The 54426-nt window shown below is 57.3% G+C and carries 53 protein-coding genes and 10 pseudogenes (1 of these 63 only partly in view); 37 read left to right on the top strand and 26 right to left on the bottom strand.

The annotated features are described in order from the left end of the window. Positions 1-1057, top strand: partial view of a PAS domain S-box protein gene (locus tag ACSQ3J_RS23530; RefSeq protein WP_436040531.1) — the 3' portion only. 794 nt of this gene lie to the left of the window's left edge; 1057 of the gene's 1851 nt are visible here — the last part of the coding sequence; its start codon lies beyond the left edge, outside the window; the stop codon is at positions 1055-1057. After that, positions 1050-1670 carry a response regulator transcription factor gene (locus tag ACSQ3J_RS23525; protein WP_060501576.1) on the top strand — a complete coding sequence of 207 codons (621 nt, stop codon included), beginning with the start codon at positions 1050-1052 and terminating at the stop codon, positions 1668-1670. The genes ACSQ3J_RS23530 and ACSQ3J_RS23525 overlap by 8 nt, the downstream gene beginning before the upstream one ends. 209 nt (positions 1671-1879) lie before the next feature. Here the strand turns inward: ACSQ3J_RS23525 and ACSQ3J_RS23520 are convergent. Next, positions 1880-2245: pseudogene (locus ACSQ3J_RS23520) on the bottom strand (enolase C-terminal domain-like protein); the annotation flags it as partial. Positions 2246-2247: 2 nt separating this feature from the next. Here ACSQ3J_RS23520 and ACSQ3J_RS23515 point away from each other — a divergent pair. Then, positions 2248-2454, top strand: a pseudogene (locus ACSQ3J_RS23515) (adenylate/guanylate cyclase domain-containing protein); the annotation flags it as partial. Positions 2455-2825: 371 nt separating this feature from the next. Beyond that, positions 2826-3314 (top strand): RrF2 family transcriptional regulator, encoded by a 489-nt coding sequence (locus ACSQ3J_RS23510; RefSeq protein WP_060501571.1) that lies wholly within the window; start codon positions 2826-2828, stop codon positions 3312-3314. Here ACSQ3J_RS23510 and ACSQ3J_RS23505 read toward each other — a convergent pair. From ACSQ3J_RS23505 to ACSQ3J_RS23490, 4 genes are all read right to left on the bottom strand, one after another. Further along, a complete protein-coding gene (locus ACSQ3J_RS23505) occupies positions 3297-4319 on the bottom strand; it encodes a mechanosensitive ion channel family protein (RefSeq protein ID WP_060501569.1) in 1023 nt (340 codons plus the stop codon). The genes ACSQ3J_RS23510 and ACSQ3J_RS23505 overlap by 18 nt on opposite strands. Positions 4320-4384: 65 nt before the next feature. Then, on the bottom strand, positions 4385-4807 hold the full coding sequence (locus ACSQ3J_RS23500; RefSeq protein WP_060501568.1) for a cupin domain-containing protein: 423 nt from the start codon (positions 4805-4807) through the stop codon (positions 4385-4387). Positions 4808-4868: 61 nt separating this feature from the next. Continuing rightward, positions 4869-5621, bottom strand: coding sequence for an SDR family oxidoreductase (locus ACSQ3J_RS23495; RefSeq protein WP_436040462.1), 753 nt, complete (start codon positions 5619-5621; stop codon positions 4869-4871). Between the two features lie 65 nt (positions 5622-5686). Further along, complete coding sequence (locus ACSQ3J_RS23490; protein WP_060501565.1) at positions 5687-6166, bottom strand: carboxymuconolactone decarboxylase family protein; 480 nt, start codon at positions 6164-6166, stop codon at positions 5687-5689. Between the two features lie 130 nt (positions 6167-6296). Between ACSQ3J_RS23490 and ACSQ3J_RS23485 the strand changes: the two genes are divergently transcribed. Next, positions 6297-7202 carry a LysR family transcriptional regulator gene (locus ACSQ3J_RS23485; protein WP_060501564.1) on the top strand — a complete coding sequence of 302 codons (906 nt, stop codon included), beginning with the start codon at positions 6297-6299 and terminating at the stop codon, positions 7200-7202. Positions 7203-7494: 292 nt separating this feature from the next. On the opposite strand, the pseudogene ACSQ3J_RS23480 reads toward ACSQ3J_RS23485, so the two are convergent. After that, positions 7495-7932, bottom strand: a pseudogene (locus ACSQ3J_RS23480) (DDE-type integrase/transposase/recombinase); the annotation flags it as partial. A gap of 129 nt (positions 7933-8061) precedes the next feature. Between ACSQ3J_RS23480 and ACSQ3J_RS23475 the strand changes: the two are divergent. The 5 genes and pseudogenes from ACSQ3J_RS23475 to dhaL all read left to right on the top strand — a co-directional run. After that, positions 8062-8312: pseudogene (locus ACSQ3J_RS23475) on the top strand (aspartate aminotransferase family protein); the annotation flags it as partial. Positions 8313-8572: 260 nt separating this feature from the next. Next, positions 8573-9520 carry a substrate-binding domain-containing protein gene (locus ACSQ3J_RS23470; protein ID WP_060501562.1) on the top strand — a complete coding sequence of 316 codons (948 nt, stop codon included), beginning with the start codon at positions 8573-8575 and terminating at the stop codon, positions 9518-9520. A 76-nt stretch (positions 9521-9596) separates the two neighbouring features. After that, positions 9597-11096 carry a sugar ABC transporter ATP-binding protein gene (locus ACSQ3J_RS23465; protein ID WP_060501558.1) on the top strand — a complete coding sequence of 500 codons (1500 nt, stop codon included), beginning with the start codon at positions 9597-9599 and terminating at the stop codon, positions 11094-11096. Then, positions 11086-12048, top strand: a complete 963-nt coding sequence (locus tag ACSQ3J_RS23460; RefSeq protein ID WP_060501557.1) for an ABC transporter permease — start codon at positions 11086-11088, stop codon at positions 12046-12048. Before ACSQ3J_RS23465 ends, ACSQ3J_RS23460 begins: the two co-directional genes overlap by 11 nt. Before the next feature lie 37 nt (positions 12049-12085). After that, positions 12086-13852: a dihydroxyacetone kinase subunit DhaL gene (gene dhaL, locus ACSQ3J_RS23455; RefSeq protein WP_060501555.1), complete on the top strand. Its 1767-nt coding sequence runs from the start codon at positions 12086-12088 to the stop codon at positions 13850-13852. A 6-nt stretch (positions 13853-13858) separates the two neighbouring features. Here the strand turns inward: dhaL and ACSQ3J_RS23450 are convergent, their stop codons facing one another. Further along, positions 13859-14815 carry a sugar-binding transcriptional regulator gene (locus ACSQ3J_RS23450; protein WP_060510626.1) on the bottom strand — a complete coding sequence of 319 codons (957 nt, stop codon included), beginning with the start codon at positions 14813-14815 and terminating at the stop codon, positions 13859-13861. A gap of 280 nt (positions 14816-15095) precedes the next feature. On the opposite strand from ACSQ3J_RS23450, the pseudogene ACSQ3J_RS23445 reads away from it, so the two are divergent. The 4 genes and pseudogenes from ACSQ3J_RS23445 to ACSQ3J_RS23430 all read left to right on the top strand — a co-directional run. After that, positions 15096-15316 (top strand): annotated as a pseudogene (locus ACSQ3J_RS23445) (IS6 family transposase); the annotation flags it as partial. Between the two features lie 144 nt (positions 15317-15460). Beyond that, the gene (locus ACSQ3J_RS23440) at positions 15461-15718 is read left to right on the top strand and encodes a type II toxin-antitoxin system VapB family antitoxin (RefSeq protein ID WP_060501551.1); all 258 of its coding nucleotides are present in this window, start codon (positions 15461-15463) and stop codon (positions 15716-15718) included. Beyond that, entirely contained in the window at positions 15715-16119 is a 405-nt protein-coding gene (locus tag ACSQ3J_RS23435) for a type II toxin-antitoxin system VapC family toxin (protein WP_060501550.1), read from the top strand. The genes ACSQ3J_RS23440 and ACSQ3J_RS23435 overlap by 4 nt, the downstream gene beginning before the upstream one ends. Continuing rightward, positions 16116-17261, top strand: coding sequence for a site-specific integrase (locus ACSQ3J_RS23430; RefSeq protein WP_436040461.1), 1146 nt, complete (start codon positions 16116-16118; stop codon positions 17259-17261). The genes ACSQ3J_RS23435 and ACSQ3J_RS23430 overlap by 4 nt, the downstream gene beginning before the upstream one ends. A gap of 352 nt (positions 17262-17613) precedes the next feature. Here the strand turns inward: ACSQ3J_RS23430 and ACSQ3J_RS23425 are convergent, their stop codons facing one another. Continuing rightward, positions 17614-18123: a response regulator gene (locus ACSQ3J_RS23425; RefSeq protein ID WP_436040460.1), complete on the bottom strand. Its 510-nt coding sequence runs from the start codon at positions 18121-18123 to the stop codon at positions 17614-17616. A 15-nt stretch (positions 18124-18138) separates the two neighbouring features. Between ACSQ3J_RS23425 and ACSQ3J_RS23420 the strand changes: the two are divergent. Further along, positions 18139-18267: pseudogene (locus tag ACSQ3J_RS23420) on the top strand (IS110 family transposase); the annotation flags it as partial. Between the two features lie 247 nt (positions 18268-18514). Here the strand turns inward: ACSQ3J_RS23420 and ACSQ3J_RS23415 are convergent. Both ACSQ3J_RS23415 and ACSQ3J_RS23410 read right to left on the bottom strand, forming a co-directional pair. Further along, positions 18515-19828, bottom strand: a pseudogene (locus ACSQ3J_RS23415) (aconitase family protein); the annotation flags it as partial. A 49-nt stretch (positions 19829-19877) separates the two neighbouring features. Next, positions 19878-19999: pseudogene (locus tag ACSQ3J_RS23410) on the bottom strand (integrase); the annotation flags it as partial. A gap of 95 nt (positions 20000-20094) precedes the next feature. Between ACSQ3J_RS23410 and ACSQ3J_RS23405 the strand changes: the two are divergent. The 3 genes from ACSQ3J_RS23405 (at position 20095) to ACSQ3J_RS23395 (ending at position 22769) form a co-directional block, all read left to right on the top strand. After that, the gene (locus tag ACSQ3J_RS23405) at positions 20095-21801 is read left to right on the top strand and encodes an adenylate/guanylate cyclase domain-containing protein (RefSeq protein ID WP_436040459.1); all 1707 of its coding nucleotides are present in this window, start codon (positions 20095-20097) and stop codon (positions 21799-21801) included. Between the two features lie 550 nt (positions 21802-22351). Then, positions 22352-22600 (top strand): hypothetical protein, encoded by a 249-nt coding sequence (locus tag ACSQ3J_RS23400; RefSeq protein WP_436040458.1) that lies wholly within the window; start codon positions 22352-22354, stop codon positions 22598-22600. Continuing rightward, the gene (locus tag ACSQ3J_RS23395; RefSeq protein ID WP_060501541.1) at positions 22584-22769 is read left to right on the top strand and encodes a hypothetical protein; all 186 of its coding nucleotides are present in this window, start codon (positions 22584-22586) and stop codon (positions 22767-22769) included. The genes ACSQ3J_RS23400 and ACSQ3J_RS23395 overlap by 17 nt, the downstream gene beginning before the upstream one ends. Positions 22770-23192: 423 nt before the next feature. On the opposite strand, the gene ACSQ3J_RS23390 is transcribed toward ACSQ3J_RS23395, so the two are convergent. Then, a complete protein-coding gene (locus ACSQ3J_RS23390; protein ID WP_436040457.1) occupies positions 23193-23423 on the bottom strand; it encodes a hypothetical protein in 231 nt (76 codons plus the stop codon). After that, positions 23420-23749: a hypothetical protein gene (locus tag ACSQ3J_RS23385; RefSeq protein ID WP_436040456.1), complete on the bottom strand. Its 330-nt coding sequence runs from the start codon at positions 23747-23749 to the stop codon at positions 23420-23422. Before ACSQ3J_RS23385 ends, ACSQ3J_RS23390 begins: the two co-directional genes overlap by 4 nt. Positions 23750-23920: 171 nt before the next feature. Between ACSQ3J_RS23385 and ACSQ3J_RS23380 the strand changes: the two genes are divergently transcribed. From ACSQ3J_RS23380 to ACSQ3J_RS23365, 4 genes are all read left to right on the top strand, one after another. After that, positions 23921-24775, top strand: coding sequence for a Ku protein (locus ACSQ3J_RS23380; protein WP_436040455.1), 855 nt, complete (start codon positions 23921-23923; stop codon positions 24773-24775). 3 nt (positions 24776-24778) lie between these two features. Next, positions 24779-25588: a Ku protein gene (locus ACSQ3J_RS23375; protein ID WP_060501532.1), complete on the top strand. Its 810-nt coding sequence runs from the start codon at positions 24779-24781 to the stop codon at positions 25586-25588. Positions 25589-25652: 64 nt separating this feature from the next. Next, complete coding sequence (locus ACSQ3J_RS23370) at positions 25653-25901, top strand: hypothetical protein (protein WP_436040454.1); 249 nt, start codon at positions 25653-25655, stop codon at positions 25899-25901. A 12-nt stretch (positions 25902-25913) separates the two neighbouring features. After that, positions 25914-26156, top strand: coding sequence for a hypothetical protein (locus ACSQ3J_RS23365; RefSeq protein ID WP_060501528.1), 243 nt, complete (start codon positions 25914-25916; stop codon positions 26154-26156). 119 nt (positions 26157-26275) lie between these two features. Here ACSQ3J_RS23365 and ACSQ3J_RS23360 read toward each other — a convergent pair whose 3' ends face one another. Beyond that, on the bottom strand, positions 26276-26485 hold the full coding sequence (locus ACSQ3J_RS23360) for a hypothetical protein (protein ID WP_060501526.1): 210 nt from the start codon (positions 26483-26485) through the stop codon (positions 26276-26278). A gap of 705 nt (positions 26486-27190) precedes the next feature. On the opposite strand from ACSQ3J_RS23360, the pseudogene ACSQ3J_RS23355 reads away from it, so the two are divergent. Continuing rightward, positions 27191-27436: pseudogene (locus ACSQ3J_RS23355) on the top strand (hypothetical protein); the annotation flags it as partial. Between the two features lie 209 nt (positions 27437-27645). Here the strand turns inward: ACSQ3J_RS23355 and ACSQ3J_RS23350 are convergent. The 3 genes from ACSQ3J_RS23350 to ACSQ3J_RS23340 form a co-directional block, all read right to left on the bottom strand. Further along, a complete protein-coding gene (locus ACSQ3J_RS23350; RefSeq protein WP_082511924.1) occupies positions 27646-28062 on the bottom strand; it encodes a VOC family protein in 417 nt (138 codons plus the stop codon). Positions 28063-28329: 267 nt separating this feature from the next. Beyond that, the gene (locus tag ACSQ3J_RS23345) at positions 28330-29016 is read right to left on the bottom strand and encodes a glutathione S-transferase family protein (RefSeq protein ID WP_436040453.1); all 687 of its coding nucleotides are present in this window, start codon (positions 29014-29016) and stop codon (positions 28330-28332) included. Positions 29017-29019: 3 nt separating this feature from the next. Further along, positions 29020-29292, bottom strand: a complete 273-nt coding sequence (locus ACSQ3J_RS23340; RefSeq protein ID WP_436040452.1) for a VOC family protein — start codon at positions 29290-29292, stop codon at positions 29020-29022. A 215-nt stretch (positions 29293-29507) separates the two neighbouring features. On the opposite strand from ACSQ3J_RS23340, the gene ACSQ3J_RS23335 reads away from it, so the two are divergent. Further along, a complete protein-coding gene (locus tag ACSQ3J_RS23335) occupies positions 29508-30407 on the top strand; it encodes a LysR family transcriptional regulator (RefSeq protein WP_436040451.1) in 900 nt (299 codons plus the stop codon). Positions 30408-30736: 329 nt separating this feature from the next. Here the strand turns inward: ACSQ3J_RS23335 and ACSQ3J_RS23330 are convergent, their stop codons facing one another. The 3 genes from ACSQ3J_RS23330 to ACSQ3J_RS23320 form a co-directional block, all read right to left on the bottom strand. After that, the gene (locus ACSQ3J_RS23330; protein ID WP_436040450.1) at positions 30737-32326 is read right to left on the bottom strand and encodes an EAL domain-containing protein; all 1590 of its coding nucleotides are present in this window, start codon (positions 32324-32326) and stop codon (positions 30737-30739) included. 343 nt (positions 32327-32669) lie between these two features. Then, complete coding sequence (locus ACSQ3J_RS23325; RefSeq protein ID WP_244481837.1) at positions 32670-34625, bottom strand: hybrid sensor histidine kinase/response regulator; 1956 nt, start codon at positions 34623-34625, stop codon at positions 32670-32672. 49 nt (positions 34626-34674) lie between these two features. Continuing rightward, on the bottom strand, positions 34675-36171 hold the full coding sequence (locus ACSQ3J_RS23320; protein ID WP_060501513.1) for an ATPase domain-containing protein: 1497 nt from the start codon (positions 36169-36171) through the stop codon (positions 34675-34677). Positions 36172-36584: 413 nt separating this feature from the next. On the opposite strand from ACSQ3J_RS23320, the gene ACSQ3J_RS23315 reads away from it, so the two are divergent. Next, positions 36585-36851 (top strand): DUF2256 domain-containing protein, encoded by a 267-nt coding sequence (locus ACSQ3J_RS23315; RefSeq protein WP_348270787.1) that lies wholly within the window; start codon positions 36585-36587, stop codon positions 36849-36851. Here the strand turns inward: ACSQ3J_RS23315 and ACSQ3J_RS23310 are convergent. The 3 genes and pseudogenes from ACSQ3J_RS23310 to ACSQ3J_RS23300 form a co-directional block, all read right to left on the bottom strand. Then, positions 36811-36912: pseudogene (locus ACSQ3J_RS23310) on the bottom strand (type II toxin-antitoxin system RelE/ParE family toxin); the annotation flags it as partial. The gene ACSQ3J_RS23315 and the pseudogene ACSQ3J_RS23310 overlap by 41 nt on opposite strands. 111 nt (positions 36913-37023) lie before the next feature. Beyond that, positions 37024-38109 (bottom strand): PAS domain S-box protein, encoded by a 1086-nt coding sequence (locus ACSQ3J_RS23305; protein WP_060501511.1) that lies wholly within the window; start codon positions 38107-38109, stop codon positions 37024-37026. A 452-nt stretch (positions 38110-38561) separates the two neighbouring features. Continuing rightward, the gene (locus ACSQ3J_RS23300) at positions 38562-39461 is read right to left on the bottom strand and encodes a LysR family transcriptional regulator (protein WP_436040449.1); all 900 of its coding nucleotides are present in this window, start codon (positions 39459-39461) and stop codon (positions 38562-38564) included. Between the two features lie 120 nt (positions 39462-39581). On the opposite strand from ACSQ3J_RS23300, the gene ACSQ3J_RS23295 reads away from it, so the two are divergent. The 7 genes from ACSQ3J_RS23295 to ACSQ3J_RS23265 all read left to right on the top strand — a co-directional run bounded on the left by ACSQ3J_RS23295 (position 39582) and on the right by ACSQ3J_RS23265 (position 46864). After that, the gene (locus tag ACSQ3J_RS23295; RefSeq protein ID WP_436040448.1) at positions 39582-40514 is read left to right on the top strand and encodes a VOC family protein; all 933 of its coding nucleotides are present in this window, start codon (positions 39582-39584) and stop codon (positions 40512-40514) included. A 95-nt stretch (positions 40515-40609) separates the two neighbouring features. Then, a complete protein-coding gene (locus ACSQ3J_RS23290) occupies positions 40610-41299 on the top strand; it encodes a hydrolase (RefSeq protein WP_060501506.1) in 690 nt (229 codons plus the stop codon). A 69-nt stretch (positions 41300-41368) separates the two neighbouring features. Further along, on the top strand, positions 41369-41659 hold the full coding sequence (locus tag ACSQ3J_RS23285) for a XapX domain-containing protein (protein WP_436040447.1): 291 nt from the start codon (positions 41369-41371) through the stop codon (positions 41657-41659). Further along, entirely contained in the window at positions 41659-43641 is a 1983-nt protein-coding gene (locus ACSQ3J_RS23280) for an amidohydrolase (RefSeq protein WP_060501502.1), read from the top strand. Before ACSQ3J_RS23285 ends, ACSQ3J_RS23280 begins: the two co-directional genes overlap by 1 nt. Positions 43642-43823: 182 nt before the next feature. Beyond that, positions 43824-44267: a DoxX family protein gene (locus ACSQ3J_RS23275; RefSeq protein WP_060501500.1), complete on the top strand. Its 444-nt coding sequence runs from the start codon at positions 43824-43826 to the stop codon at positions 44265-44267. Continuing rightward, positions 44264-45865, top strand: a complete 1602-nt coding sequence (locus ACSQ3J_RS23270; RefSeq protein ID WP_060501498.1) for an MFS transporter — start codon at positions 44264-44266, stop codon at positions 45863-45865. The genes ACSQ3J_RS23275 and ACSQ3J_RS23270 overlap by 4 nt, the downstream gene beginning before the upstream one ends. A gap of 162 nt (positions 45866-46027) precedes the next feature. Next, entirely contained in the window at positions 46028-46864 is an 837-nt protein-coding gene (locus ACSQ3J_RS23265) for an alpha/beta fold hydrolase (RefSeq protein WP_436040530.1), read from the top strand. A gap of 101 nt (positions 46865-46965) precedes the next feature. Here ACSQ3J_RS23265 and ACSQ3J_RS23260 read toward each other — a convergent pair whose 3' ends face one another. Next, positions 46966-47874 (bottom strand): helix-turn-helix transcriptional regulator, encoded by a 909-nt coding sequence (locus ACSQ3J_RS23260; RefSeq protein ID WP_436040445.1) that lies wholly within the window; start codon positions 47872-47874, stop codon positions 46966-46968. Positions 47875-48152: 278 nt separating this feature from the next. Here ACSQ3J_RS23260 and ACSQ3J_RS23255 point away from each other — a divergent pair, with 278 nt between their 5' ends. After that, complete coding sequence (locus ACSQ3J_RS23255; protein WP_436040529.1) at positions 48153-48986, top strand: helix-turn-helix domain-containing protein; 834 nt, start codon at positions 48153-48155, stop codon at positions 48984-48986. 333 nt (positions 48987-49319) lie between these two features. On the opposite strand, the gene ACSQ3J_RS23250 is transcribed toward ACSQ3J_RS23255, so the two are convergent. Beyond that, positions 49320-50732 (bottom strand): sensor domain-containing diguanylate cyclase, encoded by a 1413-nt coding sequence (locus tag ACSQ3J_RS23250; RefSeq protein WP_060501490.1) that lies wholly within the window; start codon positions 50730-50732, stop codon positions 49320-49322. Between the two features lie 92 nt (positions 50733-50824). After that, entirely contained in the window at positions 50825-51040 is a 216-nt protein-coding gene (locus tag ACSQ3J_RS23245; protein ID WP_060501488.1) for a hypothetical protein, read from the bottom strand. Positions 51041-51109: 69 nt separating this feature from the next. On the opposite strand from ACSQ3J_RS23245, the gene ACSQ3J_RS23240 reads away from it, so the two are divergent. The 3 genes from ACSQ3J_RS23240 to ACSQ3J_RS23230 all read left to right on the top strand — a co-directional run bounded on the left by ACSQ3J_RS23240 (position 51110) and on the right by ACSQ3J_RS23230 (position 53544). Beyond that, positions 51110-51421 (top strand): putative quinol monooxygenase, encoded by a 312-nt coding sequence (locus tag ACSQ3J_RS23240; RefSeq protein WP_436040442.1) that lies wholly within the window; start codon positions 51110-51112, stop codon positions 51419-51421. A 174-nt stretch (positions 51422-51595) separates the two neighbouring features. Further along, positions 51596-51901: a hypothetical protein gene (locus tag ACSQ3J_RS23235; RefSeq protein WP_060501484.1), complete on the top strand. Its 306-nt coding sequence runs from the start codon at positions 51596-51598 to the stop codon at positions 51899-51901. A gap of 362 nt (positions 51902-52263) precedes the next feature. Continuing rightward, the gene (locus ACSQ3J_RS23230; protein ID WP_060501482.1) at positions 52264-53544 is read left to right on the top strand and encodes a GGDEF domain-containing protein; all 1281 of its coding nucleotides are present in this window, start codon (positions 52264-52266) and stop codon (positions 53542-53544) included. A 110-nt stretch (positions 53545-53654) separates the two neighbouring features. On the opposite strand, the gene ACSQ3J_RS23225 is transcribed toward ACSQ3J_RS23230, so the two are convergent. Beyond that, complete coding sequence (locus ACSQ3J_RS23225) at positions 53655-53858, bottom strand: cold-shock protein (RefSeq protein ID WP_060501480.1); 204 nt, start codon at positions 53856-53858, stop codon at positions 53655-53657. Between the two features lie 302 nt (positions 53859-54160). On the opposite strand from ACSQ3J_RS23225, the gene ACSQ3J_RS23220 reads away from it, so the two are divergent. After that, complete coding sequence (locus ACSQ3J_RS23220; protein ID WP_436040439.1) at positions 54161-54376, top strand: hypothetical protein; 216 nt, start codon at positions 54161-54163, stop codon at positions 54374-54376. Positions 54377-54426: the final 50 nt, after the last annotated feature.

The following is a 54426-nucleotide window of genomic DNA, read 5'->3' as shown; positions in this document are numbered from 1 at the left end:
CATGGCCTGGTCCTGCACGCCGGATGGGCAGCTGGAGTATTGGAACAAAATTTTCATCGATTTTGTCGGCCTGCCTATCGAAGAGCTCCAGGGCTTTGGCTTTTATCGCGTATTTCATCCTGACGACGTCGAACGTATGCGCATAAGTTGGGAGGAGATCGTTGCCACCAAACGCCCCGATCCAGTAGACGCCCGCATCAGGCGGTTCGACGGTGAGTACAGGTGGTTCAATCTGCAGCAAAGCCCATTGCTTGACGCTCAGGGGAATGTCGTGCGGTGGTACGGCGTTGTCGTTGACATCGAAGACCGAAAACGCGCCGAGGAATCCCTACGACAAAGCCAAAGCCACCTCGCGCAAGTCACCCGCGTTACAACGATCGGCGAACTTGCGGTCTCCATCGCGCACGAGATCAATCAACCTCTCATGGCAGTCGTGACCAATGCCGGGACATGTCTGCGTTGGCTGCAGGAAGGGCATATCAATCTCGATCAAGCTCGATTGGCTGCGGAGCGCGTCGTAAATGATGGGCACCGCGCCGGCGAAATCGTCGCCAGCATACGTGCAATGGCCCAAAGATCTCCTGTACGAATGGAGAAAACCGACTTCAAAAAAGCGTTTGGCGACGTGCTTTTTCTTTTGCGGGAAGAGCTGCAGTCCCGAGGCTTGCAGGTCGTAACGGATATCACGCCGGAAACTGTCGATGTCCTTGGTGATCGCACTCAGCTTCAGCAGGTTCTCCTCAATCTGATCATGAACGGCGCCGAGGCAATGCGTCGAGGCGCAGACGCAGTGATCAAGGTCGGCTGCGCGCTCGGCAACGAGGGCGAAATCGAGGTCAGCGTTTCCGATACGGGGCAAGGAATACCGCCCGAACAGCTCGACCGGGTATTCGAACCCTTCTTCACCACGAAGTCCGATGGGATCGGGATTGGTCTCTCTATCTGCCGTTCCATCATCGAAGCTCATGGAGGGCGCATCTGGGCAACAACCAATCATCCTAGCGGAAGCTCGTTCAGGTTCACGCTTTCTCGCTTCCAGGAGACAGCCGTTGATTGATGACAAGAAGAACAGGCGGCCAACTGTCATCGTGATCGATGATGACCAAAGCGTCCGCGAAGCTCTTAAAGGGCTGTTCGAGTCCGTGGGATTAATCGCTGAGACACATGGTTCCGTCAGAGAATTTCTGGAAGCAGATGATCCTGAGAAGGCTGGGTGCATCGTTCTTGACATACGCCTTCCCGGGCAAAGCGGGCTTGAATTTCAGGAGGCATTGGTAAAGAGTAATCTCCCTCGGTCCGTCGTTCTCATCAGCGCCCATGTCGATGTGCCGATGGCGGTACGGGCAATGAAAGCAGGCGCAATTGACGTTCTCACCAAGCCGGTTCGGGAGCAGGATTTGCTGGAAGCCGTCAACCGCGCGATCGCCAATGACGCCGCTCGTCGAGAAGAGCGAACCGCGAAAGCTGCCATTCGTTCGAGATACATCACGCTCACGGAGCGTGAGCGGCAGATTATGAAATTGGTGATCACCGGCAAACTGAATAAGCAAATTGCGACAGAGCTGCACCTTGCGGAGCCCACGGTGAAACTTCACAGGGGCCACATGATGGGGAAGATGAAAGCCACATCGGTCGCCCATCTGGTCAAAATCGCTGATGGCCTGTTTTAAGGGCTGCTCCAAGGGGAACCCGGAAGTCACGGGATTAACGCAGGGAGGCAAGCGTTTAGGGCCTTGTAGGACACGCGACACGCTCAGCGTCGCTTCAATCGGCAACTGATTATCTGGCGAAACATCATCTTGGGCGAACGTCCGTTGGATCGCCGCTACGCATGTAAAAGCAACCTCTCATGGGTTGTGAGAGGCTGCGCTGGTTATTTTTATGCAGACAGGGCGTGCATCTCGCGAATGAGATCGGATTTCCCCTCGAAGCCGATGCCCGGAATGTCAGGCATCATGATGTGGCCGTCCTCAACCTTCACCCCATCTGGAAAACCACCATAGGGTTGGAACAGGTCCGGATAGCTTTCGTTGCCGCCAAGGCCGAGGCCGGCTGCGAAGTTGAGCGACATCTGATGACCACCGTGCGGAATGCAGCGCGAGGGCGACCAGCCGTGGGCCTTCAGCATGTCGAGTGTGCGCAGGTATTCGACCAAACCGTACGAAAGCGCGCAGTCGAATTGCAGCCAGTCGCGATCGGACCGCATGCCGCCCTGGCGGATAAGATTGCGGGCGTCCTGCATGCTGCTACGGCAATGTTGGCTCTGGCCGACGTCTCGATTTCACCTTGATCGGCCCCGACGTGAACATGTTGAGCCGAATCCAAGGTACTTGCGGGGATTTGAAGCTTCCTTTGTTGATGTCCCAGGTGTTTAGCGAAGCAGTGGAGACGTCGACCGATTTTGAAGGAAGCTATCGTTTAAAGGGTTTCCAAGATCCCATTGATTTATACACCTGCCCCAAAGGGCCGGAAAAAAATTACTTGGCATTACGGAGCGCCTGTAAAAATAGTATAATAACATATTTGCTAATATTTGGAGCAGACGTAACCCGCTTCGCGGATATTTCATCGTTGCTTCCACCGAACCTTTAGAGAGAGTGAGTGAAGTGCTCGGTTACGAGCCTACTCAGGTCGATCCACCAGCAAGTGCTTTTTCCCTTTCCAGTATTTTGTCGAGGGAGGTAGAGACGGGAATATGGCCGCTCGCCTTGACGGCCTCCGAGGCTTCCCCCAATCGCCAGAATAGACGAAACGGATTTACACGATGCTCGAATACGGATATAAAATATCCTTATTTGTTAACGTCGCACGCTGAGCCGCTATCCATGATCCTGAAAAGCCAAGTCGAATGGGCGCTTCACTGTTGCGCTATTCTTTCCGGCCTGCCCGAAGGGCGCTACCTTTCGACCAAAGCGCTGGCAGAGCTTCATGGCCTGCCCAAGGAATATCTCTCAAAGGCTTTGCAAAGCCTATCGCAAGCGGGCCTCGTACACACGACACTTGGTCCCTCAGGTGGATACCGATTGGCCAAGCCGTCCGCCGACCTAACATTCCTGGATATCGTTGAGGCAGTGGAAGGCAGCAGCAGGACGTTTGTGTGCAACAACATCCGTGCCAACAATCCTTGCCGACCCAAGGGCTTTTGCGAAAGTAGTCCATGTGCCATCGCGCGGGTCATGTGGAAGGCCGATGAGGCCTGGCGGTCCAGCTTGCGTAGCGTGACGCTGGCAGACCTCGGGATGACCCTGTCAAAAGAAGTCGATCCCGCCATCTGGGCTGGCACCTTTGACTGGGTGCTAAAGCGTGCCGGTTGAGCGGATTGCTGCGAGATCGGCATGTTTTCGAAGGCCGGAACTGCCAATGTGGACATAGCTTTGCGCAGGCGGAGCAAACGCCAGTTCGTTTGACTCAAAACTCTGTTGAATGGTGTCGATCAATTCGTTCCTTGCAGGTGTGCGCCCGGAAGGACTTGTCACCCGGAACTGCAGTTCGGCTTCGATTGCCACCGCATCTATGGACTTGAGGGCGACGACAGGTGGTGGATGCTGGACTATGCAGCTACAGCCCTTCAGCGCCGTCTGCATGACATCCTCCACAAGACCAGGTCGATGTTCGGATGAGACCCGCATTGTGAGGATGATTAGATGCGTTTCATCGGGGCGCGTCAGATTGGTCAACCCGACTTTCGCGAGCACACTATTCGGCAAGACCACCAGATTGTTGGCAGGCGTCAGCACTTGCGTGGAACGCCAGTTGTTTTCAACGACGCGACCTTCGGTTCCGTCGGCAAGTTGGATCCAATCACCGATTGAGAATGGCCGCCCGAGCGTGAGAGCAATGCCGGAGAAGACGTCGGCAAGCGTGTTTTGCAGTGCAAGGCCGAAAATAACAGCAACGACGCCGGACGTGGCGACAAGTGTTCCGATTGGCACGTCGAACACGAATGCAAGGATCGATAGCGCAATCCCGATATAGACCACCGCGACCATGAGATCCTGCAGCAGCCTTGCTTGCGTCGGTCGACGGTCAAGCACGATGATCCGCACGACGCCGATCATTGACCACGCAAGATGGATCCACCAGAGAACCCTGGCTGAGGTGGCAAGGAATGCCGGGACATTATGCGCATATGTCTCGCCCACCCGATAAGGCAGTATATCGCCAAAACCCAGCACGGCCGTCATAGCCGTGAAGAAGACGATTTGGATAATCAGCCTTGCCTTGGGTCGATTGCGGCCCTGAACTTGCCATACGACAATCCCGGCAATGCCCAGAAGATTGATCGCTGAAAGCGACAGAAAGGCAGGATCGTCAAGCATGACCATTTCTCCAAATCCAAATTCGAAACAACCGGACGCTGCTGACAGCGCCCGGTCTGGAAGGTTCAGTTCTTGATCGGAAAGGTCAGCTCCTTTTGAACTGTGTCGACGACAAAGACCGCCAGAAGTTTTGCCTTTTCGCTCGTGCTGCCGTTCGCACTGACTGCGTGACGGTCGCCTGGCATCTCGGAAAAGTTTTCGCCCGCCTTGTAGACCTTGACCGGTTCATCGTTCACCTGGCTTCGGATCGAGCCCTCCAGAACCGTCGCATAGATAAAGGCGCTATCTGGATGGGTATGCGCATCTGAGAAACCGCCTGGATCGTACTCGACCAGAATTCCCTTGATGCTCTTGCCTGGAACATTCGGAAGTTCGTGCTCGTACACCACGGTAACCGTCGCGGCCTTGCCACCGGCACTGTCATGGGACGAGGCCGTACCAATCATTCCGGCCAGTATGGCCGTTGCTGTGAAAACTGATCTGATCATGTCGAAAACTCCTATTTATCGAGAGATAATGCGCTGCGGAAAGCGACGCATGTGTTGCGATCTACTTGCGTGCCGATGTTGGGAACCACTGCTCGAACGTGATCCGGCCAAGGCGGGGGTTGTTGTCGGAAACGAGTGAGCCGTCGTCGAGACGGGCGCCGAAATATCGAGCCTCTGCATCCGGAAAGACCTTGCGCGCATCGCCCATCGCGACGAGATAGCGGGCGACAAGATCAGTCAATTTCGAACGCTCCGGCCCGGCAATTTCGATTGTGCCGTTGATCGGCGCAGCAAGCGCCACGTCTGTCATCGCATCGGCCACATCGTCAGAGGCGATGGGTTGGACATAAGCCGGTGCCAGGTGGACACTGTCGCCAACAGTTCCGGACTGGACGATGCCGCTGAGGAACTCCAAAAACTGGGTGGAATGCACGATCGTATAGGGTAAACCCGATTCCTTGATCAGCTTCTCCTGGGCAAGTTTGGCGCGGAAATAACCGCTCTCCTGTAAGCGCTCCGTCCCGACGACCGAAAGCGCGATGTGATGCTTGATGCCCGCTGTTTTCTCGGCGGCTAGCAAATTACGGCCAGATCTCTCGAAGAAGTCCATAACAGCCTTGTCTTCGAAGGATGGCGAATTGGCGAGATCGATCACCACCTCAGCGCCGGCGAGCGCTTCTGCAAGCCCCTCCCCGGTGATCGTATTGACGCCCGTGTTCGGAGATGCGGCGATCACATCGTGGCCACGGTTGCGAAGACGCTCGACAGTCTTCGAACCGATGAGGCCGGTTCCGCCGATGATAACGATTTTCATATGTCTTCTCCGTTCGCGGACACCAGCGCGCCGCGTTGTCTGATCGATCTGTCGGGGTGAAAAGCTTAGTTTAGGCCGGCTTTATCGAGGCCAAAGGCCTTGTCCGCGGATCCGGGCACCGCCTTGAAAGCGATGCTGGCCCGGTTCCAGGCGTTGATCGTCATGATCGAAAACGTCAGTTCGCTCATTTCTTTTTCCGAAAGCTGGCCGCGGACCCGCTCGTAAAATTCATCGGGAATGCCGCCTTCGGGGAGCTTCGTAACCGCTTCCGTCCATGCCAGAGCAGCGCGCTCCCGTGGAATGAACAGGTTCGATTCACGCCAGATCGCAACGTGGTAGAGGCGAAGCTCGCTCTCCCCGTGGATCTTTGCTTCCTTGACATGCATGTCAAGGCAAAAGGCGCAGCCGTTGATCTGCGATGCCCGGATGTGAACGAGGTCGTGGATTTTCTGTTCGATGACCCCGCCATTTGCGGCGGCGCTAAGGTCCATGAGTTTTTTGAACAGTTCGGGTGATTGCTGCGCATAATTCAGTCGCTGTGTCATAACTGGCTCCATTATTAAGGATAATAAATGTCCTTATGGACTCACAATATCCTTAATATCTCGACAGGCAAGTATTTCCCGCATAAGCTCGCGACATAAGCCTTATGTCGAAAAATATGGGAGGGGCTGAATGGACATCGTTTCAGCGTTGAGAACATTCCTGCGCGTAGCGGACACTGGCTCTTTCTCGGCGGCAGCTATCGACCTCGGGCTCACGCAACCGGCTGTGTCTCGCCAAGTTTCTGCGCTCGAGACACATTTGAACACCCGTCTTCTGCATCGTACGACGAACGCTCTTGCTCTCACGGTCGAGGGCGAACAGATGATCCCACGGGCGCGGAAAGTCCTTGAGGCCGTCGATGCAATTGGCGGAACAAATTGTGTGGAAGGTGGTCGCGCCTCTGGAAAAGTCAGATTAAGCCTGCCGGCGCCATTGGGTCTCTACATGAGCGACCGCCTGCACAAACTTCTCAATTGCCATCCCGATCTGACGATCGAATTGATCTTGCGCGAGGAACCTTCGGATTTGATCGCCGAGGCGATCGACCTAGAGATACGCATCGGATCGGTTGGCGACAGTAGCCTCGTGTGCCGGCGGATAGGCTGGACGACGGCATCCCTTGTCGCTTCTCCCACCTATCTCGCAAGCCGTCAGCCACCACACTTTCCAGAGCACATCACCGGCCACGACTGTATATGCTATAGACGTGCCGGCGACGGTCGGTCCTGGTCCTTTTCCAACGGCGCGGACGAGCTTCAAGTTCGGATCGCCCCAAAGCTGATTGCCAACAATGCCATGGCCGTCCATCGGGCGGTGCTATCGGGCGCTGGGCTGGCAGTGCTGTCCCACATTCTGGTCGAAGGCGACGTGAAGGCAGGACGTCTTGTGAAGCTTTTGCCCGACTTTCCACCTACCCGCCTGCCGATCAGTGTCGTGTATCCGTCCCGCCGTAATCTCCCCTTGCGCATTAGGACAGTGCTGGACTTCCTCGTCGAGGCAGTCGGAGAGGACGCCATGATGGCGTCCTTCAACTGAGCTTGAAGGAACCGTGCAGAGAAATTGAGATGCCCACGTTCTTGATGAGATACAAACTTTCGGCCCTTGTTATCCTCGCCACTAGCGAGCACGCACCACATGTGGTGCCACGATCCTGCGCGCCCGCTCTGTTAAAGTTCTTCGAACAGCCGCGCGTCGAGCCATGGAAAACATCGCCATGACCAGCAAGGCTTCCCGCTACCTCACGCTGGTAGCCTGCGATCGGACGACCATCCATGGTTCTGTTGCAAAACTTGAGATATCCGCGAGGCTGGGCGATTTCTGCGGCTGCTTAGATTGAAGCGACGAGGGTTTCGAACTGTTTGGCGATCGACAAGCTGGCAGTGTGAGCATCTTGTAGCTGGTGCTTGCGCAGCATGTGGATCATCTCGATACCAGACAATGTTGCAACTGCGGATCTGAAAGACTTAAAGCCGAGCATCGGTCTGACGCGTCGCTTGATCCGCCGGTGATCCTGCTCGATGCGGTTGTTCAGATACTGAACTTTGTCGGATGCGGACGGGTTCAAGCCGGCGGCGCGACCGATCCTGGAGGTGGCTGATGGACAGAAAATGATCGCTTCCCGGTTGGTCTGACTGCCGTCGATAATGATGCGTTCCCGTCGGCCATGCCGAGCGAACGCTTTTTTGAAGAAGCGTTTGGGCGCAGAAAGGTCACGATGCTCGCTGAGCCAGAACTCGACCGTGTATCCGTTGCTGTCGATGGCCCGGATTGGACTCCATGAGCAATCGCGCGACAATGTCGGCGGTGAGCGCAACTATGATTGAACCTACCGCGCGCTAAGTTTCCAGGCGCGTTTTGTCGTCGCCAATCTCAGTTCGCGCCCCGTTCCTGGCGGCGTGGCGACGGCCTGATAGCCGCCATCGGATTCGTCGCAGAGAAAGGCGACCGCGCCTTTTTCGACCCCATCAAGGAAATCGGCCCGCAGGCCCTGCCCCCCTACTAAAGCGAGACGTCGGTCGCGCCATGACGCAGGGCGATATTCCGGCCTTTGGCCCCCCGCTCTGCCTTATCCGCGAGGATGCCGACATCGTCGTCAAGGCAACAGCCGGCCCTGCGAAAGCCGTTCTCGGGCAAGACTTGAAATGAATGGGGCCGGATAACCACCGCATGGGAACTTGCAGACCTATTTAATTGCCGGTGGCTCGCGGGACCGTGCAGATGAGTGTCTATGAGACGTACAGTCCCTTGCGAAAGCTGAAGCGAGGCTTCGATTTACTCTTGTATTTTTTGCATTACATGTGTATCTGCATCTCGCAGGCTTTGAATTTTCCGGACCCAGATCCATTCGAAGCACTCGCGCACCGTCCAGGCGGGAGGAGACCTCGCCTAGCTCAAGGGAGATCAGCATGAAGAAACTCGCCATATTGCTGGCATGCGCCACCGCGCTTGCCCTGCCTGTCACCGCGTCTGCTCAGGATGCGCAAGGCACCATCAAGAAAGACGCATACCGCTTTGTCGTCGTACCGAAGGTCGTGCATCCGTGGTTCGACAAGGTGAATGAAGGCGCGCAGGCCGCGGCCGCGGCCATCAAGGCTCAGACCGGCTCCAGCGTCGAAGTCATCTATTCCGCACCGCAGTCCGCGGACGTCGTTCAGCAGAACCAGATCATTGACAGCGCCCTTGCGACGCAACCCGATGGACTGGCGCTCGACCTGCTCGATCCCTCTGGCAACCGCGCTTCACTCGAAGAAGCACAGAACCAGAATATCCCTCTGGTCATTTTCGATTCTATTCCCCCGGAAGGCATGGCTATTCCCTATATTGGTTCGGACTTCTGCGAGCAGGCGAAGATTGCCGCTCGTCGCCTCGTCGAGGTTCTCGGCGGTGAAGGCGAAGTCGCCATCATGCAGGGCGTTCCGACCGCGCCGAACCACTCAATCCGTGCCGAATGCCACCGCCAGATCTTTGCCGAACATCCAGGCATCAAGGTTGTTGCAGAAGGCATCGACAATGACAGCATCGAGACGGCGCAGCAGCAGGCAGCCGCCATCATGCAATCAAACCCGAACCTCAAGGGTTGGGTCGCATCCGATGCCGCCGGCCCGATCGGTATCGGCCAGGCGATCGTCGAAGCCGGCAAGCAGGGCAAGGTTACTCTCGTTGGGCTCGACAACCTGCCGGAAATGCTCGACATGATCCGCGACGGCGTTGCTGACAGCTCGTCGGCCTCGCAGCCGGAACTGCAGGGCTATTGGTCAGTCATGTTGCTCTGGGCGCAGGCAACCGGTGCCAAGGTGCCGGGTTACCTCGACACCGGCAACGCTTTCCTCACCAAGGAAAACGTAGGCAAGTGATCCGGTAAGACCGGACCTGCCGTGAGGCACGGGATTTCCGTGCCTCTTCCATCTCACTACGACGCTGAGGTGCCCCATGGCTTATCTTGAAACCCGCGGCCTTGGCCGGGATTTTCCCGGCGTCACCGCACTCAACGGGGTCGATCTTTCGATCGAACTTGGCCGCACGCACATTTTCGCGGGCGAGAACGGTGCCGGCAAATCCACTCTCGTAAAGATCCTGACCGGCACCGACCGGGCTTCGCGCGGCGATATCCTGATCGATGGCCGCAACCCTGTCGACGATCCCGCTCTTTACAAGAATGTCGCCTACGTTCCTCAGGAGCTCAATCTCTTTCCGCAGATGAGCGTTGCAGAGAACTTGTTTATGCCGTTCAGCCGGACAGGTCACGGCGGGCTTCTCGTAAACCGCAGTGCTCTCGTCGAGGAGGCCCGCAGCTATCTTGAACGGTTCGGCATCGAGGCAGACCCGCGCGAGCTCGTGGCAAATATCTCGGTCTCCGACCAGCAACTCCTCCAGATCGCCCGCGCCTGCACCAACGCGGATATGAAGGTGCTTATTCTCGACGAACCGACGTCATCCCTGACGCGCGTCGAGGTAGACCGGGTCTTCAAGGTCATCCGGGGCCTGCTCGACCGCGACCACGCCATCGTCTTCATCAGCCACAAGATGGACGAAGTCTTCTCCATCGGCGACGACTACACCGTGCTGCGCAATGGCGAAAAGATCGAAAGTGGCAAGATCGCCGATATTTCCGAAGCGGATCTGATCCGCGCCATGTCCGGCCGCGACATCGCTTTTGACGACCATTTCCGCCCCCAAGGTGTTGCCACCGACACGATCATGACGGTGCGCGGCCTTTCCGGGTCCCGCTTCCGGGATGTCAATTTCGAGTTGCGCCGTGGAGAAATTCTTGGCTTTGCCGGCCTCGTCGGCGCCGGCCGTTCGGAAATCATGCAGACGATTTTCGGTTTCCTAAAAGCCAAGGCAGGCACTGTGATGGTCGAGGGAAAGCCCTGGACGCTCAACGATACGGCCTCGTCGGTCGATGGCGGCATGCTCTACCTCTCGGAAGAACGCAAGCATCACGGCATCTTCCCGCTGCTTTCGCTGCGCGAAAACATCGGGATTTCCATCCTGTCGCTGACCAGGGGTTCCCTCGGCATCAGCGGCGGGCGGGAGCGCGAGGCCGTCCAGAAGATCATCGACGACTACGGCATCCGCACGTCGGGCATGGGCAAGCGCATCTCGCAGTTGTCCGGCGGCAACCAGCAGAAGGCCATCATTGGCAGAGCCATGGCGACACGGCCGCGCGTGCTGATCTTCGACGAGCCGACGAAGGGCATCGACATCCGGACCAAGACCGAGATCTACAGGATCATGAAGGGTCTGGCCGAAGAAGGCGTCGGCGTCATTCTCGTTTCCTCGGAACTCGACGAACTCAAGAAGTGCGCCAGCCGCATCATCACGATGCACCACGGTCGCATCACCGGCGCATTCGACACCGCCGGAACGAACAATGAAACACTTGTAGGCGCCATTTTCGGCACGGAGGTGAAAGCCGATGCAAACTAATTCCCTGTCCCTCCTGACGCGCAGCCCGCTTGCCGGCGTTTTCGTCGCGCTCGCTGTCATCTTCACGCTCTCGGCGCTGATCTCCCCCTATTTTCTCACGCCCTATAACCTCTCGGTTATTGCGCGCGGTCTCGCCTTCGTCGGCCTTATCACAATCGCACAGTCCATGCTGATGGTGCTTGGCGAACTTGACCTGTCGCTCGGCGTAATCGGTGGCCTGTGTGGCGTCATTTCCGGCATCCTTATGGTGCGGCTCGGGCTTGAGCCCTATTCAGCGATGTTTCTCGCCATCTTGCTCGGCGCGTTTCTGGGCCTTCTCAACGGCCTTCTGGTGACAGTGCTGCGGCTTCACTCGCTGGTCCTGACCATCGGCACAGCCGGCATCTTCGGTGGCGCCAACCTTGTTCTTACACGCGGCGTCGCGATCACCGGCATCCCGAAGAACGTGCATTATCTGGGCCGTGGCGATTTCCTCGGCATGCCCGTACCCTTCGTGATCATGCTCGTCGCGCTCGCCGTCGCCACCTTCGTCATGCTGAAGACGCCCTTCGGTCGCTACATGTATGCGATCGGCAACAACCAAGCCGGCGCCCGCATGCTCGGCATCAAGGTCGACAAAGTTCGCCTACTCGTCTTCGGGGTCGCCGGCGCGATCGCTGCCCTGGCCGGCGTACTGATGGTCGCCCGTCTCGGCACGGCGCAACCGTCGATCGGCGAGACCTGGGTGCTGGCTCCCATCGCAGCTTCGGTCATCGGCGGCGTCGCCACGACCGGTGGCATCGGCAGCCCGATCGGGGCCATCTTCGGTGCTGGCATCATCGCCATCATCGAAAACATCATCGTGCTCTTCGGTGTCTCGCCCTACTGGCAGGGTATAGTTTCGGGCGCCATCGTTGTACTCGCCATTTCCTTCGACGCCATTTCCCGCCGCTATCTCCGTCGCGACGCATGACGCATCCGGCTGCTTCGCTCTGACGAAAGAAAAAAGAATGAACCAGGAAGTCAAAACCAAGAAACTGATCAACGCGCCGGAAAACATCATCGCCGAGATGATCGAGGGCATGGTCGGCGCCCATCCGGACATATTGCGCGTCGAGGGGGAAACCGGCCGCGCGGTCGTTGCAGTCGATGGTCCGCGTGATGGCAAGGTCGGTATCGTCGTTGGCGGCGGATCAGGCCACGAGCCTGCCTTCGCCGGCTACGTCGGCCGTGGTCTTGCCGATGCCGCGGCTGTCGGCAACATCTTCGCTTCCCCCTCCCCGTCGCACATTGTCGAAGCGGCTCGCGCCGTGGATGGCGGCGTCGGTATCGTGATGCTCTACGGCAACTACACCGGTGACGTTCTCAACTTTACCATGGCAGCGGAAGAGCTAGAGCAGGTCGGCATTCCCGTGCGTCATGTGGCTGTTGCCGACGATGTTGCCTCCGCTCCAATCGACCGCAAGTCCGAACGCCGGGGTATTGCCGGCGACTTCTTCGTCTTCAAGATCGCCGGTGCCGCCGCCGACCTTGGTGAACCGCTGGCGCGCGTCGAGGCGCTTGCTCATGCCGCAAACGATGCCACCCGTTCCATGGGTGTCGCGCTCAGCCCCTGTTCGCTGCCGCAGACAGGTAAACCCAATTTCACGATCGGCAACGACGAGATGGAAATCGGCATGGGGCTCCACGGCGAGCCTGGCATTCGCCGCCAGCAGCTCGCAACAGCCGATGAAGTCACCGATGAGCTTGTCGATGCCATTCTGAAGGAACTTCAGGTCAAGGCGGGTGAACGGGTTGCGGTTCTGGTCAATGGTCTCGGTGCGACCTCGCAAATCGAGCTCTATATCATCTTCCGCCGCGTCAAGCAGCGGCTGGATGCACATGGCGTCGATATCCATGCCTCGTGGGTCGGCGAATACGCGACATCTCTGGAAATGGCCGGCGCGTCGGTTACGCTCATCAAGCTTGACGACACGCTGCAGGCGCTGCTGGATCATCCCTGCCACACCCAGGCTCTCGTCGTCGGCGCTTTCGAGAAGACCCGCGGTACCCCTTCACGTAACCGCCAGACAGCCAAACCTGCTGAAGGCGCAGCGCCGTCCCAAGAGAAGCCGCGTATCCTCATCACCGAAGGCGACGTGACCCCTGCGATTTTCAAAGCGATGATGCACACGGTCGGCGAGCAAATCATCGCCGAGAAGAACTGGCTTTCCGAACTCGATGGCGTGATCGGCGACGGCGACCACGGCATTACTATGGAAATAGGCTGGAAAGCAGTGCAACTGGCTTTGAAGGATGCCCAAGAAGACGAGACGATCGAATCAATCTGCAAGCGTATGGCAAAAGCGTTTCTGGATGCCGTCGGCGCTTCCTCCGGCCCGCTATATGCCACGGCATTCCTGCGCGCGGGCACGGCGGTCGGCAACCGTCTCAATCTCGATGGCGTCGGCATGGCGGAATGGCTGAACGCCGCCTGCCAGGGCATTCGCGACCGTGGCCGAGCCGAACCTGGCGACAAGACGATGATCGATGCATGGGTGCCTGCCGTCGAAGCCGCGGCAAAGGCCGCCGCCAATGGTGGCTCCTCCCTTGCTGTGCTGGTCGCGGCAAGAGACGGCGGCGAGGCGGGTATGAAGGCAACGGCTGCGCTGGAATCACGCCGCGGCCGTTCCGCCAAGCTCGGCGAGCGCTCCGTTGGCCATATTGACCCCGGTGCTGCCTCGACCTTTCTCACGCTGCGCGCCATGTCGGCGGCGCTTGAGAAGGCACTCGTCTGACCGATATCAGCGCGGGCCTTGCAAGAGGGCCCGCGCAACACCTTCATTGGTAACCAGCCGGTTGACGTAGCCGGCGCGAAGAATGGCGCGGATGATCGGGATCTTGCGGATTCCGCCAGAGACCAGCACGGAAATCGGCTTGAGTTTGAGCTTGTCCGGCGGAAGCGCAATGATAGATTCATTCAGGAAATGATCGATCGCCTGACCACGCGCGTCCAGAAACCATCCCATGAACTCACCCACTGCGCCACGTTTCAGCACTGTATCGAGATTGTCCTTCACGACGCGGATCTGGGTGAGCGAGGTGTCCTGCGCTAGCGAACCACAGGAAACGATGCCCACATCGGCGATCTCCGTACGCGCAAGGACGTCAGTCAACTCGTCATTGAGTAATAGGGCGTTGCGACTTTCGGGATTGGCGCAATAGATCGGCGCTGTCAGATAGTGACATTCGATGCCGAGTGCGCGAGCAAAGGCCGTCGCCACTTCGAAAGTGTTGGTCGATGACCCGCTGGTAACGCCGCCGGTGAGCCCCACGACCCAGCTCTCGGTCCTCGGCCGGGCGCGAAGAGCGCGAACGGCGAAGCTCAAGGTTCGCCCGGAACCGATGCCGACCCCCATGTCTCGATCTTCGATGAGTTCACTCGCAAGCGCTCCGGCCGCTTCCCCAATAACGCGCTTCTGCTCGAGATAATCATCCAGATCCGGTACGACGACGGCATCTCTGAGTCCATAACGTGCGGATACCTTTTCCGCCAGATCAATGCAGTCTGTCAGAGGCAGAGAAACCCTCACTTGCACGCTGCCGGAATCACGCACCTGGCCGATGATCTTGTTGACCTTCAAACGCGTGATGTTCATGCGTTGGGCGATTTCCTGCTGGGTCTGTCCGCCGATGAAATAGAGCCAGGCGACACGCGCCCTCTCTAGATCGTCGTCTAGAAATTCCGATTGATTTGGCATTAACCAGCACACTCCTAACCACGCATTCTTCGAATAACGAGTTCGGGTAAGGCAGGCAACTCCAGCTTAGCAACTTACGTCACCGTCCCTTAAATCACCGGATTGCGGGGAGTGAATTGTTAAAAAGGTTTGTCACAAGCTTTTCTGGATTATTCAGCATGCAAAAGTTGACATCGATTGCGCCGCTCTCAATTGAATACTCCAAACCGCCCTGCACCGCACCGTCAACATAACCGACCTGTCGATGGTTGGACGACGATCGAGGTGATATTTGGCCAGCATGACCGAAAAACCGCTTACCCGTCACCACCGCCGTCGTTTTCTAGCCGCGATTATCGCCGATGCCGATTTGCCTTATTATCGAGTTCCGCTGAGTTTCGCGATATCGAAGACCTGCTTGCCGAACGCGGGATCAAAGTGTCGTTTCATACAGTGTCGGAACGGGTGGCGAAATTTGACCTCAAATCCGCTTGTCAACTCCGGCAGCGATCATGCGGCAACACATTTATTGTCCGCCACATGTTACTCCGGGATCGCTCACTACCGATAACTACGTCTTATCGGAAATAAGCCATCTTCGTCGAAATCCTTGCCATCTCGGCACGCGATCGCTATCTTGGACACAGAAATCCGATGAGGCTCACCATGTCCGAACCGCAGCTCTCCATTCGCAGCAGCAAGGCCCGCGATCTGGCTCACGCACTGTCCCGTCGCACCGGCCAGCCGATCAACCGGCTCGTCGAACTGGCGCTTGAGCGTTATGAACGAGAGCTGAGCGACGAGCTGGCGAAAACGCCCGGTGACGCTCTCTGGGACCTGATGGCGGAAGGCCGCCGGTCCGTGCCCCCAGGTACCACATCCGCCCATGACGATTTCTACGACGAATTCGGCCTGCCGAAATGATCGCCATCGATACGTCGGTGATCCTGGCGACTTCGTTGCGTGAACCTGAAGCCGAGCGCTTTCATTCGCTCGTCACCCGCGAGGAAATTGTTATCGGCTGGCCGACGCTTCTGGAAACCAGAATGGTGCTCGCCGGTAGAGGTTTTTCCAACCCTTCGGCAATCATTGAGCAACTCGTTGCTCTGCCAAACGTGACCGCAGTGGCGTTCGGAGAGCGTCACTATCACGCCGCTGAGAAGGCATTTGAACAGTTTGGTAAGGGCCGCCATCCGGCCAGCCTCAACATGGGCGACTGCTACTCTTACGCCATCGCCACTATCGCCAAGGCGCCGCTCTTGTTCAAAGGGCACGGTTTCGGGCAGACGGATCTGAAACTCCATCCCGCGTCGTCGATGACATGAAAAGCGCCGGACGAAATCCTGTCGATCGCCGTGCTCACGAACTTGATACGATCGCCGCCGTGCTGCCGATCGAGCGGCGTGAAGAGCTGGCGGAGCTGCTGACCGACCAGGATGTTAAGACGCTGCGGCATCTGGTCAACGAAGGCATGGGCGACAACACACTCAGGGCGTTGACCTCGGACTTGGCTTACCTGCAGGCCTGGTCGCTCGCCGCCACACATAATGCCCTGCCATGGCCGGCGCCGGAAGCACTGCTGCTCAAATTCGTTGCCCATCACCTGTGGGATCGGGCGCAGCGAGAGCTCAATCCGGATCACGGCATGCCGCCGGACGTTGAACGCAGCCTTCGTGAGCAGGGCTTCTTGCGAAACGACGGACCGCATGCACCGGCGACGGTGCAGCGCCGGTTGGCCAGTTGGTCAACGCTGACGAAATGGCGGGGGCTCGACGGCCTGTTTTCCTCCCCCGCCGTCAAGTCCGCCATCCGCCTCGCCGTTCGCGCCACGCCGCGCAAACGGCGGCGCAAGAGCGCCAAGGCTGTCACCGGCGATGTCCTCGCGAAAATGCTCGCCACCTGTGCCCGCGCCGAACTTCGTGATCTGCGCGACCGGGCAATCCTAATGCTGGGCTTCGCATCCGGCGGCCGTCGGCGGAGCGAGATTGCTGGGCTGAGGAGAGAGCAATTGACTGTCGAGCAGCCGGTCTCTGTCGAGAACGCCCCTCCCCTGCCCTCCCTGTCGATCCATCTCGGCCGCACCAAGACCCGCGGGACGGAAGACGATGAAATCGTCTATCTGACAGGTCGCCCCGTCGAGGCGCTCAATGCTTGGCTTACCGCGGCAAAGATCGAAAATGGCAGCGTGTTTCGCGGCATCGATCGATGGGGAAACGTCTCCCGCCGGCCGCTCGATCCGAAGGCGATCAATGATATCGTCAAGCTGCGGGCCGGAATGGCCGGTCTCGATCCGAGTGAATTTTCCGCGCATGGTCTTCGGTCGGGTTATCTCACGGAGGCCGCCAATCGCGGCGTTCCCCTGCCCGAGGCCATGGAGCAGTCCAGACATCGCTCTTTGCAACAAGCGTCAGGCTACTACAACAACGCAACGCGACGCAGTGGAAAAGCTGCCCGCCTGCTCTCATGAAACCCTGCTGCAAAGCGCAGCGATCATCAATCATCAGGCTTGCGCATCTCAGTCATAATCTAAGCCGAGATCGTCTCGGTTTAACCCTACCACATAACCCTAATACTCGACTTCTCACACAATCGTGGATCGGTGTGGCATAACAATCATGCCGGGTGGGGACCCTGCATTTGAGTACGCAGGACTTTATGCTCCCGTCGCAAATGGCGGGGGCTGAAGTCCTGGCGTATTTGGGCAGCGGGTGGAACAATTGCATTGGCCTATCCGTATGTCACGCTGGGAACTGCTCACTAGCTTTCACTGCGGCTTTCTCACGGTGCTGCATTGAAGGGAGTTACGCATGGCAGGAAACTCAACCACCATCATTTACGACGTCGCAAGCAAGCCTATTTTGATCGAATACCGCGACAAGGTGATCGCGCTCATCGGACCTTAGCCTAGCCAACAGGACGCCAAGGCGGCAGTGCTTCACGGCCCTTACGAGCTCTCCTTCGATGAAGGGTTTTCGCACCCAGGCAGCCGCCCGAAAATCTGTTGGGAGATCGGCGGGATGTCCGCCCGAGCAAAAGATAACCGGGATATGTCGCGCCTGCAAAATAGTGGCGATAGCCGTCCCCTCCCCATCCCGAAGATGCACGTCAAGGACAGCGACCGAAGGACTTCGGACGGTTAACCACCCCATCGCGTGAGCTTTTAATGAGTGGACCTCCACGGCATACCCCGCATCCTTCAGTGTCGCCTCGATGTCGATCGCGATAAAAGGCTCATCCTCGACAACAAGAATGGTATCGACCTGGAGGGACTCCAAAACGGTCGTCATCTCACGAGAGAGCGCCTGGAAGAAAATCCTGTCCACCGCCATCATCCATTTCCGCCAACCTTACGGCGGCAGCAGCAACTTTGGAGCCGGTCGCAGAGATTTGGCAAGCGTGCAGACCGCTTAAAGAAAGCCGCGATAGTTGCCCTGGCGCGCAAAGCCCTTATCGCGCTGTGGAAGTTTGTCACTTTTCCTACCTGCAAGCAGAGGCTGAACTCCGGCGTAGCCTTCTTAAGCCTCTCGCCTTGATTTGAAGCACACAGCACGGCCAATCGGCCTGACCTTGCGAACAAACTGGATGCCGACGGCAGCACAGGCCCAATTCCTGCGACACGTTTCAGATACCGGATCGGTTACCAATTAGGTGCTGAAGCGCGACCCATAATTTCAAAATAGGCAAATCGTGGAAATATCTAAACCAGAGACGTCGCCGTAATTATGGAACGGTGTCGAGTTGATGTTCCGCCTTGCGCTTCGATAAAGCCATTTTATCACGTACGATGAGAGGTAGTATTCCCCCGGCTTTCAGCGTCTCCACCTCTGCCATTGTCTCGATTGCGGCTGTTGCGACGAAGGAGAGAACTCCGCGGCCAACGCACCGGATCGTCACACGGATCGCGCTTCGGGGGAAAACGCGATCGACGTCCGCGTCGATTTCCAGAGTGTCTCCGGATTTAAGATCAAGCATCGATGGTCCGAACTCTGGAGCGAGCCGCAGCGGCAATATACCCATGCCAATAAGATTAGAGCGGTGAATGCGCTCGAAACTCAGGGCCAAGACGGCACTGACACCGAGGAGCGAAACTCCCTTGGCCGCCCAGTCCCGTGAAGAGCCCATTCCGTATCCATCGCCTGCAACGATGAAGACGCGCTGGCCTTCCACGGCATATCGCTGTGCCGCATCCCACAAGGGCAGGATTTCCTGCGATGGCCAGTGGATGGTGGAACCGGGAGGAATGTCATCTCCCAGCCTGTTTCGCACAGCCCGGTTGGTGAATAGTCCGCGGACCATGGCTTCCCAGTGGCCACGCCTGGAGGCGTAGACATTCAGGTCCTTCTGATTGTCGCCCATCGCGGTTAGATATCTGCCCGTTTCACTCGCGGCCGGGATCGCGCCGGCCGGAGAGATATGATCCGTCGTAATATCGTCGCCGAGGACGAGCAATGGGTGGGCCGTGTAGTGTCCGAGCAGGCTGCCTTTGCCGAAGCTGGCAAAGGGAGGCCTGCGAATGTAGGTCGATTTGTTATCCCAGGGGAACAGCGTTGTTTCGGGCGCATCGAGGTCCCGCCACATGCGGCTGGCGTCTGCTTCGGCGTAGGCCGGCGTGACATCGTTGCTGTCGGTTGCAAGTGCGGCTGCCTCGTCGATCTCCGCACTTTGCGGCCAGAGCATTGCCAGCGTGACTGCTCCGCCATCCGGCGAATAACCGATGACGTCGCTCATGATATCGATCTCGACGGTCCCGGCCAGGGCAAAGGCGATCACCATGGGAGGTGATGCTAGGAAACCGGCTTCGAGCTGGGGATGAACCCGGCCCGGAAAGTTGCGGTTTCCGGAGAGAACCGCAACAGGGAGGATGCCACGTTCACTCATTGCTTTGGTAACCGATTCTGTCAGCGGGCCGGAATTTCCGATGCAGGTCGTGCAACCGTAGCCGACGATGCCAAAACCGACGGCTTCCAGATCCTCAAGCAGACCCACTCGGCGAAGATAGCGCTCCGCCGTCGGCGAACCTTCGCTATGACTGGTGGGAAAGTCAGAATGGGTGCGGCCCCGCTCTGTGCGAGGCCGTACATTTTTATATTTCTGTATGCACTGCGAGTTCCAGGGCATCCTCTATGTCCACCCAAGATACCGGACTGTGTTCTCGATCTTCGTGTGTCCAAACAGGATCTGGATCGCACGAAGATTGCCCGTCGCGAGGTGGTGGTCGCTTGGGCATTCCACTTAGCACTTGTTGACTCACCCGAGGTTGAATAATAATTTTCTAATTCAGTCGTTAGGCTTATCCTCATATGACGGACCGATCTCTTCAGCGTCGCCTTGCCGCCATCGTCGTGATCGATGTGGTGGGATATGCGCGTCTAATGGAGGCAGATGAGTTCACAACGCTGGCGAATCTCAAGGAACTCCGTTCTGGCGTTATCGAGCCGACTGTGATGCGCCACAACGGTCGTATCTTCAAGGTCGTGGGCGACGGATTTCTAGTCGAATTCGGCAGCGCGGTGGACGCGGTCGTAGCATCGTTGGAAATGCAACGGGCCATCAGTGCTGTTGAAACTTCCGGAGACCGGCGCCTGCTTTTGCGGGTCGGCGTCAATCTGGGAGATGTCATTGACGACGGTTTGGACGTCCTCGGCGACGGCGTCAATGTCGCGGCGCGCCTCGAAACGCAGGCCGCACCGGGCGGTATCTGCATTTCAGACAAAGTTCACAGCGAGATCGTCGGCAAGATCGGCGACCGGTTCTTCGATGCAGGCGAACGCTACCTGAAGAACCTCACGCGCCCGGTCCACGTGTGGCATTGGCCGGATGCACTGCAGAGCACATTGCCGCTGCCCGAATGTCCCTCGATCGCGGTGTTGCCGTTCACGAATATGAGCGGGGATGAAGCGGATGCGCCTTTCGTCGACGGCTTGACCGAGGACCTAATCACAGACCTTTCCCGCACGGCTGGCCTCTTTGTCATCGCGCGCAATTCCGTGTCCGGCTACAAGGACAAGCCGCTCGACATACGGCTGGTCGCCCAAGAACTCGGTGTCCGCTATGTCCTCGAGGGAAGCGCCAGACGCGCAACGGGCCGGGTCCGCATCAATGCCCAATTGATCGACGCGCTTGGCGGCCAGCACTTGTGGGCCGACCGGTTCGACAGGACGGTGGAAGATGTTTTCGAACTGCAAGATGAAGTTAACGCCAAGATTGTTGAAGCCCTCGTCGGCCGGCTGATCGTCCCGACGCATCGCAATCGGCCGAAGAACATCGAGGCTTACGATCTGTGTGTGCGTGCTCGTCTCCTGACGGAAGAGTCGCCGCAAACCGGCCGTGAGGCCTACATCCTGCTCCAACGGGCGGTTCAGCTCGAGCCATCATATGCCGAGGCACTCGGTCTGCTCGCCTATAACCGTTGGCTTGCCTGGACTCATTTCGGAGAGCCCGAAGATCCCCATCGTCGGATGGCGGTGACGTTCGCGCAGAAGTCGGTCGGGCTGGATCCCAACGATGCCGGCTGCCGTTACGTCCTGGGCACCATTTTGGCTTATGAGCGGCGATGGCAGGAATCGGAAGCCGCCTTCGCCAAGTCCCTGGAACTAGATCCCAACCACGCCGATACCTGGGCGGCCATGTCGGACATGTCCGTGCTGGATGGCAGGGTTGCCGACGGACTGGCGCAGATCGAAAAAGCTCTACGGCTCAATCCCTATCCAGCCTGCTGGTATCTTTGTCATCTTGGGCAGGCGCAATACGCCGCAGGTGACTATAAGGTGGCAACCGAGACCCTCCGCAGGGAAGACACGTATCGTACCAACTCACGCAAATTCCTGGCCGCTGCGCTTGCGCAGGGAGGGCACCGTGAGGAGGCACGGCGAGAGGCGGAATTGTTTCTGATCGCTCACCCTCATTTCACGATCGGCCATTGGCTCAGCTCCCAGCCGCTGCGTGATGCATCTGTACGGGACCACTTTGTCGACGGCTTCCGAAAGGCTGGCCTTCCGGAGATGTGACAGCGGGCGGAGACAATCCCGACCCGTTCGAGGACCTGATCGAGAGACATGCGCTACACGTGAACGGCGGTGCGGATCGCAGTGCGACAAAACGCGTCATTCAGCCGGAGTCTCGCATGACTTTCCGCTGCACGGCCACGCATCATGGTGGTGCTGAACCCTTCACCAGAAGAAAGACCATGTTTTGTGAAACATTCAAGCAGCTTCGATGAGACAAAGCGGCAACGTCGCTTACTTCCGCTATCGGCGGCACAAACATAACATTTCCGTGATACCAAACAACGTCTGCTTTCGGGCGGGTGTAAAGCCTCCTTTTACGGCCGGAATTAAGGCGTATAGCCGACCGGCGGCTCGATGCGGTGCGCTATGGCGCAGTTGTGTACCGTCGACATGGACGGATTTCTAATGTCTCCAGGATCTGATTTCAATTGGCCTTGACTCTCGTTCAAGCGAGAACATAATAAGAACTTACACGGCGGATGCGGAACGCCAATCTGAAAATCAATGCAAGTTTAATCCATTGCCTCGGTGCAATGGAAAAGGAAAAGCCATGCCTACGATCAGCGCAGCCGCGTATGACATCCAATATTCCGGCCCAATTGATGAGATCGCCGCTGCCCTCGCATTTCACGACGGCGACCCGCGGGCTACGATTGGAACTTTGCTGGCAGACGTAAGGTTCTTGAAGCAACAGCTCGCCATCACACAGAATGGGATGAGCATTGGTTTCACCCGTGGATGGGAGCCGAGCTACGAGCGTGGGGTCGTGGAGGAGAAGGGTCATGCCGGACAGTCTTGAGTTTGTGGATCGACAGTGGGAGAGCCGGAGCACGGCATCCATACTGATTGCAGAAGCCATCGATAGCTTGATGGCGCAGGGAATGGGCGAGCACGACGCCATCGGCGCCCTCGAAGATGCACTGCAAACCCGGCGTATTATTTTGAACATGCAAATCACGCAGGATTGAAATGGCCCGCTTTGAGAAAGCAAGGCTGAACTGACCGAGATTCTACGGGGATTTGGCGAAGAAGCCAAAGGGCTTTACTCCGTGGGCGCGCCCATGCTCGCGAAGGGGTGCAGTGAAGACGAGATCGTCAACTTACTAATCTCGTTGGATCGGAAGAAGATCATTGAGTTGCTGCCGGACAATCGGGTGCGAGTGCTGGCCGAACTGAGTGGTTAATCGCGACCAGAATCACGGGCGGACCAACAATGAGCGATGAGAGAATTGACATCGTCAGGGCGCCGCCCCTCAGACGTGATCATTGGTGTGGCTATGAGGGCTGCAAATAATGGGGCACATTTGGGAAGGATCGCCTTGGCGCCACCGAGTGGCGGTGCAGCGAGCACTTGGCCGCCCACATTGGGACAGCCGACCGCGATCTCTAAACTAATGCGACACGCGGTATTGTCGGCTTGCTTGTTCTTGTATGGCTTCCGCTAGCGCGGCCCGGCGCACCTCTGGCAGCTTCAAGATGAACGTATCCATGTCTCGCCCAAAATTCGACCACGCCTTGTCACCGGCTTCGCCGCGATCTATCACGCCGGCCGCTTCCAGATCGGTGCGATCCATGTTCACGCGGGCAAGCGAAATATGCAGTAGATCCGTTCCAGTGATCATCGCCCTACCCCTTGCTGGCTGAGATTCAGCGTTCCATGGCTCGACTGCCGGGGCGTCATGTCTGGCTCAGCGGCCTCTTCGTCCATGACTGCCTTGTGGTAGCAATCGCCAATATCCTGGGCGATGCCGTCCGCGTCATAAAGATACCCGTCCGTCCCGCCATCTGTCGAGATGATTTCAGCAATGGAGTTCATCATGACGCGACCAAGCTGTTGCAGGGCATCCCTGTGACGATCGGCGCCCCCGTTGGCGAATTCACGATTGGCCTCGTCCAGCGCCTGACGCATAGCCTGAAACGATCCGTCGATATGGAGTTGCGCATTCATGCATCACCCTCCTGTCAGGGGACTACTCGAAATAGAATCCCGCAACGCAAAACTCGTGGATAAGTTCACCTTACTATAGACAAGGTGCTAAATGCCACAATTGATTCGCGTATTAGCCGGAACAAACGTACTCTCCCTCCGTTGAATCGGCGCTCATCGGGAGAAACCAATATGGCGGGACGTGCTCTTTGGAAGGGTTTTCTGAAGTTTGCCGAGATCAGCTGTCCGGTAGCGCTCCATAGCGCAGCCTCTACTTCGGAGCGCGTAAGCTTCAACACCCTCAACCGCATGACCGGCAACCGCGTCAGGCGAGAGTACGTCGACATCAACACATGGAAAGTGGTTGAGAAAGAGGACCAGATCAAAGGTTATGAGGTCGATGATAATCGCTACATCCTGTTCGAACCTGACGAGTTGTCTGCCGTCGTGCCCCCGAGCGACAAAACGCTCAGGATCCAGTCCTACGTGCCATTCCAGGAGATCGACGACCTCTACTTCGACAAGCCTTACTACCTCCTGCCCGATCGGCTCGGAGAGGAAACTTTTGTGTTGATCAGGGATGCGATGCGCGAATCCAATGTTGGCGCGCTTGCACAGGCGGTGCTCTTTCGCCGGCTTAGAACTGTTTTGATCCGGGCTCACGGCGACGGCTTGATCGCGACTACCCTCAATTTCGACTACCAGGTTCGCTCTGCAAAAGATGCCTTTGCGGACATTCCGGCACTGAAGATCGAGGGCGAGATGCTCGATCTGGCAAAGCATATCATCAAGACGAAGGCTGGTGTGTTCGATCCTCGAACCTTCGACGATCGTTATGATGCCGCTCTGGCCGAGTTGGTGAAGGCCAAGATCGAGGGGCGTGCTGTCAAGGTGAAGAAGCAGCCAAAAGTCGAGCCTTCGACAAACCTCATGGAAGCGCTGCGGATGAGTGCGGGATTTGGGTCAGCGCGGGCCTCTAAACCCCGCACCGCAGCAGCGCGCGCAGACCTTGCCCCACGGCCGGCTGCACGCAAGAAGGCAGGTTAAGCCATGGCCGCCGTCAAACCATACTGGAAAGGCTACCTGAAGCTTTCGCTCGTCACCTGCCCCGTGGCCCTTTCCCCCGCCACCAGTGACACCGAGAAGGTGCGCTTTCACACGATGAACCGTGCCACCGGCAACCGTGTTGCCTCGCGGTACGTCGACAGTCTCACCGGCAAGGAGGTCGAGCCAGACGATCAGGTCAAGGGATACGAGCGCGGTGAAGGCGACTACATCATTCTTGAAGAGGAAGAACTGGATGCGGTGGCGCTTGAGAGCGTCCGGACTATCGAGATCGAGCTGTTTACGCCGCGCGACTCCGTCGAGTGGATCTGGCTTGAGAAGCCGCACTATCTCGTTCCGAACGACAAGGTTGGAGAGGACGCTTTCGCGGTCATTCGGGATGCTATGCGCGCGGAGAACGTAGTCGGGATTTCCCGCCTGGTGTTCGGCCAGCGGGAGCGTGCGGTGATGCTGGAACCCCGTGACGAGGGCATCGTCCTATGGACGTTGCGTTATGGCGACGAGGTGAGGCCGGAAGAAGAGTACTTCTCAGGCATCAAGGCGAAGCCTGAAGGAGGTCTTGCGCCACTGATGAAGCAGCTAATCAATCAGCAGACAAAAAAATGGTCACCGATCACTGATCCCATTCAGGAGCGGTATGTCGAACTCATCGCCGAGAAAAAGAAGCAGATGAGAAAAACCGCAAGGACAAAGGCCAAAGACGCGCCGGTTGGGTCCAGGAACAACGTCGTCGATCTCATGGCTGCATTGAAGAAGAGCCTTGAAGGAAAGAACCAGACCAAGAGCAGCCGTTAACCGATCGGGTTGCTGTTCGAGACGGTGAGCCATACCGCATTATTCTCTCCCATAGGAGTTCGTCATGACGATCGAAGCCGCAAGGTATTTAGTGAGCCACCCGGACCGGCACCTTTCGTGCCAAGAAGCAGTCGAACGCGACTTACTCGAGCTTATCGACAAAGCGAATATGAGAGGCTGGGGTACGGTCGAGACAATGGACGCGATAGACGAGGTTATGAAACACCTTCGCCTCGCCTACGCCGAAGATCCTGACCCGGCAGAGGAACCCATCATGGATGCCCGCTTGTTCTTGCACAAGCACGCGACGTAATGAGGGTAAGCCATGACCATCTATGCTTGGACCATCAAAGTGCCGGGCCACCAGGATGTTCAGCACGTCACCGAATTCGCTGAGCTATGCGATTATCTGCGCGTCATGGATCTTCCCGGCGTGGCGCCGCCGGAGTTCGTCACGCTCGATGCTGAGGTGCACGACCACGGCACCTACATCCACAACGAAGGTAGCGTCGATGAATGGTCGCTGACGTGGACGAAGGTTGACGGAAACGCGGAGGTCTTCGACTGATCGCATTAATTTTTCATTAACTACCTGCTGGCAATATTAGCGTGAGCTTGAAAACGGAACTCTCAAGCGGCTGAAAACATATACCCCAGACCCTCCTGCGGAAATGCGGGAGGGTTTTTCTAAACTGTTTTGTCGACTTTGGTGCTTATCCGGATCTCGCCGCATTGCTTGCGAAGATAATCAACCCGTGCGCCGGCATAGGCGCGAGCATCATTTTCCTGGCGAAACGACCGGTGTTCGGTGGAACCATTATTGAGAATGGTGACCACCCAAAGGCTTTTATCAAATCGTATGTCGAATTTGATTTTTGATTGATCTTTTTCCGTCACAATCGCCCCCTCATTTTAAAGATTACCAATCGACGAAAAAACTATTCAAGTCGTCACCCGTTTGGGAAAAAGATCGAGGCGGCGTATGTGATCGCTCTGTGCGTGAACACATTCTAACTTACAAGCACTATTGCTGTGGAAAATGTACCTCGCCCGGTTGTAGGCTAGATTAAGCATATTGAAATTCGCTGCAGACTGCCGACACATGGGCTCACATTTTCTGTGAGGCGATATGAACCATCGTATTCTGTCGGATAGTGATATCGAGCTGCTTAAGCGTGCCCTTATTCGTCGATGCAAGTATTTGGGCATAAGTCCTGATGGTGCTGCCGCCCACTCAGCCGCCGGCCAATTGTTGGAACTCTTTCATCTCGGCTGGACAGACGAGCAACAATTGGCAACGGGGCCGATCGCGATGTCCCCCGGGGACAATTTTCACTGATTGCTGATCCTGTTCGGCGCTCGCGTAAGAAGGCTACAATGATAAAATCGAAGGCCCCCGCTGCCAGCGAGGGCCAAAGTTTTAGGTGCTCAAATGCTTCGAGCACTCGCTCGACAGGTCCAGAATGACACGGTTTATGACGAGTTTCTTATTTACCCTCTATTAACGTTACCTGGGGCATCGTCGTCTCCTATGACACAATCCGGCGATGAGGACGGAAGTTCGGCCCAGCCTATGTAAAGCAATTTCGCAAGGGGCAACATTGCGTACTTGAAGCTGACAGTCCGCTGGCTGAGTATCGCAAGATCACGGACGAGATCGTAAGGCGTATGCCGGATGAGAGCAAATATCCACGACCGGCCGCCGAAGCCGTTAGGTCGTTCCTATTGCTACGGCTGGGCCTTCACCTTGGGCTCAGACAAAAGAACCTTCGCCAACTACGTGTCTGCCCCGGTGGACACTATCCGACGTCAGAACGCAGGCTGGAGAATCTGAAATGCGGTGACCTGCCCGAAACGCGCCGCCCCCTCGATCATGTCGACGGCGTTATCCGGCGCGCCGCGCGCCACGGCGTTGAGCAGATTGAGCACGGACGGATTGATTACCTCGAACCCCTCCCGACCTCAGGGCTTAATGAAGCTAATCACCACTTCGCGGATGCCTGCCCTGAGATCGCCGGGCCTTGTTGAGAAGGTGTTACCCTGTGCATACGGAACCCCTATTCCGCTAGTACAGCGAAGAGGCTGTGGATGTTACCCTCCGGATCGGCAAAGAAGCCGGCAAAGTGTCCCCAGTGCTTCTTCGTGGGGTCGGCGATGGATCGCCCACCATTCACCACGATGTGGTTAAACCGTTCGATGACATCATCTGTCGATGCACATTCGAAATTGAGCTCGAAGGCTTGGCCAGTGAACTGCGTGCGGTACTCAGGGTGATCGTGCGTATTGGGGCTCATGCCGATCCTAGAGAAGATGGCAAGGCGGATGCCTTCGCCTCCAAAGGCGACGTAGTCCTGCTCCATGATGTCAACGCGAAGGCCGAGCGCGTCACGGTAGAAGGTCGCGAGCTTGGCTACGTCATCTGCGAGAACAGTGATTTCCTCCAATTTAGCAATGGCGGCTTTGGTCGTAGTCAATGCATAATCTCCAATTTCGTTTCTATTCTGTTCTGTTCTTTACTAGCGCCGATTCGCGCTGTGTGGCGACACTGAGGTTAGATGCTTAAGACCGACCCCCGACCTAAACTACTTCGCGGGAGGGGTGTCCTCTTCAGCAGGATCGCGCGTGATGATTGTCATGAAAACCATGATAACTTGCACGTCTTCGGGAAATATACTGTTGTTGCGTGATCCAAGATGTTGATTGTTGCGTGATCCAAGATGTTGATTGTTGCAGCAACAGTTCTACCCACTTGTCGTGCCTAGTACCCGAGCGACGTGGCTTTCCTTTTGGGCGATGAACTGTATGAGTTCAGCCTCGTAGGTTGGCGGTACCGCGTTCTTCACCGATTTATGACTGCCTACTAGAGCCCACCATTCTGTGAGTTTTGGTGGTAGCGCGTCACTCAGTTTCGTTTCCGACACTCTATCGAAAACAGAAAAATACCGGAAAAGTGTTGCAAACACCCCGTCGACAAGGCCGAAAGCATCACCCGCTAAGTATTTGTGCGGCTGAAATCGGCCGTTTACAATCCACAGCCGCTCCTCAAGCTCTCGCAACGAGATTGCGAAAGCGGATGCGTCGACATCGCGGTAGATAATGCGGGCGACGATATTCAGCATGCCATCCGCATAGGCCATCCAGGCTTCATGACAAGCGCGTGCCCAAGGATCGCTGGGCGTTAGACCTCCTCCTGTCACCTCATCCAGATAACGGGCGATAACACCGGATTCGAATAGCCATTCGTCGCGCCCAGCCCAAAATACCGGCACTTGACGGCCCGGCGATATATCGCCGAGCCATGCAGGTTTATTGTCGAGGTCGATATCGATCCGTTCAAAGTCAATGCCTTTTTCGATCATGACGATAACGACCCTTTGCACATAGGGGCACAATCTGTGCCCTACGATCTTGTAGGGTTCCACCACCATGGCTCAACTAACCATGCAGTGGACATTGAGTTTGTTGCCGTCCAGATCGCGGAAATAGGCGGCGTAAAAGGCCTCGGCCCGAAAGCCGGGCTTGCCTTCATCGACGCCTCCCAATTTCAAAGCCTTCTCATGCACCAGGTTAACCTGTGTCTGGTCGGATGCCGCGAGCGCAATCATGACGCCGTTGCCGACCGAGTATTCTTTTCCGTTTTCAGGAACATGAATTGAAAAGGCCGCGCCGCCATTTTCGACTGCCCAGACGATGAAATCGTCCATGTGCATTACCTGTTTTGCGCCGAACTCCGCCAATAATGCGTCATAGAAGCTTTCCGCGCGGGAAAGATCGGCCGTGCCAAGCGAAGTGTATCCAATCATATCCATATCTTTCATTGCTGGTGTCGGTACGAGTTGAGGATATTACGTTGCAAAAACGATGGATATATGCGTTGGTGAGACATACTCTTGCAAATTTGAAATGAAGTTGGCCAGAATTGGACTGGAACCTCGTCAAAGTGTTTCTCGCGGTTTGCGAAACGGGCTCTCAGGTTCGCGCCGCCAAGCTTTCCGGACTGAGCCATGCGACGGTCTTCCGGCACATTGCCCTGCTTGAAGGACAGATGGGCACGCGTTTGTTCGATCGTGTCAAAGGCCGGTTTGTGTTGACAGACGCTGGCAATGAAATGCGGGAGATTGGTCTTGGTATCGCCCGCTCTTTCGAGGCGATCGACCGGCGTGTAAACGGCAGGGACGGAAATGCCGAGGGCATTGTCCGCCTTACCGCGCCACGCAGTTTTGCCGACACCGTGTTGCCGCGTTATCTGATGAATTTCAGCGAGGCGCATCCCAACGTTCGGGTGGAACTTCTGGTTTCAAATCAGGAAATGAACATGTCCGACCGGGGTGCGGACGTCGCTCTACGAGTCGCCCATAATCCGCCTGACCATCTTTGGGGGCGGCGTGTTCTCGATATCGATTGGGCTGTCTACGCGGCTCCCTCCTACCTCGATACCGCTGCACGGCTGGATGGCCCACCCGACCTTTCAAACCATAAATTGGCCGCACCGGCAGGACAATTGCTGCGTCATCCGGCTTTTCGTGACGTGTTGAACAGTGACCCGCCTGTGACGGCGATCTCATGCGATGATCTCACCGCCATGGCGCGTCTGGCAGCGGAGGGCTGCGGTGTTGCGCTCTTGCCGGACGATTTGCGCCGTTCAGACCTGAAGCGGTGTTTTACCTATCACACGGCACCCGCGAACACGCTCTGGGTGCTCACCCATCCAGACCTTCGAGGCATACATAGAATATCGCTACTGATGGGATTTCTTGCCAAAGAGTTCGCTCGAGATCCCTACTGGAGGCGGACGGCTGAAAATCTCAGCGGCGAATAATAGATCTTCAAGTTCACTGCAAAACGGTCGTTTAGCCGCGCTCCAGCGAATTTCGCTTTCAGAGTCCAATCATGAAGCCTGACTGCTGGAATGACGGTGCAAAGCTGCCATCGCCTTGAAGGGATCCGAACCTTCGACCTGTCGTTCAGCGGCTTATATTTTCCAATCCGGCCAATTGCCTGCTTTGCCGAACGGCCGGTAAGGAGCCGTTAGCCGCCTGTCCTCTTTTGGAGTGCAGCAGATGAAACCTGTCATCCCAAGGCGGTGTTTCAATCCTCTTCCAGATGCTCGTTTCTGGCAAGCACTCGGGCATCTATAAGCCAGTCAGGTTACCGCGCAACTTGTATAATCTCCGGAGCTTCGCCGTTGGTTGTCTTCGAGTTGCGATGGTAGGCTATAAACTCATCCGCCGGCAGGGGCTTTGAAAACAGCCATCCCTGACCGAAATCAACGCCATGCTCGGTGAGATAATCCGCCTGCAACTGGCTCTCCACGCCTTCCGCCACCAAGAAAAGGCCGAGCGACTTTGCCATCTGGATGATGTGTAAGATGACGGTGCTGGTTGCGGTGTTGCGGCCAATCGTATCGATGAATGACTTGTCGATCTTCAGCGCATCTAGCGGCAGCCCCTGCAAATACTGTAGGCTTGAGTATCCCGTGCCAAAATCATCGATGGCAACCGAATGCCCCATATCACGTGCCTGCTTCAGGGTAACGCGTGCCGCCTCCACATTGACGAAGCCCCGTTCCGTCGCCTCAAGCCAGATCTGCTCCTTCCGGATTCCTGTCGCTTTGAGACATTCATCAATGACTTCAACGGCGCGTCCGGTCTCTACGTCCTCGGCACACAGATTGATCGCGATGTGCAAGGTGCGGTCTTTTGCAAGTATCACATTCAAGTCGGCAACCACGGCCGCGACGACCTGATCGGTGATCGGCTTAATCAGTCCGGTTTCCTCGGCGAGTGGAATGAACAGGTCGGGCCGTACGAGCGAGCCATCCGGTCGCTTCCAGCGAACCAGCGCCTCCGCGCCGATGCATATGCCCGTCTCCAGCTCGACGATCGGCTGGTAGTAGACGATGAACTCCTTGTTGCGGACCGCAATCTCAAGCTCCGCATGGGGAGAGAGGCGTTTCCGCGACAGCCAGATGACGACGCCGACGATAAAAAGCGCGATGAAGGTGCCGACCGGCAGAAATACTGCGAGTTCATCGGTGATCTTCGATCTGAGGCCTGATCTCGAACGGGTCACGACCGCAGTCATGTCTTCCTGTTTGGCCGTGACGAAAAGGTATTCTTCCCCCATCCCACGGCCAGCCGTCGCAAGATGCAGGTTTGCGAATGGCAGATCCGGACCGTTTAGGCTGCTGAGCAGCTTATCTCCGTCTGCGTAAAGGGCGACAGAAATGTCGTTAGCCACAATGTCGGTGAATCGGCTCGGCAGTACGAGAGCATTGTGTTTCCCCTGATAGAGGGCCGTCACCTCGCTCCCCCGGCTGGCAATTGGCCGAAGGCGCATAGTCACGTCCATCCCGTCCTTCGTGACGTAGTCGCCGGGCTGCTTGTGGATCTGCTGCGCAATCTCTCCCCAGGATGTGCACTTCAGCATGCCGCCGTCGAAGAAGCCGATCTCCTCGATGGACGAAATGCTCATCGTCAGCGCTCGCATCTGTTCGATATGCTGCAGTGAACAGCTTTCGAAGCCGGAGACTTCGATGGCATCCAACACCTTCTTCGCGTCCTGGAAGGTGGTCGTCGCGCGAAGCAACGCTCTGCGCGCAAAAGTGTCCAGTTCGTCGAGTTCTTTTGCGGTCGCGATCTGACGCGACATCCAGGCCATTCCGGCGACCGGAAGAACGGCGCCGATAAAGGCCAACAGGATACCCAAGGAAATCACCCGCCAACGCCGCGACAGCATGCAAACTTCTCCTGATTGACTTCCAAAAACGTTCAGAAAGAAAGCCGGGCCAATGATGCGCCTCGCCGGATTATACATCCGATAGCTGCCGAATTTGCTAACGACGCCACCGACATTGGTTCAGTGAACCTACAAGATCTTGACTGGAATCGAACCATCAACATACGCCACTTCCACCCTAAATGCTTGAACCTACTCGAACATCGGCAACGATGGCGGGCGCTGCGCTGGAACTAATGGACTGCCCTTGTCTCAGCGTTTCGCAATGGTCAAGCTTCCCCGCGCAGCCGCACGGGTGTAGGCCAGCACTCGCTGTCGCGAGAACTCCTGCTTCGGTCTGCTCTCAAGACAGAATGCGAGCGATTTCCCGTTCCAACTGTTCTTGTGTATAGGGCTTCCCCAACCGGGGTAGATCCATTTCCGTACCTGCCGGCAGTTCCGCGTAACCTGTTGCGACCAGGATCGGCAGGGTCGGACGCAATTCGCGTGCGGCCTTTGCCAGTTGGGCACCGTTCATGCCTGGCATCGAGAAATCCGTAATCAGGAGATCGATGGCCGGTTCGCTCCTGATTATTTCCAGGGCCTGTTGCCCCGAACTTGCCTCCCGCACGCGATGGCCCAGGTCCTCCAACATGTCGACGGAACTCATCGCAATCAAAGCGTCATCGTCGACCAGCAGGATCGTTGCTGGACCTCGCTGCTTTTTGATGACTATGTCTGACATAGGTGCTTGACGGCGAGCCTCTGTGGTCGCCGGAAGCCAGAGTTCGGCTAACGTGCCCTCACCTACCTTGCTGGTAAGTGTCAGCGCACCGTTGAGCTGGACCGCCAGGCCATGAATCATCGACAAGCCCAGCCCTGTACCCTTGCCAAGTTCTTTCGTGGAAAAAAACGGATCGATCGCGCGCTGGATCGTTTCATCATCCATACCCGACCCGTTGTCCCTAACCGCGAGGCACAAGTAAGTGCCACGAGCGAGCCCGTCAGCTGGTATTACACCTACCTCGGCGCGGACGCTTATGAACACTTTGCCGCTCTCCGGCATGGCGTCACGCGCGTTGACCACGAGGTTGAGAAGAGCCAGTTCGATCTGGTTACCGTCGACCAGAACCAGAGGCAGGCCGTTAGCGACCTTCGTGGTGATCTCGACAGAAGAGCCGACCGACCTTGCGAGTAGTTCTTTCATGTTGGCAACGAGTTCGGACAAATCTGTGGGCTCAACTTCAAGATCCTGCCGGCGTGCGAACGCTAAAAGTCTCTGGGTCAGGGACGCGCCGCGTCGGGCGCCTTGAAGCGCTCCGTCAATCAGACGTGCCAGTCTCGGGTCGTGAGCTACATGCTTCTTGGCGAGATCCAGGTTGCCAAGCACTGCCATCAGCAGATTGTTGAAGTCGTGTGCAACCCCGCCCGTCAACTGACCGATCGCCTCGAGCTTCTGCGACTGCAGCAGTTTACGCTCGGTGTCCTCTCTCTGCGCAATTTCGGCCTTTAGTGCCTCTGTCCGCTCTTCAACCCGCCGTTCCAGCGTCTCGTTCATCGAGCGAAGTGCCGCCTCGGCATGCTTGCGGGGCGTTATGTCAGATCCAACCCCGATCAGACGGACGGGCTCACCTAGCTGGTTAAGTATAAGACGTCCGCGAACCTCGGCCCAATGCAGGCTTTGATCGGGCCATATGACACGATATTCGGCAATGTAGTCGTCACCTACGTCCAGGCAGCGCCGAAGACCGTCTTTTCTCGCCTGCCTGTCGTCGGGATGCACTGATGCGGTCAGCTCGTCGTAAGTCAGTTCCTTGTCTGTGCAGCGTCCGAATATCTGGCGAAACTCTGGCGAGGATTCCAGCGTCCAGCTCGTAAGGTCAATGCTCCATGTACCGAGATGCCCGGCGAGCAGTGCAGTCTTGAGGATGAGCTCGCTCTCATGCAGCTCGATAATCCGGTTACGCGCTTCAAGTTGCCTCCGTCGGTTCTTGCGTGCGGATTCCACGACGCTCACAAACGTTGTCGGGTGAAACGGCCGCTCGAGAAATGAGACGTTTCCGAGCGCCTCCGCAACCCGGCTGGCCGCAGGGTTCCTTTCAGGTCCCGCACCTTTGTGGGTCAGCACGATGAAGGGAAGATCCGACCAACTTGGCTGGGCCATCACCCAAGCGTTGATCGGACCGAGATTGGCGTAGCGCAGAACTTCCTCGACCATCACGACAAACAAGACGTCTTCCCCAAGACGCGCTGCGACCGTGTCAAGGCTTGCCATTGCGAGCGACGCGATCCCGCGTTCGAGCAGCAATGAGGCTGCCACGGCACTGTCCCGACCATCGGGGGCGTAGATGAGCGCGACGCTTTCTCGGTCAAGAATTGGAACTTCCTCCCATATCGAGCATGGTTTTTTGCTCCCCGACAAAATTCGGCACTCCGCGCAGAACACCCTGGAAACCGGCAAGCGGGTCGCCGAGCATCAGGCCGTCATCTCCGATGTTATATTCGCGAATTGTTGTTTCGTGACGGCCCGTGCGTTTCTTGACGACCGATACCGCCCGGTGGACTTTGCCCCTGGCCTCGAAGTAGCGCAGCAGGATCACGCTATCGGCGAGGTAGGTGACGTCGACAGGCGATTTCATATCGCCGACGAGGCCGTGCTGCGCAACGGTCAGAAACGTGTTGGCGCCCTGCCGGTTGAGGTATTGAAGCAATTCGTGGATATGCAGGATCAGCGCATTTTCCTGCGGCATCGCCGCCTGATATCCATTGATGCTGTCGATGACGATCGTCTTGGCCTGCGCTTTGTCGACACGCTCGCGCACCCGGTGCGCGAATTCGCCGGGCGACAGCTCTGATGCATCGAGTTGCTCGATATGCAGCCTTCCGCTCTCACACATCGCCTGGACATCAATCCCGATCCCGCGCATGCGATTAAACAGAAGCCCAAGCTCTTCGTCGAAACCGAAGAAGGCAGCTTTTTCTCCGCGGGCGATCGCTGCTGCAACAAACTGCATTGTAAAAATCGTCTTGCCTGTTCCGGCTGGGCCGAGCACAAGCGTGCTCGAACCCTGCTCGATCCCGCCGCCCAACAAGGCATCGAGCTCTGCTATGCCGCTCTTGGCCTGATGACGGTCGTAGCTGGTGTAATGTTCGTTGGCGCGAAGTCGCGGGAATACCGCCACGCCACCGGTTTTGATGGTAAAATCGTGGTAGCCACCCCGGTAGGCTTGGCCGCGATATTTGACGATCCTCACCCGACGGCGCTCCGCACCGTAATCAGGCGCAAGCTCTTCCAAATGGACGACGCCGTGGACAACGCTGTGAACAGTTTTGTCAAGAACATCGGCCGTCAGGTCGTCAAGCAGCAGCACTGTGGCTCCCTGACGGGCAAAGTAGTGTTTTAAGACCAGAATCTGGCGACGGTATCGCAGGGAGCTTTGCGCAAGCAGTCTGATTTCCGAAAGGCTGTCGAGCACGACGCGTACAGGCTTGACCCGCTCGAATGCGTCAAAAATCAGCTTTGTGGTTTCGCCGAGCTCAAGATCCGAGGAATACAGGAGGCTCTGTTGGTGCTCGGCATCAAGAAGGCTTTCGGGCGGCACAAGTTCGAACACGTCAATAAGGTCGGGAATGTCCATCCCGTGCGAGCGCGCGCCCTCTCGCAGTTCCTGGTCGGTCTCCGACAAAGTTATGTACAGACCACGTTCGCCTTCGGCCGCCCCGTCGCGCAGGAACTGCAAGGCAATCGTCGTCTTTCCGGTGCCGGGGTTGCCTTCAAGAAGGAATACGTGGCCCTTTGAAAGACCTCCCCCGAGGATGTCGTCGAGCCCGGTAACGCCCGTTCTGGCCTTTGAACTTCCTACCATTTGCGTCCCCTCGATCGTCTACTCAATTTGGTGTCATACACCAGACCGATTAGATAGTTGCCGCAGTGCGCTTTGACAGGTGCTAGCCCACGCCATTTGTATATGAAGCTCTTCACAAGCTCCGCCCAGTTCAATGGACAGACTTGCCGTCGCAATTTTGCTGGCTTGCGTCTCAGCCCGCCGCAACTCAGCGCCTGGTTGCCCGGCACATAATTGAATTGCTGGCCGGTGCCCAGGGCGCATAGTGCTTGTACGGCATGCCGGTCGATTCCGGCATCCAGAACTACCGCGCGCGATGGAATTTTCGCGGAGCCCGCACCGCACGGACCACACAAGGAGCCGGCAAATCGCAAACGTGCGGCGTCATCCCTGCGGAAACTAGATGCAGGAAGAGACGGGTTTGACAGTCTGTGATGCCGGTTACTGGAAAGGTCACCCTGATGGCCGACCTGGTGAAAAAGACGGACCTCCCCACTAAAACGTGTATGTCCTGCAGCCGGCCGCTCAAATGGCGACGTAAGTGGGCAAAGACTTGGGACGAAGTGAAGTTCTGCTTTGAACGCTGTCGCCGCTCGACATTCGAACTCGCGACTAGCGTTATAATTTCGGCGAACGGATTGATTAGAAGAAATATCCCACCCAGTCTTCATGGCTGTGCCGGATACGAATCACGAATGTAGTGCCGTCCTCAATGAGGCGATACACTACTAGGTGAGCCTTGAAGGGATGGATCCTGGATGGAGAGTGGGCTGTTTGGATCTGACTTCTGCCGTCAGTCGTCGTGGCACTTGATAGTGGACTAATTCTTGCGCCGACGGCCCAATTCGCGTGGAGCGAGCATCCCTCGAGAACCTACGCTTTAGCGGGCGCTGCGAACGCGTCACGTGGCATTAAAAGCCTAATCAGCAGCCCCTCAGGCTTCCAATCTCTGGACACTTCGGCGTGGAGTGAACGGATTACCATCTCTTCCAGCCTGGTACCAAAGCCAGTATCCGTTGGTGAGGCGCTGATTGAAACCCGGCCCCTAGATTCAAGCCATAGGATTTCGAAAACTTCCGGTCGCGCATTGAGGGTGATGTCCAGTCGGCCGCCTGCCTCGGATAACGATCCATACTTGACGGCATTGGTGGCGTACTCGTGAAAAAGCAGTGCAAGGGTGGTCACCCGTTCGGCACTGACAGCGGTGTCTTCACCGTGCAGGTGCCATCGTCCACCGTCGTGCTCTTCGTATGGCGAAAGTAGGCCAGACAGAAGTTGGAACAGTGACGTCGATTTCTCTTGAAAAGCACCCTCCCCCGAAAAGCTCGGCATTGTCATCTCGTGAGCTTGCGAGAGTGCGACCAGACGGTCTTTCATCGCTGAAGCTAACTCGTTCGATGTTTGCGCAGTGCGAGCTGCGAGCGTGATAATACTGCCGGTTATGGCAAACAGGTTCTTGACCCTGTGATGCATTTCGCGGAGCAGAAGATCCTGGTGTTCAGCCGCACGCTTTCGCTCGGATATGTCCCTTGCTATCTTCGATGCACCGATGATCTTGCCGTCGCGGTTGCGTATTGGGGAAATCGTCAACGAAATGTCGAGGAGGCTGCCGTCTTTCCGACGCCGTATTGTTTCGAAATGATCGACACGTTCGCCTGCATGAATGCGGGCGAGAATGGCGGGCTCTTCCTGGAGCCTATCCTCAGGAATAAGGATGGTGATCGGCCGCCCGACGGCCTCTTCCGCGGTGTAGCCAAACAGCCGTTCAGCTCCCCGGTTCCAAGTGGTGATAATACCCTGAAGCGACTTGCTAACGATCGCATCATCGGATGATTCAACGATAGCGGCGAGGAATGGTGCGGCATCGTGCGCAGGCTGGGCAGCTCTTTGCTTTTCCTCCAGCTGCTGGAGGCGATCGGCTTCAACATTGCCGGATTGACGATTTGCACACTTACTCATTGGCGTTCACGTGCCCTAAGATATCTCGAAAAGAACTTGAACGGCGCATCTCCCCACGCATGCTCGAGAAAAGAATAACTCCTGCGATTGAGAAATAAAGCCTTTTGTCGATGCGCAGGTCGATCGGACCGTTTTCAGTGATTTGGAACGAACAAAACACAACATGTCGGCGGATCTTTAGATCATTGAGCGACAGCGCTCAGCGTGGATATCGCGAAGTTTTTCGTTGACCCGCCGCTCGACGACACACCTCCTGAAGCGCAAAAAGCTGGCCGCAAGCCCAGGCTTCATAATAGCGCCGTGTCGTCCGACACTTATTCGTTCGCCTTGAAGAGCTACGAGCTATCGGCCTCTTTGACCGCCTGCATGCTGTCTCATAAATCGGCCTCAAGGGTGTTGTGATTTTTTTGAACAACGAGCAAGAACGGCTGCGTCCGCCCCTCCTATCAGAGTCATTCAATCGCCGACAAAAACGCTGGGATTTGTTGTTCAAAGAATTTCGAGAACGACGCGATACGCGGTGGCAGTGCTTGATATGGGGGGTAGTAGAGGGTCAGCCACAGATCCGGCGGCGCCCAATCTTGCAGGACATGGACAACCCGTCCGGTCCGTAGATGCTCGGCCACATGGAATTTAGGCAACATCGCGACCCCTGCGCCATCGGCCGCCATACTCGCCAGCACCTCCCCACTGTTGGCGCTGAAAACGCGGCCCGCGGAAATCGTGGCACTGCCGTTACCATCCGACAATATCCAGGCCTCCCGCTTGCTCTCGCCGCTGTAGGCCAGGCAATCATCGGGAACAAGTTCATTCGGATGCTTCATAGCGCAGAACCGACTACCAGGCGCTGCGACGAGGATGCGGTTAACGACGCTGATCTTGCGCCAGATCGTGAACTTGTCCGAGGGGGCCGCGGAAATCCGGATTGCCAGATCATAATCGCCGTCGATGATATCAACTAACCCGTCGGCGAGTGAAATTTCGAAGCTGATCTTCGGGTAGCGCTCTCGGAATGCGGACAGGATGGGCGGCAGGACTTGCTGGCCGAACCAGGTCGGCGCGCTGATGCGCAAGCGGCCATGATCCGCCTTGTGAGTATTCATCACATCCTTACGCGCAGTGTCGATCGCCTGCACCGCCGGCTGGATCTGGGCGGCAAAGATCGCGCCGTCGGTTGTCAGCGACACCTGGCGCGTGGTCCGCACGAAGAGTTGCACACCGAGATCTTCCTCCAACGCAGCGATCGCCCGTGTGACGGCGGCCGGGGTCATGTCGAGCTCGCGTGCGACCTGCGCGAAGTTCCGCTTCTCGGCGGCCATCAGAAAGGTTCGAAGCAGCCTGTAGTCGTTCATTGATTATTTCACCCAGCAAAATTCAGTGACAATTATTATTGCAATTCTCTCATTGGATCAACAGGCTTAGGTTTTCAATCACACCAAACAAACCAGAGCAGCCGCAGAAGGGCCAGCATCATGATCAAGGATATCAAGGGACTGCATCACATCACATCGATGGCGTCGGATGCCCGCCAGAACAATGCCTTCTTTACCGACACGCTTGGCTTGCGCCGCGTCAAGAAGACCGTGAATTTCGACGATCCCAACGTCTATCACCTCTATTACGGTGATGAGGCCGGTACCCCCGGCTCCGTTATGACCTACTTCCCGTTTCCCGACGTGATGCGCGGCCGTCCCGGCGTCGGCGAGGTCAGCCAGACCCAGTTCGCTGTTCCTAAGGGCTCATTATCGTTCTGGCAGGATCACCTGTCGGCGAAGGGAGCCGGCAGTCTAGGCGCGGATACTGCCTTCGGCGCTAACCGCCTGCTCTTCAAGGGACCGGACGGTGAAGAGTTTGCCCTCGTCGAAGCGGAAGACGACAATCGCAAGGCCTGGAGTGGTGCGGGCATCGACGAAAGCGTTGGTATCCGTGGCTTTGCGGGAGCCAGGTTCCGCCTGCATGATACGGTCGCCACGTCCGAACTGCTCGGCTTCATGGGCTACCAGCGCGCCGAGACGGATGGTAATGTCACCCGGTTTATCATTCCCGGCGGTAATGGTGCCGATATGATCGACCTCGAAGCCTTGCCGAACACGCCTTTCGCAAGGCAGGGCGCGGGATCAGTGCACCACATCGCTTTTGCAGTTGAAAACCGTGCAAAGCAGCTCGAGGTCCGCAAGGCCCTGATGGATACGGGCTACCAAGTAACACCTGTCATCGACCGTGATTACTTTTGGGCGATCTACTTCCGCACACCCGGCGGCGTCCTGTTCGAAATCGCCACGAACGAACCCGGCTTCGACCACGACGAAGACACGGCGCACCTCGGCGAGGTGTTGAAACTGCCGGCTCGCTACGAGCCCTATCGTGACCATATCGAAGCCGGGCTGACACCGCTCGCCGCCTGAGGTCGCTTTCCAACAATACGGCGGCATAACTTTCAAGACGTGCCGCCCTGCCTGCCCCATTACCTACCTGCAACCCAATCAAAGGAAGACACGAGATGTCCAGCAAGCTTCAGGTCCTCACCCCACAGAACAGCCAGATCATCTTCATCGACCAGCAGCCGCAGATGGCCTTTGGCGTCCAGTCGATCGACCGCCAAGTCTTGAAGAACAACGTCGTTGGTCTTGCCAAGGCTGCCAGGATCTTCAACATCCCGACCACGATCACCACCGTCGAGACCGACAGCTTCTCGGGCAACACCTTCCCCGAACTGCTCGCCGTCGTCCCCGACAACGAGATCCTTGAACGGACGTCGATGAACTCGTGGGACGACCAGAACGTCCGCGACGCGCTGGCCAAGCATGCCGCTGACGGCCGTAAGAAGGTCGTGGTCGCCGGTCTATGGACCGAGGTCTGCAACACAACCTTCGCGCTCTCTTGCATGAACGACACGGATTATGAAATCTACATGGTCGCCGATGCCTCCGGCGGCACCTCCGTCGATGCACATAGGTATGCGATGGATCGCATGGTGCAGGCCGGTGTCGTGCCCGTCACCTGGCAGCAGGTCCTTCTAGAATGGCAGCGCGACTGGGCCCGCAAGGAAACGTATGACGCCGTCACGTCGCTGGTGAAGGAGCATTCCGGCGCCTACGGCATGGGCATCGACTATGCCGTCACCCACGTCCACGGCGGCGCAGAGCGGGTCAACCATGGCAAACGGATCGGCCCCAACCCCGCGAAATAAAATCGTCATCACTCCAGCAGCCCGCCATCTGCTGGAGTGAACTGCTTCTCTAAAAGAAGGTGATCAGCGATGAAAATCTATCTCCTGTCCCTCGGCGCCGGTCTGCTGGTCGGCGTGATCTACAGTCTGCTCAATGTCCGCTCACCCGCTCCGCCCGTGGTCGCCCTCATCGGTCTGCTTGGAATTCTCGTCGGCGAGCAGTTGGTGCCTTTGGCAAAAAGCATCTGGGCGCGCGAACCGGCCGCCATCTCGTGGCTTCACCAGGTAAAGCCGCATATGTTCGGACATCTTCCAAAGGGCGAAACAAACGGGGTGGCGGTGAGCCCACCCCGCGAACATCCAGCATCGGAGAAAAGCTGATGACCACGCGCCGCACATTCCTGGGCGCAGCATCGAGCCTCGCCTTTACGAACCTTTTTTCACCGGCCAATGCCGCCGATCCCATCAAGACCGGAGCCGCTTCCATGCACGCCGATATTGTTTTTCACAACGGGCTGATCACGACACTCGATCGCGTAAATCCGAACGCCACCGCTGTCGCCGTCAAAGACGGCCTGTTCCTTGAGGTGGGAAACGATAGTGAAGTGATGGCGCTCGCCGGACGGGATACGAAGATCATCGACCTGAAGGGCAAGCGGATGCTGCCGGGCCTGATCGACAACCACACGCACGTCGTGCGCGGCGGCCTCAACTTTAACATGGAGCTTCGCTGGGACGGCGTCCGCTCGCTGGCTGATGCGATGGACATGCTGAAGCGGCAGGTGGCGATCACGCCAGCGCCGCAATGGGTTCGCGTCGTCGGCGGCTTCACGGAACACCAGTTCACCGAGAAGCGCTTGCCGACGATCGACGAGATCAATGCGATCGCACCGGATACTCCGGTCTTCCTGCTCCATCTCTATGACCGCGCGCTGCTGAACGGTGCCGCCCTTCGCGCCGTCGGCTATACCAGAGACACGCCAAACCCTGCAGGCGGCGAGATTACCCGCGATGTCAACGGCAATCCCACGGGCCTTCTGCTCGCCAAGCCGAATGCGGGCATTCTTTACTCGACGCTGTCCAAGGGACCGAAACTTCCCTTCGAATACCAGGTCAATTCCACCCGCCACTTCATGCGCGAACTCAACCGGCTGGGCATCACCGGCGTGATCGACGCTGGCGGCGGTTTCCAGAACTATCCGGACGATTATGCGGTCATCCAGAAGCTTTCGGATGAAGACCAGCTGACAGTGCGTCTTGCCTACAATCTGTTCACGCAGAAGCCCAAGGAAGAAAAGCAGGATTTTCTAAACTGGACCCAATCGGTCAAATACAAGCAGGGGAACGATTACTTCCGGCACAACGGCGCAGGCGAAATGCTCGTCTTCTCTGCCGCTGATTTTGAGGATTTCCGTCAGCCCCGGCCCGAAATGGCGCCGGAGATGGAAGGCGAACTTGAGGAAGTGGTTCGCGTTCTCGCCGAAAACCGTTGGCCCTGGCGGATGCATGCGACCTATGACGAGACCATCTCGCGCTCGCTCGATGTCTTCGAGAAGGTCAACAAGGACATCCCGCTCGAAGGCCTCAACTGGTTCTTCGACCATGCTGAGACGATCTCCGAGCGTTCCATCGACCGGATCGCAGCGCTCGGCGGCGGTATCGCCACGCAGCACCGCATGGCCTATCAGGGTGAGTATTTTGTTGAACGCTACGGCCATGGTGTTGGCGAGGCCACGCCCCCAATCAAGCGCATGCTTGAGAAGGGCGTCAACGTCTCCGCAGGGACCGATGCGACCCGCGTCGCCTCGTACAATCCATGGGTCTCCCTTGCCTGGATGGTGACGGGAAAGACGGTCGGCGGCATGCAACTCTACCCGCGCGCCAATTGCATCGATCGCGAGACGGCTTTGCGCATGTGGACGGAAAAAGTCACATGGTTCTCCAATGAGGAGGGCAAGAAGGGCCGGATCGAGAAAGGCCAGTTCGCCGACGTCGTCGTGCCGGACAAGGATTTTTTCGCCTGCACCGAAGATGAGATCTCGTTCCTGTCCTCAGAGTTGACCATGGTTGGCGGCAAAATCGTCTACGGTGCTGGCGACTTCTCAGGTCTCGATGAGAACGACGTCCCGCCCGCCATGCCCGATTGGTCGCCGGTCCGCACGTTCGGTGGTTATGCAGCATGGGGTGAACCACAGGGAGCAGGTCTGAACTCCCTACGCCGGACGGCGATCACGACCTGCGGCTGTGCCAGCTCCTGCAACGTCCACGGCCACGACCACGCCGGCGCCTGGACGTCGAAGCTGCCGATTGCCGATCTTAAAGGTTTCTTCGGCGCGCTGGGCTGCGCCTGCTGGGCGGTGTAAATTTTCAGCCTAGTCGAGGGGCAGCATCAGATCGCTGCCCCAGAGAAGACCATTGCGCACATCGCAATAGAATCGCAATTTTTGATGCAATTGTTGACGCCAATCTTTGCGGCCAAAATCGCTCCATCAGATGGAAGCAACGCCGCCGAATAGAGAAAGCGGCCAACATTGCAGGAGCCGACATGATTGATCACACACCTTCCGCGAAAGGTTGGCGCCAGCGCCTCGCCGGGATCGCCGCCGCGCCGCTCACCCGGACCCTTGCGCTGCTTGCCCTGTGCGCGGCCTATATCCAGGGACCGCTGACGAAGCTTTTCGATTTCCAGGGTGCGATCGGCGAAATGGAGCATTTCGGTCTTCATCCGGCCGCCTTCGTCGGCGTCTCCGTGATTGTGTTTGAACTGACGGCCTCCGCAATGATCGTTTCTGGTTTCCTGCGTTGGCTTGGCGCACTGGCGCTCGCCGTCTTCACCCTTCTTGCGACGTTCATCGCATTGCGGTTCTGGGAAATGCCCTCCGGCGTGGAACGGATGATGGCGACCAACGCGTTCTTCGAGCATATCGGCCTTGCCGGTGCCTTTGTCATTGTCGCCATCATCGACCTTACCAAGGGAGCAGCCAAATGAGCGCCACGAAACCTTCAGGCGGCAGTTTCGCCCCGCTGCGCCAGTCCGTCTTTGCCGTTCTCTGGGCGGCAACAGTGCTGGGCAATACCGGCAGCTTCATGCGCGACGTCGCCAGTTCCTGGCTGATGACCGATCTTTCGGCGGCGCCCGCAGCTGTTGCCATGGTTCAGGCAGCCGGTACCCTGCCGATCTTTCTTCTGGCGATCCCGGCCGGCGTACTCTCCGATATCCTTGACCGACGCAAGTTCCTGATCGCCATCCAGCTCCTGCTCGCCAGCGTCAGCATATCGCTGATGCTCCTCTCCTATATGGGCATGCTCTCTGTCAGCGCGCTGATCGGACTAACCTTTCTGGGCGGTATCGGCGCGGCGCTGATGGGGCCGACATGGCAGGCGATCGTGCCGGAACTGGTACCGCGCGAGGACGTAAAAAGCGCGGTTGCGCTCAACTCGCTTGGTATCAACATCGCGCGCTCGATTGGCCCTGCCGCCGGTGGCCTGTTGCTCGCCGCGTTCGGCGCCGCCGTGACCTATGGTGCAGATGTTGCAAGTTACATCCTCGTCATCGCCGCACTCCTCTGGTGGCCACGCGCCAAGAACGCCGATGACGCGTTGTCCGAGAACTTCCTCGGCGCCTTTCGTGCCGGACTGCGCTACACCCGCGCCAGCAGGCCGCTTCACGTCGTGCTGCTGCGGGCAGCGATCTTCTTCGCCTTCGCCAGCGCGGTCTGGGCGCTTCTTCCGCTCGTCGCCCGGCAGCTTCTGGGCGGGGACGCAAGCTTCTACGGCCTTCTACTCGGTTCGGTTGGGGCGGGCGCCATCGGCGGAGCCCTGGTGATGCCGCGTTTGCGCCAGCGCTTCGATGCCGACGGACTGCTTCTCGGTTCGGCAGTCGTGACGGCGCTCGTCATGGCCGCACTCTCGCTTGCTCCTCCGCAATGGCTGGCAGTCGTCGTCCTACTGTTCCTCGGCGCTGCCTGGATTACCGCCCTTACCACCCTGAACGGCGCGGCTCAGGCCGTCCTGCCGAACTGGGTACGCGGTCGTGGCCTTGCCGTCTATTTAACCGTGTTCAACGGTGCGATGACGGCCGGTAGCCTTGGATGGGGGGCCATCGGTGAAGCGGCCGGCGTGCCTGGCACCCTTTTGATCGGAGCGGCCGGACTGCTGGTGGCAGGCTTTATAATGCACCGGATCAAGCTTCCGTCCGGTGAGGCCGACCTGGTGTCGTCCAACCATTGGCCCGAGCCTCTCGTTGCAGAACCGGTCGCAAACGACCGCGGCCCCGTACTCATCCTGATCGACTATCGCGTCGAGAAGCAGAATCGCGCCAAGTTCCTGCATGCTCTCGACGACATGTCCTCCGAGCGGCGGCGGGACGGAGCCTATGGCTGGGGCGTAACAGAGGACTCCGCCGATCCTGAAAAGATCACCGAGTGGTTCATGGTCGAATCCTGGGCAGAGCATCTGCGACAGCATAAGCGCGTCTCGAAAGCCGACGCCGATCTGCAGAGCAAGGTTCTGGTCCTCCACAGCGGACCTGACAAGCCTACCGTCCGGCACCTGCTGTCTATCAACAAGCCCGGAACGGCGACCTGAAACTGGAGTTCATTCAACATGACCGAACAACCCTTGCCAATCAGCCGCCGTGACGCACTTCGCGCGGGGGTTATCCTCGCCGCCGGCATCGCACTACCGATCCGGCCCACTTTCGCCGCAACCGCTTCGACCGCCATCCCGGCACAACCAGGAGAAAACAAAATGGGCTTCGTTACAACAACAGACGGCACCGAGATCTTCTACAAGGACTGGGGGCCGAAGGATGCGCAGCCAATCGTGTTCCATCACGGCTGGCCGCTCTCGTCCGACGACTGGGATGCGCAGATGCTGTTCTTTTTGGCAAAGGGCTATCGCGTCGTTGCTCACGACCGCCGCGGCCACGGCCGCTCGGCGCAGGTTTCCGGCGGTCACGATATGGACCATTACGCTTCCGACGCCTTCGCCGTTGCCGAGGCACTCGACCTGAAGAACGCCGTCCATATCGGCCATTCCACAGGGGGTGGTGAAGTTGCCCGTTACGTTGCCAAGCATGGCGAGCCCGCTGGCCGCGTCGCAAAGGCTGTCCTGGTTTCCGCAGTCCCGCCATTGATGCTGAAGACATCAGCCAATCCCGAAGGACTGCCGATCGAGGTTTTCGACGGTTTCCGCTCGGCTCTCGCCGTCAACCGCGCACAGTTCTTCCGCGATGTTCCCGCAGGCCCATTCTACGGCTTCAATCGCGAAGGAGCGACGGTGCATGAAGGCGTGATCCAGAATTGGTGGCGCCAGGGGATGATGGGTGCCGCAAACGCCCACTACGACGGCATCAGGGCCTTTTCGGAAACGGACCAGACTGACGACTTGAAGGCGATCAGCGTACCGACGCTGGTCCTGCATGGCGAAGACGACCAGATCGTGCCGATCGCAGATGCTGCGCACAAATCGATCAAACTCTTGAAGAACGGCACCATCAAGACCTATCCCGGCTTCTCTCACGGCATGCTGACCGTCAACGCCGACGTCCTGAATGCGGACCTGCTCGCCTTCATCCAGGCTTAACGGATCGAACAAAGGGGTGCCGGCGGCGATCCAGACGCCGGCACCGGAAAATGCTGAAAAATCAGGATATGGCTGCTTTCAGCCGGATCGGATCAAATCGGTCAATTCCGGTTGCGCCAGCGCCAGATGTCTGGAGTGATGCCTTCGGCCTGTTTGAAGATTTCGATGAATTCGTTCTCATCCGCAAACCCGCAGGTTTCAGCCACGCGAACGATTGAGTCGCCGGTCCTGCTGAGGTGCAGCTTTGCCTTGCTGATCCGGCAGGCCGAAATCCAATCGAGTACCGATTGTCCGGTTGTCGCCATAAAGCCGGAACATAGTTCATCCACGTCAAATCCACTCGCCTTGGCAATCTGGTCGATATCGATCCGGCGCGACAGGTTTGCGGCGATGTACGACTTGATGCGTTTTTCCTGCATCGATGTTAGCTTGCCTGCCGGCGAAATGCTTTGTGAAGGAGACCGCCCGTAGCGATGCGCGAGATGGGCGTTGAGGGCCAGCCCCACATGCGGAAGCAGCGTATCCCGCACCTCATCTGGCATGTCGAACATGGGCATCAGTGCTGCACCAAGATCGCGAATGACCGGGTCGTCAGCGCCGCGGCAGGTCACAAGGCTATCGATCCGCGGCTCGCCCGCTTCCGTAAGCTCGCCGAGATGGGTACTTGGGATATGAAATGCCAACGCCTCGAAACGTCCCTGAACGGATATTGATGCACCGTCTTTAAGATTAATCAGGCAGATCGAGCCCTTGGCGTATCGCCTCAAGGATGTGGGCGCGCGGTCCGGCCAGATGTCGCGATGATCGACATCTATAAGATACAGCATCACCAGAAACGCGTCGTCAGGGGCGAGGACGACCGGATCGCCGCCGTCTTCATAGTCGTGATAGAGATGAACGACGGACAGCAGCGCTTCCCGCAGCGGCCTGATCGTAAGAGCCCTCGCTGTCCCGACACCAAAACTTGCCGCAATTCTGTCGCCGGCCTCCAACGGTTCCCTCACACCCATTTCGATCAGCTGTACTGGAGATTGTATAATTTCGTTTCAGTTCCGCTTTTTGGATGTATCTATCCGTCAATCGGGCGTCTATCTTGTAGAAAAGCATCCTCGTCGAGGAAATTTGACGGAAATAGGAAATTGGCGGAACTTTCCGGGCAACCGCGGTGGTCCGGATTGAGCATCCAGCATTCGATATGGAGATACACGTTTTGATCGAGGCTCCCAACCGTGCCGTCAAATCTCCCGCTGGAAAGACGAAAGACGGATTCGGGTGTTCCCTCTCGCAATTGTCAGTCAATCAAGCTCTGGCCGGCTCGGACATCGCCATCTTCCGCAAGGCAACGGACCTCATTCGTCTCGATCAGGTCGCGACACCGGCAAGTAATCGGGGCTTCGTCGTCGGGGTTTCGTCGGCCGCCGGCCACAGGCGCCGCATCTTCCATCCCCATCACGCGACAACCCACGATTTCGCCGAGAATACGATCTATGTCCGCGACCTCTCGGAGGCCTACAAGGCGGACCTCAGCACGCCTTTCGATTTTTTGATGTTCGAAATTTCGCAAGCGTCGCTCATCCGGTTCGCCGATGAAGCCGACCTGAGCGGCGTGACGACCATATCCGCCGAAACCGCGTCCAAGGATATCGTGCTTGCCAATCTTGCCCGTGCACTCATCCCGTCACTCGAAAGACCGGAGGAAGCAAACACGCTGTTCGTCGACCAGATGACGACAGCGATCGGGACCTATCTCGTTCAACGCTACGGCGGACGACCGCAGGCGACCCCGAGCCGCACAGGAACCTTGTCCCGTGTCCACGAGGATATGGCGAAGGAGATTCTGCTCCAAAACCTCGAGGGAGACGTCTCTATTTCTGAAGTCGCTGAGGCCTGCAATCTATCCCGCGGTTATTTTATTCGGGCGTTTCGTGAAACGACGGGCATGACCCCGTACCAATGGCTTCTCAGCGAGCGCGTAGCCCGCGCCCAGGCACTTCTTCGGGCATCCAACGGCTCGCTGGCCGAGGTAGCGATCGCCTGCGGTTTCTCGGATCAGAGCCATTTCACCCGGGTGTTCTCGACAATCGTCGGCGTAACACCGGGCAGTTGGCGACGGACTCTCTAATTTCCGGCCAGTCCGCATCCCGAATCGACCTTGCCAGTTTGATGCAGCGGTTTTTATCGCTCGCCTTCAAGGGAAGTGACCTTAAAACCCGTCGCTAGACCAAGACGAGTTCGGCGAAACCCGGCATTTTTTGCCTTGAAGGCTGATAGCTTATAAGCCGCTCAAGCGAACGGGTGGTGAACCAGGCATCGCCACAGCACTGACCCTTCCGCTGAAGCCTACGTTGGTGAGGATGGCGCTGTTGCGTCGCTAAGCCGATGAAATGCCTGGCGTATTGAAGGAGAGATAGCAAAGCCGGGATGGAGTAAATAAACGTGATTGCCGGCGCAGCAATCAACCGCATGAGCGGATCGCGCCAGCTTGCAGGTGGGGCGCTGCGACAACTTTACCACGGCCCTTCGCCTTCGCCAGGTAAAGCGCCTCGTCCGCCCTCCGCAGGGCGGCGTCGCATGATTCGGCGGAGCCGGCCACGATCTCTTCTACCCCAAATGAGGCCCCCACAACTGCCACCGTATGCCCCAAAGAGTAGGACTGGGACAGAGCCGACGACAGTTGCCGACACCGCCACTCGGCTTCACGAAGGGGAACTCCAGCCATCAGGATCACAAACTCATCTCCCCCCAAACGAAAGACGACATCGCTGTCCAAGCAGCCAGCCCTAAGGCGTCCGGCCACTTGTCTCAGTAATTCGTCGCCTGCCGCATGGCCGTGAGTGTCATTGACCAACTTGAAGCCATCCAGATCGATGCAGGCAACAATCACACTCCCGTTTGCAGAAAGTCTCTCGAACTCTGGGGCGACAAGAGACCGATTTGCGAGCCCGGTGAGAAAGTCGTGCGTGGCTGCGTGACGCATACGCTGCTCCGCCTCAACCAACGACGCCAGTGCGCGACGCGTGGTTCGCATGGCAAATACGCCTCCGGCAATGAGAACCATAGCAACTGTTGCTGCCAGAGGCAGAGACTGGTGAAACAGGTCTCTTGCCGGGGTCGGAGAACGCCACGACAAAACCTCGCTTTTCCCATCCGGCCCGACCGCAATCTCCGCGCGCGCCCGACCCGACCTGACCGCGTTGAGAGGTCCCACCATTGCGTCGTCCAGAAGGAAGCGGCTGCCAAAGAACTCCTGGAGGCTACCAGCGATCGGAATTGCTGAAATAAGGATCGGTGCACGGTCCCCGCGAGGCATTGCCGTCTTGAAGTCGGGCTGGAACAGGCTTGCCGTCAGGAGAACCGCGTCGTTGCCAACCACCTCAATTTTGCTGACAGCGATGCGTTCAGGGATACCCCGGGCTCTTTCCCGGCGTTCAATTTGGCGTATGCGATCGACAAGCGCGCGGGAGTCATTTGCGATGGTTTTGGCGCCGCGTTGAAAAAACACCCGCCCCTGAACTTCCGGCGCAGTCTTCTGGTAGATCAAGCCATCCTTGGCATCGAGAATGGCGACAAAGCGCGTGCGCGACGTCCCGATGAGGGAGCTGCCGATATTTCGGTCGGTCCATACCGGGTCGAATGCATTATCAATTTTGGCAATCGACTCATCCCAGATCGTCCAGGCGGTCAACGCGAACTCAACGTCCGCGATCCAAATCGAAATGTTGCGTTTGACCAACGTCTCTTGCCGTTCGCGTATTTCTCCGTCCAGACTTGCGACGCCATAGTACGGGATGGCGGCCAGGCCGGCGATCAATACAGAGATGAGCATGATAGCTGGTGCTACCAGCTTAAGATGAGTGAAGCGTGTCATCAAAACGGTCGTCCCGGTGGCTTGTCCCAGGCATAATTACGATAGAGCCTGTTGCATCGCGGTTATCGCTTAATAATTTTCGGACGGCGAAGTTAATGATTCTCAAGACATAGCCCCGATCCACCCTCAAAAAGCAGCTCTATGGCTTTTTCGGTGGCTTTGCGCTCCACCGTTTGTTCCCATTCCAAACCCTGCGTTACGTGCTCTTGAATGCTTTGTTTCTGCTTTAAAGTGGCAGCATTTCCCCTGTTCGCTTTAAAATCTGCCCGTGCATAAGCATCGTCGGCTGTTTTGCCTTGTGCTAGCAACTGTGCAAACTTCTCGTGCCAGGCGTTTTTTTCAGGACTGGCGGCGGCTCACCTTGGGAGGGGAATGAGATGAAAGTCATTGTAGGGTTCTTCACCACCAAACCCGGCAGGCGAGACGAATATCTGGCGGCGGCTCAAAACCATTTGCAAAAGAGCCGCCTCGACCCTGACTGCCTCTACATAGAACTGCTACCCATGCCTGATCGACCAGATACTATCATGCTCGGCGAGGCCTTCACCAGCGAGGAGGCACACCGTCGACACGAAGACACGGATCATATGCGTGAACTTTGGGACGTCGGACCACGCCTACTATCGCACGTCGTCATCGATAATGTGATCGCCCAATCGGTCGAGCATATCGACGAGCGCTTTCCTTGATTATGTTTCGACCTTTACTCTCATCTAAAAACAGAGGGCATCGGCAAACCGGCTCTTAAGCCAGCTGTTCATTTGAGGACTGCGGGTTAAGTTCCCACATTGATCTATTGCATTTGACGGGTGCCTGAGCGAATTTTGAAGGCCGAGCATTTCTATCGACTGGCATTTGAACCTATGAGCAAACCTGTATTCGACACTCTGACCGGCATGTACTTCACGGTTGATGATCCTGATGGAAGCTACGGCACAGGCCAGGTCATTCGCCTTGCTGCCGAGGGCGTCTACTTTATCCGTTTCGACGGAAACGAGGTGCCGCTGCCTTTGGAACTGGCTTCAATCGGCGAGATGCTGGAATCCACTGAAGAAGAGTTCAAACGCTGGCGTTTCTTCGACACGATCGAGGAGCGAGACAAGTGGATCGAGTGGTTGGATGCTCCATCTAAGCCTCGCGTCGTATCGCTTGTGAGGCCTACGAAATAACGGGTTACCGAAATCTGCGGCTCTGCCTTTCTCGAACCAAAAACCGTGCTTCGTTGACGCATCAAATAGTCAACCGAGTTGGACGGCACGCCATCTGGCGAAAACATCGTCTGGGCAAGCGTTAGCGGCTGAGCGCCGAAACGCGCTTGCCCAGAATGAATCCTACGCTTGAAACGCGCTCCGGGGCTTGCACGATATGAACCACTCGCAATTTCCGCCGTGGCAACGCGCTTCAGCGGGGCATCTGGCCGCCAGCATTTTGATCGCACCGGCATTCATGTCGGTAGCGAACTCGTCAGACCATTTTTGAAGGCTAGGCCAGTGGGTCTTGATGAAGAATGTTCCCTCTCTAACTTCAATGTATGGCCCTTGAGCGCACCAGCTATTCCGACCTTCCGGTGGCATCTGCTTCTAGAAAATTTCCAGAGCGGTTGAACCCCGTTGTGGTCGAGCAGGTCGAGCGCCTCTTGAATGACCGGACGCGCAATATCCGTCTCAATGGCGAACTGGCTGACCTCTTCCGCGATCGATCCTGGCGGCAAACCGCCAAGATCGTTCGTGCCTGGATGACGTGGGTAATTGTGCTCGATATTCTAACTTTAAGCCTCAACGCTATCTTGCTGCCGAGCCAAGCGATAACGTCGATGCTCTTTCCAAGCTTGATCCTTCCGCCGGCAGCTCTTGTCACCGTAATCACATTTCGCAAGCAGCGGCAATTGTGGCTGGAAGCCGCAATTGTTCTCACCAGTATGTTTCTGATCCTGCTGTCCGTCGCTCTCGTGGGTGTTAATGCAGGTGGTGAGTTTTACGAACGGCACTTGACGATCATGCTCTTCGTTGCCGTCACTGCCATTGTGATTTTTCCAGTCCCAATCGGTTGGGCGATGGCGATTGCGGCTTTTGCGCTTGGACTTTACCTGGTGTTCCAGCTCCGAAATCCAGCCATTGAAGCCGGAAGTGCGTTTGCGGGTTCATTGTTCTTCGCCAGCGGAGTTGCCGCAACGATCGTCGCCCGGCGTACAGCAACCCTCCTCGCACAGAAAGCGTTTCTTCTTGAATTACGGGATCGAAGTCGGCTTGTAGATCTCGCCGATGCCAATACCCGCCTCGAGCTACTAGCTCGCACCGATCCACTGACTGGCGTTGCGAACCGACGGTGGATGACGGAAATACTCGAACGCTTCTGGAAAGACGGTCACATACAAGAAAAACGCGCAGCTGTCTTGATGTGTGACGTGGATGATTTCAAGCGGCTTAACGACAGTCTGGGGCATGCTGAAGGGGATCGGTGTCTGGTGAAAATCGCCGGAATTATCCAAAGCTGCATGAGCGACGAGCTGTTCAATGTTGCCCGCTACGGTGGGGAAGAGTTTTTTGTCTTTCTCCCAGGCGCTGACCAAGACAGGGCGCTTGACATAGCTGAGCACATCCGCGGTCGGGTGGAAGCGGCATCTTTACCAAATCCCAGTTCTAGGGTCTTGCCGTATGTCACGCTGAGCATTGGTGTCGCGGCCATGAGGGACGAAAATATCCCGCCGGAGGAAATCCAGCGCAGAGCAGACGGTGCTCTCTACCGTGCGAAGGAGAGCGGCCGCAACTGTGTGAAGGTTCATATTCCAATCAACCAGGTGCCATCGACTTAGTGCCTTGTCGCGATTGGAGATTGCCTGAACCGCTTTCACGACCGAGCTGATGGGGTGTGCATTTCTCCACCGCTGTGCGGTTTCAAAATACAGACGCGAACATCCTGCTGTTAAACCGGGCGGACGTTTTCAGCTTTTGATTTACCAGTCTTGCGATCCTGGCCGAGCTCATAGCTCACCTTTTGCCCTTCGCGAAGCGAGCCACCGTTCTGAAGTGCAGACACATGGACGAACACGTCGGTTCCGCCATTCTCGGGGGTGATGAAGCCAAATCCCTTGTCTTCGTTGAAGAATTTTACCGTGCCACTAGCCATCTTGGTTCCTTATCCTGGGCAGTCCGCGCTGCTAGAAATAGAATAGTTTTCGCTTGGCTCAACCGCAACCCAATGATTTCCGGGGTGGAGCACTCAGACGATCCTGTTGCACTGCTTGCGCGAGCGTATCGTCGTAGCCCTGCAGAAAAAGCGATGCAGCCTTGCGGAGGCAGCACGCAGCGCTGATTGCACGGTGCAACATCCAACCCCATATCATGATGCAAGCAAACTCACTGAACATCCAATTTTGACGCGCCTCCGCAGCTTCATGCCGTGCGAGCCAGTGCGCGCGAGGAGACGTCATGCAGACGATACCGAAAACCTTGATTGAAATGAGTTCCATAGAACGAGCCGGCATGATGACAAGCGTTGTCGATGCCCTGCGCGCAATGGCGTTTGATGCGATGGAGATGGGGGACGCCAGATTAGCTGCGAATGCAGTGTCGATCGCTTACTCGATTATCGGCTGTGCGGCGGATCGCTCGGATGAGCACGTCGAGGCCGCTAGGTTCTGTTGACAAAGTAGGGTAGCCAGATCTTTGCGGCAGCCAACGCGAGGAAGGCTTCA

Source organism: Rhizobium sp. LjRoot98, assembly GCF_964252935.1.
Classification (GTDB): Bacteria; Pseudomonadota; Alphaproteobacteria; order Rhizobiales; family Rhizobiaceae; genus Pararhizobium.
This window is presented reverse-complemented; position numbering and strand designations above follow the sequence as displayed.

Bases quoted from the DNA above. Each gene is read 5' to 3' on its own strand.
- ACSQ3J_RS23510 (WP_060501571.1), top strand. From the start codon at position 2,826: ATGATCCTGAAAAGCCAAGTCGAATGGGCGCTTCACTGTTGCGCTATT.
- ACSQ3J_RS23505 (WP_060501569.1), bottom strand. From the start codon at position 4,319: ATGCTTGACGATCCTGCCTTTCTGTCGCTTTCAGCGATCAATCTTCTG.
- ACSQ3J_RS23500 (WP_060501568.1), bottom strand. From the start codon at position 4,807: ATGATCAGATCAGTTTTCACAGCAACGGCCATACTGGCCGGAATGATT.
- ACSQ3J_RS23495 (WP_436040462.1), bottom strand. From the start codon at position 5,621: ATGAAAATCGTTATCATCGGCGGAACCGGCCTCATCGGTTCGAAGACT.
- ACSQ3J_RS23490 (WP_060501565.1), bottom strand. From the start codon at position 6,166: ATGACACAGCGACTGAATTATGCGCAGCAATCACCCGAACTGTTCAAA.
- ACSQ3J_RS23485 (WP_060501564.1), top strand. From the start codon at position 6,297: ATGGACATCGTTTCAGCGTTGAGAACATTCCTGCGCGTAGCGGACACT.
- ACSQ3J_RS23470 (WP_060501562.1), top strand. From the start codon at position 8,573: ATGAAGAAACTCGCCATATTGCTGGCATGCGCCACCGCGCTTGCCCTG.
- ACSQ3J_RS23465 (WP_060501558.1), top strand. From the start codon at position 9,597: ATGGCTTATCTTGAAACCCGCGGCCTTGGCCGGGATTTTCCCGGCGTC.
- ACSQ3J_RS23460 (WP_060501557.1), top strand. From the start codon at position 11,086: ATGCAAACTAATTCCCTGTCCCTCCTGACGCGCAGCCCGCTTGCCGGC.
- dhaL (WP_060501555.1), top strand. From the start codon at position 12,086: ATGAACCAGGAAGTCAAAACCAAGAAACTGATCAACGCGCCGGAAAAC.
- ACSQ3J_RS23450 (WP_060510626.1), bottom strand. From the start codon at position 14,815: ATGCCAAATCAATCGGAATTTCTAGACGACGATCTAGAGAGGGCGCGT.
- ACSQ3J_RS23440 (WP_060501551.1), top strand. From the start codon at position 15,461: ATGTCCGAACCGCAGCTCTCCATTCGCAGCAGCAAGGCCCGCGATCTG.
- ACSQ3J_RS23435 (WP_060501550.1), top strand. From the start codon at position 15,715: ATGATCGCCATCGATACGTCGGTGATCCTGGCGACTTCGTTGCGTGAA.
- ACSQ3J_RS23430 (WP_436040461.1), top strand. From the start codon at position 16,116: ATGAAAAGCGCCGGACGAAATCCTGTCGATCGCCGTGCTCACGAACTT.
- ACSQ3J_RS23425 (WP_436040460.1), bottom strand. From the start codon at position 18,123: ATGGCGGTGGACAGGATTTTCTTCCAGGCGCTCTCTCGTGAGATGACG.
- ACSQ3J_RS23405 (WP_436040459.1), top strand. From the start codon at position 20,095: ATGACGGACCGATCTCTTCAGCGTCGCCTTGCCGCCATCGTCGTGATC.
- ACSQ3J_RS23400 (WP_436040458.1), top strand. From the start codon at position 22,352: ATGCCTACGATCAGCGCAGCCGCGTATGACATCCAATATTCCGGCCCA.
- ACSQ3J_RS23395 (WP_060501541.1), top strand. From the start codon at position 22,584: ATGCCGGACAGTCTTGAGTTTGTGGATCGACAGTGGGAGAGCCGGAGC.
- ACSQ3J_RS23390 (WP_436040457.1), bottom strand. From the start codon at position 23,423: ATGATCACTGGAACGGATCTACTGCATATTTCGCTTGCCCGCGTGAAC.
- ACSQ3J_RS23385 (WP_436040456.1), bottom strand. From the start codon at position 23,749: ATGAATGCGCAACTCCATATCGACGGATCGTTTCAGGCTATGCGTCAG.
- ACSQ3J_RS23380 (WP_436040455.1), top strand. From the start codon at position 23,921: ATGGCGGGACGTGCTCTTTGGAAGGGTTTTCTGAAGTTTGCCGAGATC.
- ACSQ3J_RS23375 (WP_060501532.1), top strand. From the start codon at position 24,779: ATGGCCGCCGTCAAACCATACTGGAAAGGCTACCTGAAGCTTTCGCTC.
- ACSQ3J_RS23370 (WP_436040454.1), top strand. From the start codon at position 25,653: ATGACGATCGAAGCCGCAAGGTATTTAGTGAGCCACCCGGACCGGCAC.
- ACSQ3J_RS23365 (WP_060501528.1), top strand. From the start codon at position 25,914: ATGACCATCTATGCTTGGACCATCAAAGTGCCGGGCCACCAGGATGTT.
- ACSQ3J_RS23345 (WP_436040453.1), bottom strand. From the start codon at position 29,016: ATGGTGGTGGAACCCTACAAGATCGTAGGGCACAGATTGTGCCCCTAT.
- ACSQ3J_RS23340 (WP_436040452.1), bottom strand. From the start codon at position 29,292: ATGGACGATTTCATCGTCTGGGCAGTCGAAAATGGCGGCGCGGCCTTT.
- ACSQ3J_RS23330 (WP_436040450.1), bottom strand. From the start codon at position 32,326: ATGCTGTCGCGGCGTTGGCGGGTGATTTCCTTGGGTATCCTGTTGGCC.
- ACSQ3J_RS23320 (WP_060501513.1), bottom strand. From the start codon at position 36,171: ATGGTAGGAAGTTCAAAGGCCAGAACGGGCGTTACCGGGCTCGACGAC.
- ACSQ3J_RS23315 (WP_348270787.1), top strand. From the start codon at position 36,585: ATGCCGGTTACTGGAAAGGTCACCCTGATGGCCGACCTGGTGAAAAAG.
- ACSQ3J_RS23305 (WP_060501511.1), bottom strand. From the start codon at position 38,109: ATGAGTAAGTGTGCAAATCGTCAATCCGGCAATGTTGAAGCCGATCGC.
- ACSQ3J_RS23300 (WP_436040449.1), bottom strand. From the start codon at position 39,461: ATGAACGACTACAGGCTGCTTCGAACCTTTCTGATGGCCGCCGAGAAG.
- ACSQ3J_RS23295 (WP_436040448.1), top strand. From the start codon at position 39,582: ATGATCAAGGATATCAAGGGACTGCATCACATCACATCGATGGCGTCG.
- ACSQ3J_RS23290 (WP_060501506.1), top strand. From the start codon at position 40,610: ATGTCCAGCAAGCTTCAGGTCCTCACCCCACAGAACAGCCAGATCATC.
- ACSQ3J_RS23285 (WP_436040447.1), top strand. From the start codon at position 41,369: ATGAAAATCTATCTCCTGTCCCTCGGCGCCGGTCTGCTGGTCGGCGTG.
- ACSQ3J_RS23280 (WP_060501502.1), top strand. From the start codon at position 41,659: ATGACCACGCGCCGCACATTCCTGGGCGCAGCATCGAGCCTCGCCTTT.
- ACSQ3J_RS23275 (WP_060501500.1), top strand. From the start codon at position 43,824: ATGATTGATCACACACCTTCCGCGAAAGGTTGGCGCCAGCGCCTCGCC.
- ACSQ3J_RS23270 (WP_060501498.1), top strand. From the start codon at position 44,264: ATGAGCGCCACGAAACCTTCAGGCGGCAGTTTCGCCCCGCTGCGCCAG.
- ACSQ3J_RS23265 (WP_436040530.1), top strand. From the start codon at position 46,028: ATGGGCTTCGTTACAACAACAGACGGCACCGAGATCTTCTACAAGGAC.
- ACSQ3J_RS23260 (WP_436040445.1), bottom strand. From the start codon at position 47,874: ATGGGTGTGAGGGAACCGTTGGAGGCCGGCGACAGAATTGCGGCAAGT.
- ACSQ3J_RS23250 (WP_060501490.1), bottom strand. From the start codon at position 50,732: ATGACACGCTTCACTCATCTTAAGCTGGTAGCACCAGCTATCATGCTC.
- ACSQ3J_RS23240 (WP_436040442.1), top strand. From the start codon at position 51,110: ATGAAAGTCATTGTAGGGTTCTTCACCACCAAACCCGGCAGGCGAGAC.
- ACSQ3J_RS23235 (WP_060501484.1), top strand. From the start codon at position 51,596: ATGAGCAAACCTGTATTCGACACTCTGACCGGCATGTACTTCACGGTT.
- ACSQ3J_RS23230 (WP_060501482.1), top strand. From the start codon at position 52,264: ATGGCCCTTGAGCGCACCAGCTATTCCGACCTTCCGGTGGCATCTGCT.
- ACSQ3J_RS23225 (WP_060501480.1), bottom strand. From the start codon at position 53,858: ATGGCTAGTGGCACGGTAAAATTCTTCAACGAAGACAAGGGATTTGGC.
- ACSQ3J_RS23220 (WP_436040439.1), top strand. From the start codon at position 54,161: ATGCAGACGATACCGAAAACCTTGATTGAAATGAGTTCCATAGAACGA.